Raw genomic sequence first — 42,685 nt, 5'->3', positions numbered from 1 at the left:
CCAAATCTGGACCGCTTTGATCACCATCTTACTGCTCAAGGTCATGAAAGCTACGGCTAAATTTGGGTGGCACCTGTCCAATCTGGTCGCATTTATCCGACTGAATATCTTTGTCAAAATTGAACTCCAAAAATGGCTCGACAAACCCTTTGAAAACCATGAAAAACCACCTGCAAAAAGCCTACAGGGGGTTCTGTTTCCAGATTTCTACAAAAAATAGTCTCAACAAAAGAAAAACCCATAACTTCAACAATCCCTAAGATTGTTTAGGACAGCATTGATTTAATTTCATTTTTCTTGTTCTTTTGCCTTGACGCAAAAGAACCATAAGGTCAAGATTTGCCAAAGCTCCAACCGCACGTGGCCGAACACTGGCTCGCTGGCAAATCCTCCCCGCGAGCCTATCCTGACAATATTTAGTGGAAGCAGGGCAGAGTTCAAGCGTTATCTCTCACTCAAAAATCTTTAAGGATGGCTAACCCTTTCCTTTCACAGTTCTACTCCCTCACTCAGTACTCTTCAAGTTCCTCAATGAGAAAAAGTTCCTGTTCTTCTTCAGAAAAAACGACAAATTGAAATCCACACATTAGATCCGGACATTGATGAATCTGGATTTGGCTGGTTGTATGGCTTAAGTCAGCCAATATTTCTGTTCGCAGGCCACAGGATGGACATGTTTGAGGTTGGTCGGTGGAGAGGAAATGTTTTGAACAAATCATCTTCTCCAACATCCAATCTTTCTAAACTGTTAGTCAGATTGGTTTTTATTCTAAATCCTCTCTTTTCTCAATACTGATCCATCCTTTATCGAAGCCCATTGCATCTAGAATACTCTGTTTCTCCAGAGGAACTGGCTGCCTTATCTTAATAATCAGACAATCTTTTGGCACATCTTCTATGATGGTAAACTGAGACCCATGAGGTTGCCATACAAACTTTTTGTTACCTGTACTTTTTAAAAATCCTTCCAAGTTTTTGTTCTTATTCCATCCAAACACAAACAATTCTGGATCATAACGAATTGTTTCATATTCAAAAACTGCAACTTGTGTAAGGTCTTCCGATTTGACCAAGACTACGGTTCGCAGGTTTTTGAATTTTTCTCGAATGGATGAGACTCTTTCATTCCAGATCCCTAAGACTAATCCTCCAATAACATTTGGGTCGGCAGTTGGATCAATGGTGCCACCATAGGAATAAACTGTAGAATTTCGGCCAGAAATCAATCTGACTTTTTCTAATTTCCTGAAGTCTCTAATTGAAGATTTTACAGTTTTGGCACCCCATGCCGTGTTACCCAACACTACATCATCTAGTCCGACATTTGAGGGTTTCCATTCTGCACCTATACATGAAGCAAAAATCTCTTCCCATTCTGCTCCTTCTAGCACACCTTTTCCTTTTGTAGCAAGCAAATAAATAATTTCCCTACCTAAGGAATAAGGAAATTCGGCACCGAATTGATTTAAGGGAAATGCAGGGCTAGTTTTACTTACTGTCCTTAATCTTGGAGAAAAATTTTGATCATCCATTAAGCTATATTGTATTGGATTTCCACATCCCTAAGTAAAACAGCTTCATCCAATGATAGTGCAACATATGGAAGAAGCTTTTGAAGCACAGCTTTGATCATTGAGACAGGAATTGAATTCCCTGCCTGTTTTCTAGCCTGACCATCATTTTCAATAATTTGATACCAATCAGGAAATCCCTGAAGACGAAACATTTCTCTTGGAGTTAGTCTTCTTTCCCCATTTACCAACAAATAGTTGTAGGAAGCACCAGCTCTTAAGGCACAGGAGTAAGGGTAAGAGCAGATATTCCCTGATTTATTTTCGTGCCAGATACTTGGGTTGAAGGCTGACTTGTGACTTTCTTTTCTTTTTTCCCGGATGTAGTCCGAGGCAAAATGTTTTTCCCCCACTTCTTGCTCGAGAATTTCTGTTAGCGGTCTAAATGGCTTTATTGGAGAAGGAAAAGTAAATAATATAGGATCCCTGTGTCCAACGATCACAACGCGTTCTCTTTTCTGAGGCAAGCCGAAATCCAATGCATTCAAAACTTTGTATTGAACAGTGTATCCAAGATCTTTAAGTGTCTGAAGAATTATTTTCAGGGTATTTCCTTTATCATGCCCAACTAATTGCTTTACATTTTCAAGGACAAAAGCTTTTGGTTTTTTTGCTTCAAGAATTCTAGCAATATCAAAAAACAATGTACCTCTAATATCATTCAATCCCTGCATGTTGCCAATTATACTGAATGGCTGACATGGAAAACCCGCAAATAAAATATCATGGTCTGGAACATCCATTTCATCAATTTTGGTAATGTCTCCTTTCGGTCTTTCCCCAAAATTAAGTTCATAAGAGTCCTTACAAAATTCATCTATGTCTGAAGACATGACGCAAACTGGAACCACATCAGACTCTGAGCAGGCCTCCTCAAATGCAACTCGGAACCCCCCTATTCCACAAAAGAGGTCAATGTACCTGATTCTTTCTCTACCTTCATACATAGTATCAAATTTAATGGCAAAAACTTAGTTTCAAAATCAAATTTAAAAATACCCAAAACCTGATAGAATTTCTTATTTAAATAAATTCGGAAAACCATTTGACATTAAATGTCAAGAAATTTGGCTAAAGCACCTGAAGGCATGCTGATTTCAGGAGGAACTGGCTAAAGCCGCGTTCCTATTTATGGACGGGATCAAAAGGTTAAGCAATTGGCAAAAAAAGCCCTGCAAGATGCGCATTTAGGACAGAGGGGTGCAGGGGATAGACAATACAAAATAAACAAACTCTAATTTTTTTATTCAATAAGATTTAGATTTTTTCAGTCTGGTGCATATGTGATCCAAAACATTTTTAAGACAGGACCCCACCTCCCCCTTCACCTCAAAGTCCCAAAACCTCAATACGGTCCATCCTTTGGCTTGATAGAAATCATTCACTTCTTAAGTAAGAACAATAGGATCATATCCATCAAACAATGATTTTTGGTACACACCTCCTTTGATCTTATTCATCAATTCCCGGATGAATTCGTAATGTTTGACGTAGGGATTAGGAATGGTAATTAAGTTGATTCCTTTGGATCGGAGCAGTTCCATTTTTATTTTATCCGATTCAATCCGCTTTCTGTTTCTGTAGTGTTCTGTGCCGTTGATTTCAAAGACAACCTTTGGTACCCGACCCTGATAAATCACTCCATCAAATTCCTTCTTGTTGACCGCTTGATTATCGATTTCTTCCGGCAAGACATCCAAAACTTTCACATTTCTTTCAAATCGGCTACCCTGGACGGAGCAATAGTGGCTCATCGTTTTATAGAATTCATCTTCAAATTTTGAGTCATTCGAAAACCCGATGGTAAACCTGTTTGCCGTGCTTTGTGGTATCTGGATGGTGCCATTTTTTTGAACATAGTCAACCAACGCATATAGATCATCATCTTTTCTCGACAGTATATCTATAGCTCTTTTGTCCGCAACCACAATCAAATTTTCCTGGGCCCTTGTGACTCCGACATTGATTAGCTGGCTGTTGTTCTTTATCCAGTCGTAGGTTTTGGGAGAAGTATTTCTTGATAGGGAGGTGGATATGATGATGGTTCTGTTCTCCTGCCCTTGAATTTTGTGAATCGTACCACAACTTACCGAATTGTCTATTTCATTATTGGCTTTTGCCCTTCCCAGGTAATGATTCAAAACTGCTTCTTGGTTGCGGAAGGGGGTGATGATGAAAACATCCTTTAATTGATGGTCTGCAATGTATTTTACGATCTCTGCTGCTTCATCAATTGAGGCATTTCTATTCTGTTGATTTACATTATTCACATCAATCAGCTTCAGCTCCCCTTTAGTTTTAATCTTCGAAAGGTTCAGCTTGTTTTCATAGAACCGCATGTTTGAATAGTTGATAATCTTTTCTCCACAGCGATAATGATAGCTCAGCAAAATATCCCTGGAAATATTATCTATCCTCTTGTATAGTGACAGGATAGAATTATTGTGATAATCATAGGTACTGTCCATACCGAACATCCGCATCAGTTGATGGCCAGTACTCTCTTCAAAAACGACGATTGGCTTCAGCTGGTTTGTGTCGCCAATAAGAACCATGTTTTGGCACTTTGAAATAGGAATCAAGCTTGTGGAAATATCGCATTGACCCGCTTCATCTATTACGAGTAAATCAAACTTAAATTTCCGTCCAAGCTTGCGGCTCGATATATTGGTAGTCAGGATAATGGGAAATACTTTGGTAAGCTTTTCCAAGTTCTCATCAATGGCAAGCCATTTATTGAATTCTCTTATTTGTTTTTCGGATTCTTCAATGTCAAGTATTCCTATTAGATCAGCATATTCCTTTGACCTGAGACGCTTTACATACTTCAAGGATTCGAAGTAGAAAAACTGCAAAAGCTGGTGATTATCTTTAATAACTTCATATAAATCGTCCAGATCATCATTGCTGGTCTCCGGTATCTGGCTCAGTTTCTCTTCAATGGCAAGTTTTTCCTTTTCCAGCAAATGATTCCCGGCTTTTGACAGCAGACTGCTTACAAACTCGAGATTTTGCGACTGTTCAATTCTAGTCTCATGATTTTGAATTTTCTCAAGCAATTTTCGGTTTTTCTCTTTTGACGTTTCTTTGAGATTATACAGCAGTTTTTCCTTTGGCACATCATTGGTTTCAAAAGCATACCATTCCTTAATTGCCTTGATGGCATGTGTTACGCACTCATTGTTTCCAAGCCGAAGTACAGGAAGCATTATTTCTTTGTTTCGGTATTTGCCCAAGTATAACTTGTCTTTAATCCCGTCAATGGGCACATTGTTGTTTGACGAGATCAATAGCGTTTTGCCATTCGTAAGGCAATTGACAATGATATTTAAAATAGTTTGGGTTTTACCCGTTCCCGGTGGTCCCTGCACATAGGTGATGGGGTATTTCAGTGCATTATATATGGTTTGAATCTGATCAATATTTATGTTCTGATCGTACAGCACGATGTGCGGCTCCTTTCGGTTTTTCCTATCCAGCAATGACAGTTTTTGAAAGAAGGCTTTAAGCGGAACTTCCATTTCATCCTTCTTATATTCTGCATGGATGTTGTCATAAATCCCAGCTATATCTATCTGCGCATATCCCAGAACAATAAGTTCCGGCCTTGTATTGATCAATTCGCCGGTTTTGAAATTGCCCTTCAATAATTCAATGGCTTCCGACTGATCCTTGGTGTAAACTGCTTCAAAATCAGTAGGATTTAAATCAGTGTAATAAGCCAAGGAGTGCTTGACATCTTTGATATAGAAATTCGAATTGAACTGTGTTTTGCTACCCACATGTAATTTTTTGTTTACTGGATCAAGGGTGAGCTTTCTGTAGGCAATCACAAATTTGCCTTTAGAGGGTAAATCAATTGAAAATTCACTGATCGCAAGCTCGTATTCATAATACTTGCGGTAATCGTTATTATAGATCTCTTTTATGATCTGTTTCAGCTGTTGGTCCTTTAAGGAATATGGATTTTCCTTTGCCAATTCTGCCAAATCCACTCCATGGATTAAATGAGATTTGTGCAAGAAGGGATCTTTATTGGCTTTGTAGCATTCCAGATAGTAATTCAATATGTTGTTATCATACGGATCAAATTCATAGACCTGTAAACTTTCATCCTCATCCAGCTTTTTGATCAGTTTCTCTGAAGATTCACTATGGGAGAATTTTAGGATTTCAGCACTCTGGATCGATGAAATAAATATTTTTTTGCCTAGGAGTGGTTCATCCTTTGTCACATTAAACATGTTTACCCACAGTTCATCTTTTGCGCTTATATCAAGGATGCTGATCCAAAAAGGTGTAATCTCCCCTTCCTTGTTTTTGTAGGTAATGTTCAGAAATTTCCCTTCCCGGATGGCTTTACCAATAAGTGAAGTGATTTTTTTGTCAATCATTTCGCGGGAAATTTAAATTTCATGGACTTGAAAGCTCATCTCGTTAAAACGTTGATCAGTATATACCCCTTCAAAATATTTGTTTTTTGAAACATCTATAAAGAGTAAAATTTGACAAATTAGATTAGGCTTACGCTATTTGTAAATCCTTTTTAGAAAAAGTTAAACTTAGAACTAATCATCTAAATATCCAACACCTACTAAAAATCTACCCTTTTTGCTTAGTAATTGGTATTACTTTCAAGATCCGGTTGCAAATTTCATTTGATATTGGCGATCCAGAATTTCCGGTTGGATTTGATAGCAAGTTTACTGTTTTCCCAATCGTAGCCATGCCAGAAAGCACTGTATACAAAGATGACCAGCTTGTATTTTTTCAGGCTATTTTCAGGTTTGCCTAGAAGTGGTTTTTCAGGGGATTTATATCGGACTCCAGTCTGCCATAGAGCCTTTTTGAGAAGCAGTTCAGGCCAATACAACCTTTCCCAATTATTATTGGTGGGATAATCAAATCATGTTGGCAGTTCCAAAGGAAGATTGGGACTTAGAAAAAATAACAGTAAGCATCATTCGTAACTACCTAAATTGATTTTTAAATTCTTTAGACACAAGATATCATCCTTCTTCAATGTTTCCCCTAGGACCACGAACCCAATCACCAATGGCATGAACTTGAGTCTTGGGTTTGACAGATGAAGAACCCACTGATCCGCATGATGCTCTCACTTTTTTAAATGAAATCAATAAAGGCACCGCGCTAAAGGACTTAGAACAATCTTAATCACTATTCTTTTGATCCTCCCTCTCCTCCGACCGAAAGTATAAAAACAAGGACACATACATCAAACAGGTAATCAGGTGCCAGACCGCATGACCCTGTAGCAGGGAATCCGGCCCGGAAAACTCACCGGCGATGTCCAGATCCCGGGTTCGGGAACCCAGCACGATCGCCACCACTCCTCCCAAAAACCAGCGAATTTGAAGGTATTTGCCCGGAGTGATCGCACTGACTCCCGCAAAGAGAATCAGCACCCCGCTGAGATAGCCCGAGATCTTAGCAAAAGAATAGTCCCATTTGTAATAGGTAAAATACAGGGAACCATAAATCACAAAAAACGCCAATACAGGCCAGGTAGGGATAATTTGATGGGTTTTAAGTACACGAATTTGCGGCAGCCAACTCCCAAGGGCGAGAGCAACCAGGCAAATCAGCGTGGCATACATCGCCCCTACGTCGCACTGCTGGCCATTTCGTGTCAGGGAAGCATGAAAAAAGCCGCTTCCCAATCCCAAGTAAATCCCTGACAGTCCAAAAAGAAAGGTTTGCACAGGTACAAAAGTGAGGTATCCTCGCGTTAGGGGCAGTTTTCGCTTCCAATCGTAGATGGCCAGAGCAATGGCATAAAAACCAAAACAGATGTAAACCAGGTTGGACCAGGTATTCATCCGGGTGCGAAAGACGCTGTCGGGATACATGCGCTCTGCATACTCGGGATGGAGAAATTCATCCGCCGGCACCCAATCGGCCCATACGGGTACCTCCCTGAATACAGCAAATACCAGAAGAGAAAGCAGAAAAACCAGTGCCGTACCACCAAGTCCAATCCCATGTACCCAGCGAGGCAAGTGATCCAATTTCAGGCGTTCGGCCATCTTGAGTTGAAGACGCTTTTCTATCGGGTCTGGCGAATCAGGCATGGATTGATGGAGTCAGTTGAATAAAAGTTGAGGATTGAAATTAGTTTATCTGTATATCCGCATTCCTACCAGTAGCCAAATAAATTAAGTTTTGAAGTTCCAAAAAACGAGCCGTGGACAGTTGACTGTCGTCTGTGGACGATTATCCGCAACTTCTAAAGCATATTTCTTAATTACTGGCAGGATTGCGGATAATCAAATTAGTTTATTATTCTTCGCAATCGTGTCCAAAAATTAAAAATATACTTTGGAGTGATGCATAATTATCCGCTGGCAAGGGTCCATTTTCCAAGGTAAATTTTGCTGAACATCCGTCTCATGTTAAGACCGATTTCTTTTGTACTTTCCAATCCTAAGAATAATCAACAGCATGATCGATTTAATTCAATCCTATCTCCCGGACGGAACCAGTTCAAACTCCAAATCCAGAGGCTTTATTCCTGTGTCCGGAACTCCCGTGGAAATGCCCTTTACCTTTATCCATGGTACCAATCCCGGTAAGGCATTTCTCTTGACCGCCGGAGTTCATGACGGGGAAAGGGCAAAAACTGGGAGAAATCCGGGATTATTTTGGAGTAATGCAAGCGGAGTATTTCAGCGATTCGGAAGGGATAGTTTTGTATTTGGTCACTTCTTTGGCCATTATGACCAATGATCCGCTTTGTGCGGTTGGGGTGACTGGGGGAAAGAGGTTGGGTTGCTCTATCAAGGAATTGAGAATTGTTAAATTGATAGATTCTCGGAGGAACGGGCTAAAGCCGCATTCCTATTGATGGCGGAGTGTTATAGTCAGAATTGGATTTTAATTCAAGCATTTCTCCGCCATCAATATCCTCCTGCTTCAGCAGGAGGTATAAAAAAGCAGGCAGATGTTTTTCGGCTTTAGCCCAAACTTCAGATCCTTTCTTTTAAGAAGATTTCCGATTTCAAAAAAATCCCTAAATTCGTATGCGTTGATTTTTAGCGCATTAGATCCTTTTGTTGCACATTTTTATTTGCAGTCCATGCATCGATTCAAAAACTTTTTCCAAAGGAAAATACGATCCGCTCTGACGGACACTGTCCGGGTCCAAAAGCTTGAAACGGACGCAATCCGCAAAAAGAGAACTGTAAAAACTTCCATTCCAACGATCTCCTCTACCCTTTTTCTCTAAATCATTTTACCATGACCCACTTCTTTGATTCACACCTGCATCTGACTTTAAAAAATCAGTTTTCAAAAAAAGGAAACTCCACCAGCCCCTGGAAAGCCATTACCAAAGAAGACCTGAAAGATGGACTTCCCGAATTGTTGAAGATCTTTGCTTTGGGACTGATCGACAAGATGTTTAGCTCCCAGTCCTCGCCTGACCTCCTTATCCAATCCAACTACAAGTTGGTCGTGATGCCGCTATTTGCTCCGGACATTGACTTGGTCAAATCCCTGAGCAGCAAAAAGGTATTTATGAAGCTTTTGGATAAATACCGAAACACACGATTTGGAACGGTGTTGAGCATAGACCGCTACCAAGACCTGCTCAAAGAGAAAAATGCCTTTTCTATTGTGGAAAATGACCTGGCATTATTGCCGGAAAATGATCCTTACCAGCCGGGACGTAAAGTTGTTTTTCTCACTGCTAAAAGCCAATGGAACGAGGCAACCGCCAATACCCTTTATGTGGTCTGTTCGGTCGAAGGAATTCATTCTTTGCGTAGCAATCTGGGAGAGAAAAATGGCGCGGTGATTTTGGAGGATATCCGCAGAAACCTCAAAAAACTCCAAAATAGAAACATCAAAGTACTGATGGCCAACCTAACCCATATTGACGGAATGAACAGCGCATTTTGCAATCAGGCCTACGCCATGGACGGCATGCGCGTGAGCAATTTTGATGAAAAAGATCTGAGGCCAATTCATAGCGGACTGACAGATTTCGGAAATAAGTTAGTTACGCTGCTGGAAGAGCAGGAAATCTGCACAGACATAAAGCACATGAGTCCGCAAGCCAGATTTCAGCTTTACAAATACAGGGCCGCACATAGTATAACGAGTCCGCTCGTTTCATCCCATTCGGGTCTTTGCGGAATCCGATTCCAATCCGATTCCGAAAGTTTCAGCGATTACATCTACTCCTCCCGAAAGGAGGGAGATTGCTATCGGGTGAAGGTGGGTAAACCTGCCAAATACAAATTCAACAATTTCCCCTCCCCGGGATTCAATGCTACCACAATCAATTTGTTTGATGAAGACATCAAAGCCATCTATGATTCCGATGGACTTTTGGGGATTTCATTGGATGAGCGGGTTTTGGGCTACACCAAGGCCTGGAGATTAAATCAGGACTCCTTTTCAGATAATGTGGGATCAATCACCCTCAGAGGAATGGGTACAAAAAAAATCCTGACAGATACAGACTTCCTCTCCAACGAAGAAAACAAAGCCTTGGGCTTGTTTAACTCTACCAAAGGAAAGCTCCTTTACAAGTGTGCCGATGCGAAAGAATTGACGGATTTAATAACCGGGAATTCCACGGATATCGCTCCGCACCAGTTCCACCATTTCCTTAACCAAATTCTTCACTGTGTAAAGTTGGGCAAAGACTGGGACGGAGTAGCCGGAGTGGAAAAGATGCTGACAAAGATCCTGTGTATTGGATCTGATTTTGACGGTTTGATCGAGGCCATCGATTGGTGTACAAGCTGCGAGAAGATCGATTTTCTGAAGAAAAAGTTTGTAAAGGAATTCGAAAAAACCATCATCACAAATGGCTTATTTCTTCCACAGAACTGGCCTATTGATCGGATAGCAAATCGGATATTCTATGAAAACGGAAGGGATTTTGTGTTGAGTAGGCTGAAATAATTATGCAATCTTCAGACTGCTAAAAAAAAAAAATAACCACAGAGGGCGGGAGAAAATTGAGATTGGCATTAGAAATCTGTATCCATCCGTGATTTTTTCTGTTATCAACTTGCCTGACGGAAGTCAGGTCTGTGGGAAATATTCTGCGAAAATCAGCGTCCTTTTCTGCGAAAACCTGCCTGGGTAGGCAGGTTCGTGGTAAAAAAACTTTTATGCTCCTTCGTGTCCTTAGTGGCTAAAAAAAACTCCGTGGTGAAAAAATCTTTTGGTTCCTTTTAAGTAAAAAACTCGCCGCATTAGTTTTTTCTGACCATCTCGATGTGTTCAATTCCATCCTCATCATAGGTATCTCCCTCAGCCACGAAACCCAAGGAAGAATAAAATCCAAGCGCGTAGGTTTGTGCACCGAGACGGATGGCTCCGGGACCAAATAGCTGACGGCAATAGTCAATAGATAATTCCATAAGCACTTTGCCCAGTCCTTTACCTCTGACAGATGGCGCAGTAACGACTCTTCCAATTGCCATTTCCTTGTAGAAAACACCGGCAGGAACTAGCCTACTATACCCTACCAGAACTCCATCTGAATAGAGCATCACATGATGACATTTCTGATCCTTATCGTCCATGTCCTGAAACACACAATTCTGCTCTACCACAAATACCTCAGACCTCAGCTTTAACAATTCGTAAAGCTCGTTTAATGTGAGTTCTTGAAAAGCTTTAACTCGATGCGTTAGAATCATGGAATGATTAGTTGATGTATTGGGCCAGCAAGCTATGAAAATGATGCACTCCTTTTTCCATTTGGGGAGAAAATCGACCTGTCTGGTATATCCTTGAATTCATTCCTTTGAACACTCCCTCAACCACAAACTCGTCCTCCCGCTCGACCTTGTCCAAGGCTGCACCAGCACCGGTATCCAGTTTACTTTCATCATTGACATAGGTGATAAAGCTGACTTTCGTTCGGTTGAGTGCGATGGGTTTCACTATATTGATCGAACAACCCCAAGGGTAAAAATTAAACATCATATTTGGGAATATCCAAAAAAAATAAGCGCTGATCTGCTTGCCGTAATCTTCATGTTCGGGGGGAAGATCAAATACATGCTCGCCTCCGGAGGAATGTCCAATTTGCAAATTGGCATTTGGATAGAGTACCGTTTCATATTGGGAATAATCCAGTACCGCATTTAGGCTTTCGTGAACAAAAGGAATGTGAAATCCCTCCAGGTAATTGTCAAAATACACGAAGCCTGGGTTTGATCACGGTAATATCCCCCTTAGCCGGGGGAATGATAGGCTCGGGGATTTTCACACTTCCGTCAACACTGGCAAAATTTGGAGGAATTAGCCGAGGCAATTTCCTGATCGGCCAGCCTTGCTTGATTCATCGCTAATTCCTCCGTCAGTGTGATCACACTTTGGAACTGTTCGTCGTAGCGTTTGATTCGGTCGGAATAAAGTTATGTGAGCTATCTAAAAAATGTAAAACTGAAAAATCCGTCCTTATCAAAGGAACACCTTCGGGGTTTCTAAAATCGCGAAGGTGTTTTTGGATTTTTACTGCGCTAAATAACCTCCATCCACCGGATAATAAGATCCTGTCACAAAGGAAGATTTAGGAGATGCTAGCCAGAGAATCAGTTCTGCAACTTCTTCTGAAGTCCCCAAGCGTCCGATAGGATGCAGCATCTCAACCTGCTTCAGGGTCACCTCATCCAATGCATTGGTCAAAAGTGGGGTCAAAATATACCCGGGACCGATCGAGTTTACCCGGATGTTTTTTGGGGCATATTCGAGTGCCGTAGCCTTAGTCAGTCCCACCACGCCATGCTTGGCAGCCACATAAGCAGGAGAGAAACGCGTGCCTGCCATTCCCAGAATCGAGGCGATATTTACGATCACTCCTCCTCCGTTTTTCTCCAGTGCGGGAATTTGAAAATGCATCCCATAGAATACCCCGCTAAGGTTAATATCGATGACTTTTTGCCATCCATCCAGGGGATAATCTGCAGTCATTCCCAATGGACCACCGATTCCGGCATTATTCACTGCAATATCCAATTTACCAAAATGCTTAATTGCAGCTGTTACCAGGGCTTCATTTTCAGCCGGTATGGAGGTGTCTGCTTTTAAAAAAACAGCTTCCCCTCCGCTTACCTTAATTTCACTAACAAGGGCTTTTCCAAGTTCTTCCTGAATGTCGGAGACGACTACTTTGGCACCTTCTTTTGCAAAAAGGATAGCGGCGGCTTTGCCAATTCCTGATGCTGCTCCTGTGATAATAGCGACTTTGTTTTCAAGTGTTCTCATAGTATTTGGTGGAATTAGAAAGTTGAAAAGGAAATCAGAAATCCGTCATTCCTCTCCTTTGCTAACGCAAAAATGAAATTAAAAGCCTTGAATTTGACCGATTTTAAGCCATTTATGACTAAAGTCATTTTTTCCAATCCTAAGATTCAGGAATTGGGTATAGACAAAAACTCTTCCGCTAAATCTTTGAATGCAGAAGGGATAATTACGCAAAACAAAAAATGACATCCCGGGAGATTTCCTTATGCTCAAAGCTAGCCAACACTATTCACTGAGAGAATTGAAATATACTTTCAGCTACGAAATTTAAATCAATTCTTATTTTTTTTAAGTCTAAAACCGAAATTAAAGAAAGTGAGTATCGGTTTTCACACCCGAATTGAACAACTTCATCCCTTTTCAGGGTCTTTTTATAGGCGATTTATTGGGAGGTTGTAGTCCATTGAGCCCAAAAACAGACTTTTTTAACTTTTTTGTTAACTTTTTAAAAGAAAAATCACTGAAAATCAAATTTTTACTTTTAATCCAGTTAGTTTTGAATCGGCAAAGTAGCCATATCAACATATTAAATTTTCCAAATGAATACCGGAACAGTAAAATTCTTCAACGAAACCAAGGGATTTGGTTTCATCGTTGACAATGCCTCAGGAGAGGAAATTTTTGTACACGTAAGTGGTCTTATAGACACTATCCGCGAAGGCGACAAAGTTACCTTTGACACAGAGCGAGGCAAAAAAGGAATGAATGCAATTAATGTAAAGGTCGCTTAAGCGATTCTGTTTTTTTGTATCATCAAATTCCCGTTCGGATCTAATCTGAACGGGAATTTTCTTTTTTATCCAAACCACATTTTTTACTGCTCATTCTAGGCAGTTTTTTTCGAAATAAATCACTGAGATCAAGTATTCGGCTTTTGCATAGAAGATCGCTAAATTCGAGTCAGAGAATCCCGGTTACTATTTAATATAATCCAATCCCACAAGCTATGAAAACCAACTTATCCATTATTCTACTCCTATTGGCAGTAAGCTTCCAATCCTGCACCGGCAATTTCAACAGCAAATCTGAAAATCATGTCAGTGATGAGCGGGAAATCGAGGGTGCATCCAAATTAAAGGTTAGCGGTATCTTCAATCTTTACCTTTCTCAAGGCGATAAACCGGCACTTAGGATTGAAGGTGATGAAGCTTTGGTGCAAAAATTAAAAGTGAATCGAAATGGCGACTGGTTGGAATTGGACTTTGAAAAAGTAAATGAGAAGTTTTTCAACAAAAACTCATCCCTCGATGTCTATTTGACCTTGGGCGATCTGGAGAATTTTGCTTTCGAAGGTGTGGGCAACATAAAAACCGAGACCCCATTTATTGTAAATGACATTAAAATCAAAGGAGATGGCATGGGCAATCTTAAACTTGAGCTGATTGCCAAAAAAATTGACGCTGACTTTGCCATGTTGGGAAACATCAACTTGAAGGGAAAAACTGATGAGATAAATCTAACCAATGACGGGATGGGCAATGTGGACGCATCAGATTTGATTGCACAGACTATGACCCTCAAAACCTCCGGAATCGGCCGAGTGGCAGTTCATTGTGAAGGTGACCTCTCCCTGATTGTGGATGGAATCGGGGCGGTCAGCTATACCGGCAATCCCAACGTGATCAAGGAAGAAATCAATGGTATCGGCAAGGTGACCAGAAACTAAACTCATTTTTCTTTTTTTGAATCTAAATTTAGTCTTTAGGAAAACAAGTACTTTCGGTTGATTTCCAGATCACTTTCCAATTGGTAATTTCATCACTTTCAATTCCTTGAGAACCTAGGAAACCAAGATTATCTCCGGAGCAATCATTGATCAGGTTTGGTGAAGTTTATTATTCTTTAAATCAATTGACCAAAAGTCAGTAAGGTATGATTGGGATCTAAAATTGCAAATTCTTTAACACCCCAGAGTTTCACCTCCAATTTTCCGTTTGGATGCATCATCGCTCCTGATCTTTCTAAATCTTGGTAGAGCTGTTCGATCCCCTCAGCCACACGAATGTAAATCATCGAATAATTGTTGAGCGGATCCAACTCTTTAAATTCAAAAAAGTGTAGCTCCGTAGTTCCGCTTTTCATGATCAAATATTCAGGATAGCGACTGATAAGGGTAAAACCCAAAGCATTTTCAAAGTAAGATTGAGTTTCTTCTAAATTGATGGCTGGAAGCCGTGGAATTACCTGGAGATTGGCTAGCATGGTGTTAAGTCTTGCTTAAATTTAAGAAGATTTGATAGCAAATGACCACTTCTAGTTGCAATCCCATTTACAGGATTTAACTTCAGCTGTTGAATAAACCCAAAAAATTGAAATGACTCCCCACGAGCAGCTTTTGAGCTATTTTCAATCTAAAACTCACCTGTCACCCGAGGAATTTTCCGAGTTTAAGGATTTCTTTGTTTTAAAAAAAGTCAAGCGAAACGAATTGCTCCTACGGGAAGGAGAAGTGTGCACCTTTAATCTCTTTGTGCTTAGTGGATTATTGCGGATGTACCATATAGGACCGGAAGGCCAGGAATTTACCCGATATTTTGCGTTTGAAAATAAATTTGGGACGAGTCTAACTAGCCTAATTGAAGGTATGCCCTCCATCGAAAACATCCAAGCTGTCGAAAAATCCGAAGTGCTGAAAATCTCCAAAGTTGACTTTTTTAAACTTGTTGAGACAGTCCCGTCAGTCAATTTGATCTACAAAAACATACTGGAACAAGCTTACATCACCTCACAAAAGCGGATTTATGATTTTCAGGGAAAAACAGCCCTGGAAAGACTAAAATGGCTACTCTCCCATCAGCCCGGAATCCTGAACCGAATTCCAAGCAGGCTTGTGGCCTCATACCTCGGCATTACTTCCTACACCCTCAGCAGAATCAAAGCCGAACTTTGAGCTAAAACACTTCAAGGTATTGCTGTAGGGCAAGAGTCAGTAAATCTACTGGGTCTAACTTTGGACTTGAAAAAATTCAAAATCATGATCGATCTTCAAAAAAACCAAGTTTTATCCGCCTCAATTGTTCTTATTTCTTTTTTAATGATGTTTTTGGGGACAGCAAAAGCACAAACTAAACCCATGTCGCCTCCAATACCTCTGGAATTTTTCTTCGGGCAGGAGCATCTCAACTTTCAGTTGATCGTCAAAAAGAAGTTTACCCCTACCAGTAAGTTTGACCTGCTTGCTATTTCGGTTTTCTCCGAAAATTGGGACAAAAACAACAAAATGGGAAACTCCGTGGTCATTCCGTTTCAGATTAACTACAATATCGGTAAAAAGGGTTTTGCCTTAGCAGCCGGTGGTGAAGGGAATTCTGTTGTTGGTTTTAGCCCATTAGTTGGGATGGGGCATAGCTTTGCCAATCGGGAAATTTTAGCCATCACAGTACTCAACTATTTGATCAATGAAGCACAGGATTTAAAACTTTTCGGTCTATATGAATACAAGCCACCAATCAACGAGACTTGGTCTTGGTATAGCCGCCTACAGTTTGTCTACAATCAAAGCTTGGCGGAGAATAGTCACAACCGGAGTTTTCTTTACCTAAGAGCAGGAGTAAAAAAGGGATCATTGGGATTTGGCCTCGGAGCCAATTGGGATCAATTTGGTCCAAACCGGATTACAAAAGAAAATTTCGGGGTCTATACGCGGTGGGAGTTCTAAGGCTTCACGGACTTAATCAAGGATAGAATTGCTCTGGAATCCGTTCATGGACTATTCAATAAATTTGTTTTAAACACTATTAAAGCTTCTCTTGATTTTTAAAATTTTGAATTATCAACTATTCCCGTGATTTTCGGGTAATGAGCTCCTCCAACCCGCTTGATTCCATTCGCCTAAACTTCTCACAGGGCGATTTGCTCTTGCTCAATCTTGCGCTAGCCTTGATCATGTACGGTGTAGCCTTGGATCTGCGATGGGAGGATTTCCGATACCTCCTGAAAAATCCCAAAGGATTTTTTATGGGGATATTTTCCCAGTTTTTACTTTTACCGTTTTTGACTTGGGTTTTGATTTCCATAATCAAGCCACCCCCAAGTGTAGCGTTGGGAATGTTTTTGGTCGCGGCATGCCCCGGTGGAAATGTGTCTAATTTTCTGACAAGCCTCGCCAAAGGCAATACCGCACTTTCGGTAAGTCTGACCGGCTTTTCTTCCATTTTATCCATTTTCAGTACCCCATTGAACTTTGCGCTTTGGGCGGGATTTTACGAGCCCACTTCCCTCCTGCTGCGGGAGATAAGTTTGAATATTTCTGATGTCTTTTTTACAGTCGGTATTATCCTGGGCCTGCCGCTCATTATGGGAATTTTTACTCATAAGAGATTCCCCAAATTCGCCGACAAAGCCGCCAAAATCCTCAAGCCGCTGAGTATTTTGATTTTTGCAGCTTTTGTGGGTCTGGCATTTGCCGGAAATTTTAACATTTTTATCCAGTATATCGGAATGATTTTCGTTTGGGTACTCGCTCATAATTTCATTGCCTTAAGCACTGGTTTTCTGACAGGAAAGCTCGGTGGCCTACCCATTGCAGATATTAAAACGCTGACAATTGAGACAGGAATTCAAAATTCCGGGTTGGGGCTGGTATTGATTTTTACTTACTTTGAGGGCCTTGGAGGCATGGCAATCATCACTGCACTGTGGGGCATTTGGCATCTCATATCTGGCATGACTATCGCCAGCCTTTGGAAATTACGCGAATGAAAGATCTGATTAATGCGATTTTAAGATTATTGATAAAAGTATCCCTTCATGGATATTTTAAAAAAATCATCGTTGAGGGCAAAGAAAATCTCCCCAAAAATCGTCCGGTTATCTTGGTAGCCAATCATCAAAATGCATTGATTGACCCCTTGCTGCTAGCCACTCACACCCGGCTCAATCCCTGGTTTCTGACCCGAGCTGCCGTATTCACCAATCCAATAGTATCCAAACTCCTACATTTCATCCGGATGCTTCCTGTGTACAGGGTACGGGATGGATTTTCCACAATTCAGCACAATCACCAGACTTTTGATCAGACTTTTGAGGTGCTGCGCAAAAATGGAACAGTCGTTGTCTTTGCAGAAGGAAGTCACAGTCTGGTAAGAAATCTGAGACCATTGAGCAAAGGATTTACCCGAATGGCTTTTGGTCTGAAGGAAAAATACCCTGAACTTGACCCTGTGATATTGCCTGTGGGATTACAGTTTAGCGCACACATGCGATCCGGAAGTACAGTCAGAATCACTTTCGGAAAATTCATACCGGTAGATATGCCTTCCTCTCAATCCGGCAAACTGACTAAAAGTGTGGAAAATGCCTTGAAGTCTTTGATCGTGGATATTCCGGATGAAAACTATGCGCATACACTTCAACGATTAATAGAAAATGAGGTGGATCTAACCTCCAAAGTTGAGGTTCATACCTTTTTGGAAACAGGGAAAGTCCTGAATCCTATCCCAACTGTTGGGAGTTTGAATAATAAGCTGATGAAGATTTTCAACCTGCCGCTCTATTGGCTTTGGTTATGGAAAAGAAATAGCGTGGAAGACGAGGTGTTCAGCGCTACCTGGAAATTTCTGATCGGTTTCGTTTTGGCAGTACCTTACTACTTTTTTCTGCTTTGGTTGGCGATGGAAACGGTTTTGGGAACCTGGGCATTGACCTTTTTGATCATGGCTTGGATCACGCTGTGGAGAAATCAGAACCCGCAGGAATGAGGCCTTAGCTCACAGATTTTTCCCAGATCAGCACTGATCTTTAACTTAAAATTGAAGCAACCTTTTATCTGTGACTATCCGTGGCATCGGTGAGCGATTATTCAAAAAAAGTTTTAAGACAAACCAAATATTCTTTGGTTTTGTTTCTACCTTTGAATAAGAATTCGCAACCCAAATTTAACCCACGCATGAACAAGGACTTTCTTCCCCTCAACGGTACCGACTACGTAGAGCTTTATGTTGGCAATGCCAAGCAAAGCGCGCTTTTCTATCAATATGCTTTTGGATTTGAATTGATTGCCTATGCAGGTCCGGAGACAGGTGTTCGCGATAGAGCATCCTACGTTTTAAAGCAGGATAAAATCCGACTTGTCCTGACCTCGCCACTTGGCCCAATTCACCCCATTGCCCAGCATATCCAGCGACATGGTGATGGAGTGAAAGTTCTCGCACTATGGGTAGACGATGCAGAGAAGTCGTGGATGGAAACCACTTCCAGGGGTGCAGAATCTGCTTCAGCACCTGAAGTGATCAAAGATCAGTTTGGAGAAGTAAAAGTGGCCTCAATTTTTACTTATGGTGAAACCATTCATACGTTTGTCGAACGAAAAAATTACAAAGGCGTATTTCTTCCGGGCTATCGTCCCAGAAAAAGCACCTATCAACCCACAGGAATCGGTCTGAAATACATCGACCACTGTGTGGGAAATGTGGAACTTGGACAAATGAACCGATGGGTCGAGTTCTATGAACATGTCATGGGCTTTAAGCTCCTTCTGACCTTCGATGACAAGGATATTTCCACGGAATATTCCGCGCTGATGTCAAAGGTAGTTTCCAACGGAAATGGCTACATCAAATTCCCGATCAATGAGCCTGCTGCGGGCAAAAAGAAATCCCAAATTGAAGAATACCTGGAATTCTACGGTGGACCGGGCGTGCAGCACATGGCCATCGCCACAGATGATATCTGTCATACAGTAAGTGAGTTAAGACGCAGGGGTGTAGAATTTCTTGAAGTCCCTTCCTCCTACTATGATGATCTTTTGGATCGGGTGGGAAAAATCGATGAAGACCTCCAACCACTCAAGGATCTCAACATCTTGGTTGACCGCGATGATGAAGGTTATTTGCTCCAGATTTTCACTAAGCCGGTTCAGGATCGTCCAACCTTATTCTTTGAAATCATCCAAAGAAAGGGCGCTAAATCTTTTGGCAAAGGCAATTTCAAAGCGCTTTTTGAAGCGATTGAGCGGGAACAGGAATTAAGAGGGAATTTGTAAACTCTGAATGTCCAACGGCGGTCTGAAAACACGTTATTGCGAGGGGCTTTCCATAAAGAATTAAGTTTCCACTTAATTCTTCGCCCCGAAGCAATCTTTTAAAAAATTCATGCTTTTAAATTAAGACTGCTTTGCTCCGCTCGCAGTGACGTCACCCAAAAGCAACTTTTTATCTCTTTCAGGGGTTTGTTTTTAGTAATCTAATTCTAATGCGAAGAAGAACTTTTCTTACCAGTTTGGCTGCCGTGATTCCTGCGGGAATTATTTTGTCCAACTTGGATTTAAACGGACCTCCTACCTTGACCCACACTTCGAATCCCAAGCTACCTTACGACAAACAGCCTTCGGGTTGGAAAGGTACTCCCCGACTCAGCGATGGAACTTTCCAGAATTTATATCATCCCTTTGAGGCGAGTTTGGCTGCTGTCCTCAAATGGAAATTGGATAAGAATCCTCAGGAAGAAGCTAAAAAAACCGATAAAAGACGGCTTGAGGTAAATCACATCGGAACATTCCATCCCAATGGGCGAGATGAATTGATTTGGCTTGGTCATGCGAGCTATCTTATTTACATCGGAGGAGTAACCATTCTTACAGATCCGGTATGGCTGGACAACTGGGTGCTGAAGCGTAATTCAGCCCTCCCTATCGATCCAGAGCAACTTCGCGATGTGAATTATATTTTACTTTCACATGACCATCGGGATCATTGTGATGAAGCAACGCTGAAATTACTGGGAAAACTTTTGCCGAAGGCTCAAATCCTGACCGGAATGAATATGGGATCCTTAATACAATCTTGGATGCCCAAAAATAAGATTCAGGAAGCAGGCTGGTTTCAAACCTATGACATAAAAGAGTCCCTTAGAATTACCTTCCTTCCTACAAGGCACTGGTCACGAAGAGGTTTGTTGGATACCAATCAGCGACTATGGGGAGGTTACTATATCGAGAGCGGGGAGAGCACCATCTACTTTATGAGTGATTCCGGTTATGGATCTCATTTTAAATTGATCTCTGAAACAATGGGTTCCCCTGACTATGCCCTGATGGGAGTTGGGGCCTATAAACCAGAGTGGTTTATGCATCCGGCCCACATCAGTCCGATGGATGCTGCCAAGGTTTTTCAGGAAATGGGTGGGAAGCACTTCATCCCGATGCATTTTGGGACCTTTGATTTATCCGATGAATTGCTTTTAGAACCACTCGATTGGTTAAAAGCTAATCCTGAAGCTGTAAATGGAGCTTTGGTCGAGCCAATTGTAGGTAAAAATCTGCTTGTAGGCTAGAGGTACCGAAGGAACGCTTCTGGATTGTTGAGGAAATTTTTCATGATTGTGAAGTGCTCCGTTTCATCCACCATTACTTCATGTACTGTATCATCAAACTGCATGATTTGAGCTTCCGGAAGACTCATCAGTATCGGAGAATGCGTAGCTATGATAAACTGACAGTTTTCATTTAAAGCCAGATTTTTAATCATGGAAAAAAGTGCCAACTGACGCTGCGGAGAAAGCGCGGCTTCAGGTTCGTCAATCAGGTAAATACCTTCCGGTTGGATGCGACTTTGGAGAACTTTGATAAAACCTTCTCCATGTGATACTTGAGTCAAATCCCCGTATTTACGTTGCAGGGCTTCCTTTTGCCCCTGAATTGCACCAACAGCCACTTTGAGACCGTAGCCGCTGAGATTTTTTTCAAAGTCTACAATGTCCCCTTTCAGTTCCTGATCGATGGATCGGAGCCTTTTCACAAAGCCGAAGTAATCCTCCGCACGGAAAAAGAACCCCCTGTACGTTTTGGTCCGCTTCCACCTGGTAATGATTCCTTCGCTAAATTCCCTAAATCCAGTTAACGTATCATCCTGCTCCAAATCTGTGCTTCCGATCGCAGGAAGGTTGATTTTCATGGCCAAAGCTTTGAGTAAAGTGGATTTTCCCGAACCATTTTCCCCAACAAAAACAGTAATCGGACTTTTGAAATCCAAGGTTTCCAAACCCTTAAAAGCAGGAATACTGAAGGGGAATTGCCGGGCATTTCCGGTTGGGAGCGCTATTTTTTGAAGGAAGATCATGCTAAGCCATCGAATCTGCCAAAGATAATTCAATCTGAATTCTAAAGTGCTCACAGATAGCACGGATGTCCAAAGATGGGTTTCTTAGGATCTGTGCCTATCAGTGTCATCTGTGAGGTACAGTATTTTCACCACTTCTTCAGCTGTTGATAGACCAAATGCTGAGGGAAGCCCATCACGGTGAAGTACGATCCTTCGATTGAAGTCACCCCTACAAATCCGATCCATTCCTGTATTCCGTAAGCACCTGCTTTGTCAAATGGCTTAAAGTTTCGGATGTAATACCAGATTTCATCTTCTTCTAAAAAGCGGAAGGAAACCCTTGCCTCATCTTCGACAGTAATCTGTCTTTTGGAATCCTTGAAGGTGACCGCTGTCATCACCGTATGCGTGGCACCCGATAGGCTTTTGATCATTTCAAAGGCTTCCAATTCCGAATTTGGCTTACCCAAAATCCGGCCTTTCACGATCACAATGGTATCCGCGGTAATCAGGATTTGATTTTCTCCCAAAGGAACCGGAAAGCTATCGGCCTTAAGTTTTGACAAATATGCTGCTGCATACTCGGCGGGTAAATCCGTGGGGACTGTCTCATCCACAGGATGAACCTTCACCTCAAAATCAACTCCCAAAGCTTTCAAAAGCTCCTGTCGTCGGGGAGAATTGGAAGCCAAAATGATTCGTTTACCGGTTAGTTTGGTCAAAAAAGGCTCCATAGTCATAATCAAATTCTTCCTGCTTAATACTTCCAAAAAGCAATCCCCCGAGTGCTTTTGGATAAAAATAGGTGGATTTTTGGGGCATCACTGCTCCGGATTTACACACTTCCAATACTTGCTCCAATTCGATTTCCCGGGTGATGATTGCAAAACTTGCTTTTCCGAAGCGAACTTCTCGAACACACCTTGAGAAATTCCGCTCAAACGCCAATTGATCTGACTTTCGCTGCTGCTCTCCATTCAATCCCAAAATCTTTTCAAACAAGATGTGGTGTAAAATTACCAAATCAAGATTTCTCAATGACTCCGGCAATTCAGGACGAACTTCTTCGAATCGATCAGGCTTAAACTTGATTAGATAGGCTTCTTCCGAAAGAATCAATCCGAATGACCATTTCCTTTGGAACGTGTAATTGACCAATTCATCCGCATCACCAAATGGGCGGATGTCAAACCATAGGCCGATTCGATCTAAAAGTTCAGCTTCCGAAAGATCCAAGCCATAAAAAAGCCGATGCGTCGGAAGGATCTTCAGGTGATTGCCGTGTACATTGGTCAAGTACATCAAATGATAATCAGAGCCTTTCCATTTAGACTCAGGAAAAGCGTTTTGCTGTAACTTCCTATATTCAATAGCACCTTCCAAGCGATGATGTCCATCGGCGAGAATTACTTTTTTATTAGCTAAAACTGCTAAAAATCTCGAAATCACTTTTGCATCGTGAATCACACCCAAGACTTCCCGGACTCCTTGGTAATCTTCCAATTCATAAAGGGGCGATGCGATGGCTGCATCCATATGAAATTCTAATTCTGTACTTTCATCCTCATACAAGCCATGCGTGGGACTGGCCTGGATCTCTGTAGCCCGAAGTAAATCGATTCGGTCATTCACAGCAGAAACAATCGTACTCTCATGGCGCAGTATCTGATTTTCCTCCCAATCGTAGGCTTTTATCTGTGCGATGAATCCCTTTCTACAGCGCTCCTCATGATCTCCCGGAAGACGGAAATATTGGTAGTAAACATAGATTCCGGGTAATGAATCCTGATCAAGAACACCTTCTGATTTCCATCTCAGGAGAATCTTTTGAGCATTTTCGCTGGGATTTTCTCCTTGTGGTACAGAGAGATGAATACTGTTGAGGGGATTTCCGTAGAGCACTTCTCTTTGCTTGGTCGACACCACATCAAAAAGCGGGGCAGTTAAGTCTTCCAAATTTTGAGCGAGCTTCTCATTATATCTCCAGGCTTTAAGCGGTAAAATTTCTGCCATCAGACCAGTCGGTTTTTCCAATTGGTGCTGGGAAGTGACTTGATGGGCTTGGAAGGATTGACACGGTTTTCTTCTTTTTCGAAAAACTCCACGGCCAAAGCCGCCAGCAACTCCTTTTCTTCTTCAGAGAAAACAGGTTCCAATTTTTCAGGCCGAAAGTAGTTTTCTACAAACTTGGTGTCAAAATTACCTGAAACGAAAGCTTCATGCTCCAAAGCAAATCTGCAAAAGTCCAGGGTGGTTTGAATCCCTGTAATCCGGTAGTCATTGATTGCACGGATCATGCGATCAATTGCATCCTGACGGTTTTCTCCATGTGTGATAAGCTTGGCAATCATCGGATCATAATAGATTGGAATATCCATTCCCTCCTCAAAGCCATCATCCACGCGGATCCCGGGGCCTTGAGGTCTTCTATAGGTGACAAGAGTTCCGATATCAGGCAGAAAATTGTTTTTGGGATCTTCGGCGTAAACGCGGATTTCTACAGCATGACCATGAATCTTAAGATCTTCCTGGGCAAATGAAAGCGGATTGCCCTCCGCTATTAAAATTTGCTCACGAACGAGATCTTTTCCCGTGATCATTTCAGTCACCGGGTGCTCTACCTGAAGACGCGTGTTCATTTCCAAAAAGAAAAAATTCAATTTATCATCGACGATAAATTCCACGGTGCCGGCCCCATAATAATTGCAGGCTTTTGCAACGCCTACTGCGGCCTCACCCATAGCTTTTCGCATTGCTGGCGACACCACGGCTGATGGTGCTTCTTCGATTACTTTCTGATGCCGACGTTGAATTGAGCATTCCCGTTCAAAAAGATAAACCGTATTTCCATGCTGATCCCCTAAAACCTGAATCTCAATATGACGAGGAGAAGTGATGAATTTTTCGATAAATACCGCTCCATCACCAAATGCAGATTGCGCTTCAGAAACAGCCCGGTTCATTTGCTCCTCAAATTCTGACTCAGATTCAACGATCCGCATTCCTTTGCCTCCTCCACCGGCGGAGGCCTTTATTAATATAGGATATCCTATTTCAGCAGCTCTTGTCTTTGCGATTGGGATATCAGATATGGCTTCTTCTGTTCCGGGGACAAGTGGGATATCATATTTGGAAACCGCCTGCTTAGCTGCCAGCTTTGAGCCCATGACCTCTATTGATTCGGGTGAAGGACCGACAAATATCAAACCTGACTCGGATACTTTTTTGGCAAAAGCGGCATTTTCCGAAAGAAATCCATACCCCGGATGGATGGCATTCACTCCAAGTTCTATACAGACTTGAATTATCTTTTCTCCCAATAAATAAGACTGGTTGGATGGTGGGGGGCCAAGACAAACTGCCTCATCGGCAAATTTAACATGCGGAGACAGTCGATCTGCTTCTGAGAAAACCGCTACGGTGGCGATTCCCATTTCCTGAGCTGTACGCATGATTCGAAGTGCTATTTCACCACGATTTGCGACTAAAAGTTTTTTGATTTTTGGCATTGTTCTCTAATACGAATTATTTGGGTTGGGCAATTGGCGCGAAGCGAAATAAGGAAATAAATCCGAGCTTTTATGTGTTTGTAATTGATTTTTAAAGGCCGAATTACCTTCCCTAACCAACTTTACCGGCAGGCAGGCCAGTCTGCTCTAGGCAGATCGTTTATAATCATCCTACTTTGTACTGACTTGGAAATATTCGATTTATGAGGAATACAAGAGCTTTCGGGCGGATTTTTGCTTTGCAACGGGTAAAAGATTATTTTTGAAGACTTTTAATGAAAATTCATTAATTCAGGAAACTCTAAATTCAATATTACTTTGGATCTATTTGCAAAATTAAAAACGAACATGGGCCCTTTGGGCAAACACTCTGAGTTTGCAGACGGCTATTTCTCATTCCCGAAACTTGAAGGCGAAATTGCGCCTCGTATGAGATTTCAGGGAAAAGAGGTGCTAACATGGAGCCTAAATAATTACCTCGGTTTGGCTAATCACCCGGAAGTACGCAAAGCTGATGCTGAGGCAGCTGCGAAATGGGGAGCCGCTTATCCTATGGGAGCTCGAATGATGTCGGGTCAAACCAGCCTGCATGAGCAGCTTGAGGACGAGTTGGCGGAGTTTGTTGGCAAAGAGAAATCCTACTTGTTGAATTACGGATATCAGGGGATTATGTCGGTAATCGATTCTATTTTGGATCGAAAAGATGTGGTAGTCTATGATTCCGAATGTCACGCATGCATTATAGATGCCTTGAGAATGCACTTGGGCAAGCGCTATGTATTTCCTCACAACGACATAGAAAACTGCGAAAAGCAACTGGAGCGCGCTACCAAACTGGCAGCAGAAACCGGAGGCGGAATCTTGGTCATCACCGAAGGTGTATTTGGCATGACCGGAGATCAAGGTAAGCTGAAAGAGATCGTTGAATTGAAGAAAAAATTTGATTTCAGACTTTTGGTAGATGACGCGCATGGCTTTGGCACAATGGGTAAAACCGGAGCTGGAACAGGTGAAGAGCAAGGAGTACAAGAAGAAATTGATTTATATTTCTCCACTTTTGCAAAATCGATGGCATCAATAGGTGCCTTTATCGCAGGAGATGCAAATGTGATTCTTTATTTGAGATACAATATGCGCTCGCAGATTTTCGCAAAATCGCTCCCGATGCTACTTGTAGAAGGTGCGCTTAAGCGTCTTGAACTTTTGAGGTCTAAGCCGGAATTGAAGGATGACCTTTGGAAAATCGTTCATGCTTTGAGAAAAGGGCTCCATGATAATGGATTCAGCACTGGAAGATCAGATTCTCCGGTTACCCCTGTAGTACTCAATGGAACTGTTGGAGAAGCGGCAGCACTATCTCGGGATTTGAGAGAAAATTACGGTATTTTCTGTTCAGTGGTCATTTATCCTGTCATACCTAAAGGAATGATTATCTTGAGATTAATCCCTACAGCAGTTCATACGATAGCGGACGTCGAGGAAACCATCCGGGCATTTGCATCTGTAAAAGACAAGCTCACTAGTGAGTTCTATAAAAATTCAGAATTGGCACTATCGATTGTCGAATAAAAAAAAAAGTAAAAAAAATGCCCTCTGGATTGAATTAGTAAGTATTTGACCTATATTGAAACGTAATAAACTTATCATCAACCTTAAAATTAAACTTTTACTATGAACAGATTTAGTGAAGTAAAAAATCTTGTAATGGACCTAGAAGGTGATTTCGAGAAATTCTATGAGAAGGGCAATCAAGCAGCCGGAACTAGAGTAAGAAAAGGAATGCAGGACCTAAAAAATCTGGCCCAGGAAATTCGTACTGAAGTTCAGAATAAGAAGAACGCCGGTTGATCCAAAAAACAAAAGGTGGCATTAATGCCACCTTTTGTTATATGGATAACTAATAAAGTGGACCCTAAAACTCCACTTTATTGTTTTCAGGCTGTAGGTCAGCCATCCGTTTGCTTGGATCGATTTCTACAGACTTAATGGTTTTGAAATCTTTTGTCAATACCATCGTTTTGGTCAGATTCGTCCAAGGCCAAGCCTCAGTCCGAATTCTGACCGGCATTCCGTTCTCAGCACCTTTCTCCCCTCTCATGATCACCAAGGGCAGATAAATCAACTCCGAAGTTCCATCCTTGTAAGTTACGACCAGGTCCACAGGCATCGGCATCAATCCTATTCGTTCGAGTGTGATTTCGGTATTGCCACCACTTCCTTTTACTTCTTTGACCCCATAGTCGATGGTCTTTGTCGAGTTTACAAAGTATTCTTTATACCAATCCAACTCCAACCCGCTTTCTTTTTCCATAATTCTGACCAAATCATTCACGTTGGGATGACGGAATTTCCAAGTATCGAAATACCGCAACATTGCCCGGTTTCTCACTTCATCTCCGATCACATAACCCAATTGGGACAAGAATACAGCTCCTTTGGAATAGGCCGCTGCACCATAAGCTGAGTTGGTATGATAGTGATCCGCATGCGTAGACAAGGGTTCTTCAAGACCTGATTTTGCCAGTCTAAAATATCCGTTGTACGAGCCTCTGTTCGGATTGGATGAGGTTTGGAAAATATTGGCCATCGTCAAATCGGTGGCGTAGCTGGTAAATCCCTCATCCATCCAAGGATAAAGCGATTCGTTGGTTGCCAAAACACCATGAAACCAGCTATGGGCCAATTCATGAACCATCACTCCAACCAAACTTTGCAACGGTCTTTCTCCAGTAATCAAAGTGGACATCGCATATTCCATTCCTCCGTCTCCTCCCTGTACTACTGAGAATTGCTTGTATGGATATTGCCCAAAATTCTTAGAAAGGTAGTCGATGGCTTTTGGAGTGTACTCTTTCAGCTTTTCCCAATTTTCGGTTGTTTTTGCACCTGGTATAAAAAAATGGTGCACCGTAATTCCATTTTCCATCAGCACTTTGTCGTGTTTGTATTTAGGATCAGCTCCCCACATAAAATCATGAACCATAGGAGCTTTGAAGTGCCAAGTGAGGTTCTTTCCTGAAGACGTGGGAACCTTAACGCCCTCGTCTTCATATCCATGGCCAATTTCATTGGGATTCTGCAAGTAACCTGTCCCACCCAAAACATAGCTTTTGTCAATCGTGATTTTCACATCAAAATCTCCCCAAATGCCATAAAACTCACGTCCTATGTATGGATTTGCATGCCAGCCCTGTTCGTCATAATTTGCCATTTTTGGATACCACTGGGCCATGGAATAGCGCACGCCTTCTTCACTGTCTCTGCCTGATCTTCGGATTTGTATGGGTACTTGACCTTCAAATTCCATTTCAAAAGTCACGGTAGAATGAGGTAGAACCGCTTCCTCCAAATCCACCTCAAGGATCGTTTCCACCTCTTTGAACTTCAGGGCTTTTCCGTTCATTGTCAAACTTTTGGCATGGAGGTAGCCAATTTCGTTTGGCTTTAGATTGGCAATTCGGGATGCTACACGTCTATCTGGATCTGCTATGGTTCTGGATCGGACATCCATCATGGAGCCGGGTTGAAACGCATTGAAATACAAATGATAAAACACTCTATTCAGTGTATCAGAAGAGTTATTGGTGTATTTGAGTACCTGCTTACCTGTAAACTGATTGCTCTGGACATCCATATTCACATCCATGGTGTACTGGACGGCTTGTTGAAATCGACCGTTTTGAGCATTTGCCCCCAGGACCCCCACAAAAAGAAAAAGCCCTATAAAAGGCTTCAATATACTTTTAATCATATTGAGTAATTTTTTTCTAAAGAAAAAGAAATCTCGTTCAAACCGCAAACCAGCAGTAAAAAATCGATTCGGGAATATTTCCCGCTCGCTCTCTCCCATTGGAATAAAAAACCGATTCCGAGTCCTTTGTTTTTATTTTAATTAATATGTGTATTCGGTTAGCTGCACGTACCCAAATAAAGGTAGAATTAAGTTCCAATTGAATGTGCTGTGGACTGTTGACAGTCGTCTGTGGACGTGTATCCGCATACAAAATACCCCAAATCTAGTCCACGTGCATCAGTGCGGATACACATATTAATTAATGAAGTAAAAGAAATCTTCTTAATTAAATGGAAAAAATCCATCTCTTGATTTTGGCGGTCTTGTTCAGCTTCGGAATAGAAGCATAACATGTCAACATGGACTTATTTTAAGTCCATGAAAGCCAGGAGTATCGGGCCGGGAGCAATGAGTGGCAGAATTACTGCCGTCGATGCCATCCATGACAATCCCAACATTATATATGCGGGTTCAGCCTCTGGCGGACTCTGAAAATCCAACTCTGGGGGAATCACTTGGAAACCGATTTTTGACAATGAGAAAGTCCACTCCATCGGTGCGATTTCCATCTATCAGAAAAACCCGAATATTATTTGGGTAGGTACCGGCGAAGGAAATCCCAATAACTCGTTCAATATGGGATATGGAGTCTATCGATTCATGGATGCGGGAAAAACTTGGCAGATGATGGGCTTGGAGAAAACAAGAGCAATTCATCGAATCATTCTACATCCTGATGATCCAATCACGGTATTTGTTGGAGCGATCGGTTCTCCCTGGGGAGAGCAAGAGTACCGTGGCCTATATAAAACGACAGATGGCGGAAAGACCTAGAAAAAAATCCTTTACATCGACACCAAAACCGGTGTGGGTGAAATGATCATGGCCCCAAATAATCCCAATAAGATCTTTGTCAACATGTGGCAGCACAGACGTTACCCATGGTTTTTTGAATCAGGAGGGGAATCCTCTGGCCTTTATGTAACCCATGATGGTGGGGACAATTGGAAGAAGCTTAATGCGGAAGACATGGGAAGAGCTTCCGTGAACTACTCTCCTATGAAGGCGTACATCCCGACCATCACGCATGTGGTATATCAATCCCAACGACCCTTCCCTTTAGATCAATGGAAATGATGGGGGATTGAATATCTCCCGTGACATGGGTAAAACCTGATACTTCGCTGAAGGAATTTCGGTGGGCCAGTTTTACCACATCAATGTGGATAATGAAATCCCATACAATGTATATGGAGGAATGCAGGATAACGGTTCCTGGACCGATCCGGCCTATCTTTGGAGAGTCGATGGCATCCGAAATACCTACTGGCAGGAGCTCTCCTTCGGTGATGATTTCGATGTGGTTTCTCATCCTGCTGATTCCCGATATGGCTATACCATGTCTCAGGGTGGTAACGTTTCGAGATTTGACAAGTTGACGAGACACAACAGAACCATTAGACCAACGCATCCTGACAAAGATGTATTCTTGAGATATAACTGGAATGCGGCTATCGCACAGGATCCACATGATGTGAATACCGTTTATTATGCTTCTCAATTTTTGCATAAGTCTACAGATTCAGGGGAAACTTGGGAAATTATTTCTCCTGATTTGACCACCAATGATTCTACAAAGCAGCGACAGCAGTTTACCTGTGGATTGACTTTTGACATCACAGGCGCAGAAAACCACACGACAATTATTGCAATTGCTCCAAGTCCGGTAGACAAAAACGTAATCTGGATAGGAACTGATTATGGCAACTTGCAGGTAACTCAGGATGGTGGAAAGACATGGACTAATGTTGCCGCTAAACTTAGGTGACTGGAAAGCTTTTGAGGAGAAAGTAAAAGCCACACCGATTGATATCATCTACAGGTGAAGTAGCTTCTGAATACTTAAAGTAAGTTCAAAGTCAACCTTGATCAATATCCAATTGAATCAATTAGACTATTGAAATACTTTATAAACAACGGATGTTGATTATAACTTCGGTCCTCGGTCTTCTGTCTTCCAGCTTTTTCCACTACTTCTTCACCTGTAGATGATACTTGAATATAGAACAGGCGTAAAAATAGATCTAGGCTACTTCGGTCTCCCGTCTTCGGTCTTCCATTCGATTTTCGATTGATTTTTGGAAATTGTCAGAGCAACCTTTAGGCATATCCACGTAAGTATTTCGACTAAAAGCATCCTGAATTTTCGGAATGCTTTTTTCGTTTATTACCAAATCATTCCAAGGAATAATTTTTAACTTATATCAAAATTATAAAAGTCATGATTACAGCAGGAGAAAAACAAGATTTAATTGATTGGATCACAAACCTTGAAAATCAATCACTCTTAAATTATTTATTTGAGTTGAAAGCTGCAAACGAAAGCAATGAAACCATATTTCAAGTTTCTGAGCAAGAAAGAGAAGGAATAAATAGAGGTTTAGACGACTTGGAAAATGGAAGAACAAAAACCCATAAAGAAATGAAAGATGAACTAAAGTTAAAATTTCCTCATCTTTTCCAATAGTGGAGTTTGTATGGACATATAATGCTTCAGAAGAATACATCCAAATTTTAGAGTATTTGGAAAAGAAATGGTCTTTACGAGTAGCTAATAAATTTGTCCAAGATGTCGACGAGAAATTAGAATTACTTCTCACGAATTATTACACTTTTCAGAAAGTTGAGGAAAAGAAAGTTCAAAAATTCCTCATCAATAAGCATATAACCCTTTTTTACTTGGTTGAAGGAAAAAAAATAGTGTTGCTCCATTTTTGGAATAACTCGCAAGACCCAAATAAATTAAGCCTTTGAGCTACGCCACCTCCAAGATTTCATGGAAAACTGCTGCCGGACTGGTAATCTCCAGTATGATTGGTACAGGTGTCTTCACTAGCTTGGGTTTCCAGCTGCTAGAAGTTCAAAATACCTGGTCCATACTTTTGCTTTGGACTTTGGGCGGAGTGATGGCTCTCGTCGGTGCCTTTACCTATGCAGAACTGGGTACTCACTTCCGGAAAACTGGCGGAGATTACATTTTCCTTTCGGAAGCCATTCATCCCGCAGTTGGCTATTTATATGCTTGGGTTTCTCTAACTGTTGGATTCTCTGCCCCCATAGCCATTGCTGCCATGGCAATGAATGGTTATTTGAGCCCTATTTTAGGCAATACGATTTACCCTGGTTTGTTCTTTTTGTTAGCTGTACCAGTTGCTCACATTTTTTCAGTGAGCCGGTCGGCCCATTTTCAGGATGTTCTTACCTTGATCAAAATTGCTTTTGTAATCCTTTTGATAATCTTGGGCTTCGGATATTCTTCTTCTGCCGAAGTCTCATCATTTGATTTTTCCTCTTCCTGGCAAAAAGAAGTGATAATGCCAGGATTCGCCGTTTCGCTGATCTATGTTTTCTATGCCTACACGGGATGGAATTCAGCTGCATATATAATCGAGGAAGTGGATCATCCGGAAAAAAATCTGCCAAAAGCCCTGATTTGGGCTACTTTCTCAGTTATGGTAGTCTACCTCCTACTCCAGATGGTCTTTTTGAGACATGCTTCAATTGCACAGCTAATTGGAAAGGTAGAGGTAGCAGATATTGCTTTTGGTAATTTATTCGGGACAACAGGGGCGCTCTGGGTAAGCTTCTTTATTGGGATTCAACTGATCGCTACCATTTCGGGATATGCTTGGATAGGTCCCCGTATCACCTATGCAATGGCAAAGGACTTCAAGCTTTGGAAGCCATTGGCCAAAGTAAATACCAATGGAATACCGGTGCGGTCAATTCTGCTTAATACAGGAATCAGTTTAATACTCTTTCTATCCGGATCTTTTGAGCAGATTATGCTTTATGCTGGATTTGTCCTGCAGCTGATGGGAACAATTACGGTATATTCTTCACTCAGAATAAAAAAGGAAATTGGGTTCAAGAGCCCTTTTAAACCTTGGCTTCAATATAGTTACATCATCTTCAGTAGTGGGGTGATGATTTACCTTTTCTGGGATAGACCGATGGAAAGCTTTGCGGGATTAGGCATACTTGCCCTGGGCTTACTTATTTTTCTTTTTGATAAAAAAACGGAACAGGTTTAATTTTTTGCCAACAGGGGCTGACCCAAAATAATCTTCGTTGCAAAAAAAGTCCAAGCTACTATTGGGAAAACCAGGTGAGAAAGGTTGGAAGAAAGTTCAGCTAGCGTCACTCCCACCCAAAGTGCGACCAAAATAACAACTACATTCCCGATGAGCCCAAATTTCAAGGCGGAGATTCCCGTGAGCTTTTCCAATCCCAGGGTATAATAGGCATAGCTATCACAAACAACAGCCAGTCCGATGGTCATTTTAGCAAGGTAATCAGCTTCAATCTGAACCAGTTTATAGCGTAAAATTGCAAGTAATAGGAAAAGAAAGACCCAAACAATTGTCTAACAAAACCCGGTGGTTCAAACCAAAGGCGCCTTTTTTGTTCATTCCCTTCAATTCTTAGCCCAAGAAAATAGGCAGGCACATTGATCAAAAAGAGTATGCCAAAAAAAGAAGAATATTTGTTGATAAGGCACCCATCAAATAAAAATAGTACAGAAAGTGAATTTTCTATAAAAATCCGAACCGGATCGAATCAGTTTTAACAATCTTTTTAATAAATCAATCCAGCAATCTTCGGTGGTAATTAATTTGTCCTAAATGGTAATTAAAATGCCCATATAGGTGAATCAGAAAGAAACCTATGGACATCCCATGTCCAAAGAAATCATGCAGGGATTTGTCTCCGAGACGACTGGGATTTAGTCCAAGAATTGAATTTGAAACGATTTTTTTAACCTCTTCCAATTCCTCCAATAAAGACTCCCGCGTTTCACCTTTTACACCAAATTCACGCTCTCTATTTCTTAAATAGGCAATTCCTCCAAAATCTAATCCGATGAAATGCCTTAAATTTCCAAAAATATGGAGCGTCAGATTTCCTGCCGAATTAGCAATTCCCTTTTCAAGTATCCAGAGATTTTCTTCCTTTGAATAAGACTTTAATTCATTCCCAAGCTTCTCTAAATCTCTCTGAAATAGCTGATTAAGTTCCTTTAAGTTCATTGATGGTTTAAGTGTTTTTGATAGGCTTGAGCCATTTTTATATCGTATTTATTTTGAGCATAGCTTGGCCCGTTGTAGCATTTGGCAAAAGCAGCCCAATTCTTTGAACGTAAGTGGTTGATGCAACCGTATGCAGCAATATATCTGCCGAAGGCTTCCAGTTGATATCGTTCGTGAATGTACATTTGGTCAACGAAAGTTTGTGTTGAATCGTATCCCAACTTTTTGGCATGAAAACCCATAATCTGATAACTACCCCAAGACGCAGAGGCCAATGCGGCCTCTTTTACTTTGGGATCTGGCAAAAGCTTGGAAGCCTTTTCCAGCCGATCATATTCTCTTGTACCACCAAGATAGTGCGACTTGGTCCATCTGGAATACAGCACATCCTCATTCGAAGCATTGGACAGGGTACTCGGGTTGAGGCCTCTTTCCTGAAGCTGTCTCCAAAAGATATGTCCTTCAAAAAGGATTTTTGGCCGGCCGTCTACGAAAAAGCCTTTGCCACTACTTTCTACTTCATTTACTGCCTTTACTGCTGCAAGCTCCAGATTGTGCTTTTGAGCAAAATCTCTTAAGTCTTGTTCACCCAAAAATTTGTCACTGAGGGTTTGGGCTGGTCTGGTTTTGTCAATCAAAACTGTCCAAGATTTGATACCGACTTCGCCGTCTTCTACTAAGTTGTTTTTTTTCTGGAAATCCCTTACTGCTGCGTCCGTAAGATTGCCAAAGTAACCGGTGGCAGAAATTTGATAGCCTAATTTCCCGAGTAGTTCCTGAAGATAAGAGACATAGGGGCCCCTTGATCTGAATTTGATGGTTTGCATAGCGCTTTGGTTAAAAATGAAAAGTACTTCAAGTTACCTGAAGTACTTCATAAAAACCAAAACAATCCCCTGAAAATCAGGAGTCAATCACATTTTTTCGCTGTCCGTACTTACTCGGCGTTTCCGATTTTGGAGTATCCGAGGGCTCAGTTTTTTTAGCTTCTTGTTTCGGTGCTTCTTGTTTATGAGCTGGCGGAGCATTTTTAAAATCTGCCCTAGGCTTGAAACCTGATTCTGAATTTCTTTTTTCACCCGCAGGTTTATTTCCCGGCTTTTTCTTCTTTTTGTTTTTTGACTTGCCATCTCCTCCTGATGAAAATCCTGAGGATTTCGCCTTTTCTCCCAAGTATTCTGGACCTCTTTCAAAGCCTTCTGGCATTGGATTTCTGGTGATCTCCATTCCGATTAGGCTTTCAATTCGCACAAACTTGTGCTGATCTTTTGGATTGACAAATGTAATGGCTTCGCCTTCCTTATCCGCTCTTGCCGTACGCCCTACCCGGTGAACATAATCTTCCGGATCACTTGGAGTATCATAGTTGATAATTAACTCAATCCCCACCACATCAATTCCACGGGATATGATATCTGTACCGATCAGGATTTTCACTGCCTTATTTTTGAAGTTTGACATGATCTTCTCCCGCTCCAACTGCTCGAGATCCGAGTGGAAAGCCTCAATGTCAAATTCTTTTCTGAGTACTTTGTAAAGCGCTTTCACTTTGTCTTTGGTCGAGGCGAAAATGATTACCGATTCGTAGGCCTTCTGAGAAAGAATATGACGTACCAATTCTTCTTTTTGGCCATCGTAAACAGAGTACATCGATTGTGTCACCCCTTCGGCAGTTTTCCCTATTGAGAGCGAAATTTCCTCGGGATTATGCAGAAATTTCATACTGAACTGTCTGATCTTTGGAGGCATGGTAGCCGAGAAAAGAACTGTTTGGCGTTTCTGAGGCAGGTAGTTGACGATCTTAAGGATATCATCCGAAAAACCCATATCCATCATTCGATCAGCTTCGTCCAAGACCAAATGCTCTAATGTGCTTAGGTCCATTTTCCCTCCTGCCAGCAATGCTATCAAGCGACCCGGTGTAGCCACCACGATTTCTGCTCCGGTCTCCAGAGCCTTCTTTTGTTGTTCCCACACAATCCCATCGCCTCCACCATAGATTGGCACCGAACTCACTCCTAAAAAGTAAGAAAAACCCTGAATCTGCTGATCAATCTGAATTGCAAGTTCACGGGTAGGTGCCAAAATCAAGGTATTCAGTTTATTTGAACCTGACTTGGATATTTTGTTGAGAATAGGAAGTACAAACGCTGCGGTTTTTCCTGTGCCGGTTTGAGCGCAGGCAATCAAATCTTTGCCTTGCATGATTACCGGAATTGCCATTTCCTGAATTGGAGTCGGGCGATCAAAACCCATGGCATCGAGACCTTCCTGTAGTGAAGGCTCAAAATTGAAATTAATAAAACTCAAATTATTGGTGATTTAAAGAAATAAATAAGGTCTAAACAAAACCGACCCTTTCAAATATACGGTGTTAAACAATACAAAGCCAATCCTTAACCTTCTGTTAAAAATTCAAACCAGCCAAACTCATATCATTTAGCATCAATTCTAAGTTTGGACTATATTACTTTATCATTCAATGTAATTTGAGAAATGATCGAACTACGAAAAATCTATTTCCTTTGCTTGACCATTTTACTTCCATTTTTGGGTTTTGGTCAAAATTTCAGCCTAAGTGGAAGGGTCATGGATTTTGACACGAGGGAATATATAGAGGGAGCATCAGCCACACTTCGAAACACGGACTATGGTGACTTGAGCAACGGAGCAGGATATTTTCTGATAGAAAATATCCTTTCTCAAAAGTATAATCTCGCCATCACCCTGCCCGGTTATAATACCTATGAGCAAGTAATTCAACTCAAAGGTGACCTAAACCTTGGAAACATCTACTTGGTCAGATTTGGAAGTGAAGGCACGGGTGCTGCCTTGCAAAAAACCATTCGTGCCACCAATGTCAGCCGACTGCTGGTGGAGCGACCAAACTTCATTGGAAATACGGTTTATGGAATTGCTCCCGAACCCAAAAAACTGGAGGGAAATTTCTACCTCGACAACAAATGGAATGTGGCCTCTATCCTACTCTACCGAGATCAAACTGTCTTGGAAGGATTTCGAGTTCGATACAACATCAATTCCAATACATTCGAATTGATGGAGCCGGAAAACAATCTGGTTTCCACCATGGCCGGACAAAGAATTCAGAATATAGTCTGGATGGACAGCAGCTACAAAGTGCCCCGATACTTTGTAAACGGTATGGATTTCAAAGAAGACAATGTACCCATTTCCGGTTTTTTCGAGGTATTGGTAGAAGGAGATTTACCTTTGATGCGAAGAACCAAAGCAATTTTCAAAGAATCCAACTACAATACCGCCTTGATGGTAGGGAATCGAAACGATCAGATCATTAAGCGAAATGTGTATTACTACCTGAAAGGAAAAGATCTCTTTGAAGTTCCAAAAAAGCGGAAAGAACTATTTAAAATTTTCGGAGAAAAGGCTGCCGAAATGCAAGCCTTTGTGGAAGAAAATGAGATGGATTTGAAAAAGAATGGATCCATTTTCCAACTCTTCACAAATTATAATTCCAGGTTCCCGGGTTTTGTTCCTATCATGAATCAGCTGTTGGATGAGGGTGATTGAGGGGGTTGCTAAGTTATGGCTCATTTTCATTTCTCTACAGGTTTGATGTCCGATGACAGATGACCGATGAAGCCCAAATCCAATCTCCTTCCTGTAATTAAAATAGATACATTATTAAAATGATGATATTGTTAAACCCAAAAGATTAAATCACATCAAACATCGGTCACTCGACATCCGACATCGGTCATCCAACATCGGTCACCCGACATCCGAAATCCGACTTCCGAAATCCGAAATCAGTCACCCAAACCAATATGAAAAACCTTTTACTACTAGCCCTCCTCCTCCTCACCCACTCCTCTTTCTCCCAAGGGCTACCTGGACATGGGGCCGGCACTACCCCTAATCAGCGCCCCATTTTACATGGGAAAAACTGGGTTGCTATCACCGGAAAACCACTTGCGGCCACTGCAGGAGCGGCGATTTTCCTGCAAGGAGGAAATGCCGTCGATGCAGCCTGTGCGATGATAGCGGCCACTTCCACCATGTGGGACGTCCTGTCATGGGGCGGAGAAACTCAGGCTTTAATATACAATCCCAACACAAAAAAAGTAATTGCCATCAATGCACTTGGTTATGCCCCGACAGGTGCCACAGTGGAATTCTACAAGTCTCAAGGCATGGATTATCCTCCGCAATACGGTCCTTTGGCCGCAACGACTCCCGGCACTCCGGGCGGAATCATGACCATGCTGGCTGAATATGGCACGATGAAGTTGGAGCAAATCCTCCGTCCGGCTATGGACTTAACCAAAGGCTATCCGATCGAAGCTCAGACCGCAGATAATATTGAAAAGGGAAAGGCACAAATCAAGGAATGGCCTTATTCCAAAAAAGTTTTCCTTACCCATCCGGGAGAAAAACGAGAAGCACCCGAAGCGGGGGAAATCTTCGTTCAGGAGGATTTGTACCAGACTTTATCCAAAATGGTCGAAGCTGAAAAGTCAGCGCTAAAAGCAGGAAAAACCAGAAAGGAAGCCATCTACGCTGCCTATGACCGATTTTATAAAGGAGACATCGCCAAAGAAATCGTCCGTGGTACCAGAGAGCAGGGCGGACTGTTCACTGAAGCAGACCTTGCCAATTGGAAAGTAAAAATTGAGGAACCTCTTCACGTAAATTACCGGGGCATCGATGTCTACAAACTGCAGGAATGGACACAAGGACCTGCTTTGCTTCAATCACTGAACATCCTGGAAAACTTTGACCTCAAGTCAATGGGGTATAACTCCGCCAACTACATCAACACCGTCTATCAAGCGATGAGCTTAGCTTTTGCAGACCGTGATTTTTATTACGGCGATCCGGCTTTTGTCAAGTCACCGATGAAAGGTTTACTCTCCAAAGAATATGCAAAGGAACGCGCAAAGCTGATCGGACACGTCAATGATCCGAAGCTTGGACCCGGGGATCCCTACCCTTTTCAGGGAGGTACGAACCCTTACATGGAATTATTGAAAAAGAATCAAAAGGCACTTGCCATGCTGGACCCATCCGAAATCAATTCGCTGGTGGATGAAAAATTCCTGGCAGACTTCCAAAGTGGAACTACTTCAGTAGAGGCCGCAGATGCAGAAGGTTGGGTGGTTTCAGTAACCCCAAGCGGGGGCTGGATCCCTGCGGTGATCGCCGGAAATTCCGGTGTGGGACTTTCGCAACGGATGCAAAGTTTTGTTCTGGATGAAAATCTGAACCCTTACAACCTTCCCGAACCCGGAAAACGACCAAGGGTAACCCTGACACCTAGTTTAGCCTTGAAAGATGGCAAACCGATGTTAGCTTTTGCCGTGCAGGGCGGAGATTCTCAAGACCAAAATCTACTTCAGTTTTTCCTCAATGTAGTCGAATTTGATATGAATGTGCAGGAAGCTGCCGAAGCCCCAAACTTCAATTCCTATCAGATGCAGAGCAGCTTCGGAGATCATGAGATCAAGCCGGGAGCGATTACTTTGCGCAATGATACCCCCGACTGGGTTCGCAAGGACTTACTTAAGCGGGGCTATGTGATGGACTTCTGGACCAAGACCTCAGGCCCAATCACCGCCATCTGGCTGGACTGGAAGCACGGCACCCTCTGGGGCGCCGCCAGTAATTACGGAGATGATTACGGGATTGCTTGGTAAAGAGGGGAAATAGTTATTGGTTATTGAGTTATTGGTAAAGAGGAATGGGCGAGAGCCTGTTCCTTTTTTGTTTAAAAATCCCCCAACCCCTTTGAAAAGGGGGAATTGCCTAAATAGATCTTTCAGTCCAAATAATTTTCTAGTCAACGCCCAAGTTCAAAAATTAAGGGTAGAAGTGCTTTAGGCGCGACTCCCTCCTAATTTTGCAAGATTCGAACTTTGACTGGCAAATTTGAAGCTAAAAGATCTTGTGAGGCAACTCCTCCACCTATAAATGAGGTCAAAGTGTGGAAACTTCTTACTTCATAAATCGTGTTTCGAAATTCAAAAAATATCCTCCCCAAAACGGGGATAATTCAGTTCAAACGCTATCTTTAGAAGATAGATTATTATAATCCAAGCCAAAGTCTTCTCTCAAATTTGCACTAAAAATATCCAAGTGGCAATAAAGATTTTCAAAAGCCATTGTAACTGAATCCAATATGAACAGCGACATCCTGATCTACCAAATCCATGACGGAAACATAAAAATCGATGTGCGCCTGGAGGAAGAAACCGTTTGGCTGACTCAGGCACATATGGGGGCTTTGTTTGGTAAGGACAAGCTGACCATCAGTGAACATCTCGGCAATGTCTTTCGGGAAGGAGAATTGGACAAAAGTTGAACTGTCCGGAAATTCCGGACAGTTCAACTGGAAGGGTCGCGAGAAGTGGAACGGGAAATCGACCACTATAATCTTGATGTTATAATCTCTGTTGGTTATCGGGTCAAATCACCACAAGGCACGCAGCCGACATTAATAAACTGAGGAAGCCAAAGAATTGAAGCTTATTCTGGGTCCAAGTCTGAGACAAAAGCCCAATTGTCAGGCTGAGCACTGGAGCTACGATAGTAGCGTATATCGAAGCCCAAACTAAAGAGCCGAGGGAGAGAACCTTCCGTTTTTTTTCCAAAAACCTCAAAAAATACCCAGTACTGGGTATTGTGAAAAGAAGGATTTAGGCTGTTATTGAGATAGGAAATTCGTCAAAAGTTGCACTAATGCAGACAAATAAAGAAATAGATGCACGATAGGTACTATGAATAGACGAGTTGGCAGCAATTTTAAAACGCACAGCGCAACCCAACAATGAAAATAGAAATAGGAGAAAATTTAATAGCAAGTTATTTGAAGCACGTTGAAGACTGTAGAATTGTACAGACAAATTGGAAAACGAGTAGTAAATGGAAAATAACTGAATACGAAGAGGAAAAATCTAGGAAACTTTTTGATAAAATAAAATCGTCCCCGTTGTTCAGCGAAATTTTTAAAAACAATACGTATAACCAACTTATTAAGCAAGCTGAAATTGACGTAATTGGCTTAAATACAACTGAAAAATCTGTTTTTGGAATCGACATTGCTTTTCATTACGCTGGGCTAAATTATGCTGACACAGAAAATGTAGTTTTAAAAAAAATATTTAGGACAATATTTGTTTTGCAAACATATTTTAATGACTTTAATAAGTTTAGCGCTATTTTTATTACACCTAAAGCTAATCCAGCAACGGAGAAACCAATCCGTGAACTTATTGAAGAGGCAAATAAATTGATTAATGATGAAATGATTTCTGTAAACTTTATAAGTAATGAATCATTTTTTAGTTCTATTGTTGACCCATTATTAAATAACATTAACGAAGACAACGACACATCGGAATTGTTTATTAGAAGCATTAAACTTTTGCAATTGGACAAGAGAGTCAACATAAAAACAGAAAGTAAAAAGCAAAACAAAAAATCTACAATAAACATCAAGACAACTGTAGACGGTATGAAAATTGGACAATTTGTCCAATACAATATGAGAAAATTGTTTGAACAGAATTTAGTATCTCAAAACGAAATTGAAAATCTTCAAAACAAAGAATATTCCAAAAATATTTTTGACCAAAACTTTGAAGTATTAAGAAGTTCTGACAAAGAAATTACCGGTATTGATGGTAGAAGTCGTTATTATGCGAATGAAAAATTCTTTAAAGATTATTTTTTAACATCTCAATGGGTAGAAAGACACTGGGAACCTTTTAAAAATTGGATAGACAAAATGAATAATAGTTAACAAAAACTGCTGGTAACAACTAGATTTTCCTTGCCCGCGAAGAACAAACAATGAATGCACTGTTGCAATGCCTGTCCCGGTAATTTCGGGAAAACCGGAATTGGGACAACTTATAATATGGGTCTACCCTTTTCTACACTAACCTCATCCGCCATTTTCCCCCGAGAATCCTATCTTTATCCCTCCCAAAAACTAGTACCCCCAATGTTCGAACAAACTTTTAAAAACGTAGACGATATACTCCACAAGGATGCGGGCTGTGGCTCGGAACTGGATTATGTGGAGCAGACTTCCTGGATTCTTTTTCTCAAATATCTGTATCCCTCCGAGGAACTACATCTTGATGTGCTTTGCTTTATGAGCTAAAGTTGCGGGATGAAAAAGACAAGTATTGAAACCTACTATGAGCTGTTTTACAGATGGCAGCGATCCGGATTGAGTAAAGCTGCTTTTGCGGATCGAGAGGGGATTTCAAAAGTAAGTTTTTATTCTTGGTGCAAAAAGTTTGAAACCAAAACCGATTCCCAGGATACCTCCACTGGATTTACCAGAATCGAATTGGCTGAGGCTACTGCTCAGCTAGCAGTGGCCAAGATCAACTATCCAAGCGGA

42 protein-coding genes and 2 pseudogenes are annotated in these 42,685 nt (G+C 41.6%); 26 read left to right on the top strand and 18 right to left on the bottom strand.

Annotated elements, in window-relative coordinates:
• A pseudogene (locus BLQ81_RS19445) lies at positions 1-220 on the top strand (IS4 family transposase); the annotation flags it as partial.
• A gap of 544 nt (positions 221-764) precedes the next feature.
• On the opposite strand, the gene BLQ81_RS19440 reads toward BLQ81_RS19445, so the two are convergent.
• The 5 genes from BLQ81_RS19440 to BLQ81_RS19420 all read right to left on the bottom strand — a co-directional run bounded on the left by BLQ81_RS19440 (position 765) and on the right by BLQ81_RS19420 (position 7,663).
• Positions 765-1,532 carry a hypothetical protein gene (locus BLQ81_RS19440; RefSeq protein ID WP_092733935.1) on the bottom strand — a complete coding sequence of 256 codons (768 nt, stop codon included), beginning with the start codon at positions 1,530-1,532 and terminating at the stop codon, positions 765-767.
• Positions 1,532-2,518, bottom strand: coding sequence for a DNA cytosine methyltransferase (locus BLQ81_RS19435; RefSeq protein WP_139183682.1), 987 nt, complete (start codon positions 2,516-2,518; stop codon positions 1,532-1,534). Before BLQ81_RS19435 ends, BLQ81_RS19440 begins: the two co-directional genes overlap by 1 nt.
• 441 nt (positions 2,519-2,959) lie before the next feature.
• On the bottom strand, positions 2,960-5,965 hold the full coding sequence (locus BLQ81_RS19430) for a DEAD/DEAH box helicase (protein WP_092733932.1): 3,006 nt from the start codon (positions 5,963-5,965) through the stop codon (positions 2,960-2,962).
• A 260-nt stretch (positions 5,966-6,225) separates the two neighbouring features.
• Complete coding sequence (locus BLQ81_RS19425) at positions 6,226-6,444, bottom strand: PDDEXK family nuclease (RefSeq protein ID WP_092733929.1); 219 nt, start codon at positions 6,442-6,444, stop codon at positions 6,226-6,228.
• A 298-nt stretch (positions 6,445-6,742) separates the two neighbouring features.
• Positions 6,743-7,663 (bottom strand): ceramidase domain-containing protein, encoded by a 921-nt coding sequence (locus BLQ81_RS19420; RefSeq protein ID WP_092733926.1) that lies wholly within the window; start codon positions 7,661-7,663, stop codon positions 6,743-6,745.
• Positions 7,664-8,033: 370 nt separating this feature from the next.
• On the opposite strand from BLQ81_RS19420, the gene BLQ81_RS19415 reads away from it, so the two are divergent.
• Together BLQ81_RS19415 and BLQ81_RS19405 are read left to right on the top strand one after the other, a co-directional pair.
• Entirely contained in the window at positions 8,034-8,318 is a 285-nt protein-coding gene (locus BLQ81_RS19415; RefSeq protein WP_092733923.1) for a hypothetical protein, read from the top strand.
• Positions 8,319-8,828: 510 nt separating this feature from the next.
• A complete protein-coding gene (locus tag BLQ81_RS19405; protein WP_092733917.1) occupies positions 8,829-10,505 on the top strand; it encodes an amidohydrolase family protein in 1,677 nt (558 codons plus the stop codon).
• Positions 10,506-10,801: 296 nt separating this feature from the next.
• Here the strand turns inward: BLQ81_RS19405 and BLQ81_RS19400 are convergent, their stop codons facing one another.
• The 3 genes from BLQ81_RS19400 to BLQ81_RS19390 all read right to left on the bottom strand — a co-directional run bounded on the left by BLQ81_RS19400 (position 10,802) and on the right by BLQ81_RS19390 (position 12,824).
• Positions 10,802-11,251 carry a GNAT family N-acetyltransferase gene (locus tag BLQ81_RS19400; protein ID WP_092733913.1) on the bottom strand — a complete coding sequence of 150 codons (450 nt, stop codon included), beginning with the start codon at positions 11,249-11,251 and terminating at the stop codon, positions 10,802-10,804.
• A gap of 7 nt (positions 11,252-11,258) precedes the next feature.
• Positions 11,259-11,759: an SRPBCC family protein gene (locus BLQ81_RS19395; RefSeq protein ID WP_092733910.1), complete on the bottom strand. Its 501-nt coding sequence runs from the start codon at positions 11,757-11,759 to the stop codon at positions 11,259-11,261.
• Positions 11,760-12,071: 312 nt separating this feature from the next.
• Entirely contained in the window at positions 12,072-12,824 is a 753-nt protein-coding gene (locus tag BLQ81_RS19390) for an SDR family NAD(P)-dependent oxidoreductase (protein ID WP_092733907.1), read from the bottom strand.
• Positions 12,825-13,402: 578 nt separating this feature from the next.
• Here BLQ81_RS19390 and BLQ81_RS19385 point away from each other — a divergent pair.
• Both BLQ81_RS19385 and BLQ81_RS19380 read left to right on the top strand, forming a co-directional pair.
• Positions 13,403-13,594, top strand: a complete 192-nt coding sequence (locus BLQ81_RS19385) for a cold-shock protein (RefSeq protein WP_092733904.1) — start codon at positions 13,403-13,405, stop codon at positions 13,592-13,594.
• A 215-nt stretch (positions 13,595-13,809) separates the two neighbouring features.
• Complete coding sequence (locus BLQ81_RS19380) at positions 13,810-14,529, top strand: head GIN domain-containing protein (protein WP_092733901.1); 720 nt, start codon at positions 13,810-13,812, stop codon at positions 14,527-14,529.
• A gap of 176 nt (positions 14,530-14,705) precedes the next feature.
• Here the strand turns inward: BLQ81_RS19380 and BLQ81_RS19375 are convergent, their stop codons facing one another.
• On the bottom strand, positions 14,706-15,065 hold the full coding sequence (locus BLQ81_RS19375; protein ID WP_092733898.1) for a bleomycin resistance protein: 360 nt from the start codon (positions 15,063-15,065) through the stop codon (positions 14,706-14,708).
• Positions 15,066-15,177: 112 nt separating this feature from the next.
• Between BLQ81_RS19375 and BLQ81_RS19370 the strand changes: the two genes are divergently transcribed.
• The 6 genes from BLQ81_RS19370 to BLQ81_RS19345 all read left to right on the top strand — a co-directional run bounded on the left by BLQ81_RS19370 (position 15,178) and on the right by BLQ81_RS19345 (position 21,134).
• On the top strand, positions 15,178-15,753 hold the full coding sequence (locus BLQ81_RS19370) for a Crp/Fnr family transcriptional regulator (RefSeq protein WP_092733895.1): 576 nt from the start codon (positions 15,178-15,180) through the stop codon (positions 15,751-15,753).
• Positions 15,754-15,837: 84 nt separating this feature from the next.
• Positions 15,838-16,521 carry a hypothetical protein gene (locus BLQ81_RS19365; RefSeq protein ID WP_139183681.1) on the top strand — a complete coding sequence of 228 codons (684 nt, stop codon included), beginning with the start codon at positions 15,838-15,840 and terminating at the stop codon, positions 16,519-16,521.
• Positions 16,522-16,661: 140 nt separating this feature from the next.
• Positions 16,662-17,564 carry a bile acid:sodium symporter family protein gene (locus tag BLQ81_RS19360; RefSeq protein WP_092733889.1) on the top strand — a complete coding sequence of 301 codons (903 nt, stop codon included), beginning with the start codon at positions 16,662-16,664 and terminating at the stop codon, positions 17,562-17,564.
• Entirely contained in the window at positions 17,561-18,562 is a 1,002-nt protein-coding gene (locus BLQ81_RS19355) for a 1-acyl-sn-glycerol-3-phosphate acyltransferase (RefSeq protein WP_092733886.1), read from the top strand. Before BLQ81_RS19360 ends, BLQ81_RS19355 begins: the two co-directional genes overlap by 4 nt.
• A 188-nt stretch (positions 18,563-18,750) precedes the next feature.
• Positions 18,751-19,845, top strand: a complete 1,095-nt coding sequence (gene hppD / locus BLQ81_RS19350; protein ID WP_092733882.1) for a 4-hydroxyphenylpyruvate dioxygenase — start codon at positions 18,751-18,753, stop codon at positions 19,843-19,845.
• A gap of 209 nt (positions 19,846-20,054) precedes the next feature.
• Positions 20,055-21,134: an MBL fold metallo-hydrolase gene (locus tag BLQ81_RS19345; RefSeq protein WP_092733879.1), complete on the top strand. Its 1,080-nt coding sequence runs from the start codon at positions 20,055-20,057 to the stop codon at positions 21,132-21,134.
• Here BLQ81_RS19345 and BLQ81_RS19340 read toward each other — a convergent pair.
• From BLQ81_RS19340 to BLQ81_RS19325, 4 genes are all read right to left on the bottom strand, one after another.
• Positions 21,131-21,973, bottom strand: coding sequence for an AAA family ATPase (locus BLQ81_RS19340; protein WP_175454288.1), 843 nt, complete (start codon positions 21,971-21,973; stop codon positions 21,131-21,133). The two genes, BLQ81_RS19345 and BLQ81_RS19340, sit on opposite strands and share 4 nt — an antisense overlap.
• Positions 21,974-22,047: 74 nt before the next feature.
• Positions 22,048-22,635 carry a Maf family nucleotide pyrophosphatase gene (locus BLQ81_RS19335; RefSeq protein WP_092733873.1) on the bottom strand — a complete coding sequence of 196 codons (588 nt, stop codon included), beginning with the start codon at positions 22,633-22,635 and terminating at the stop codon, positions 22,048-22,050.
• The gene (locus BLQ81_RS19330; protein WP_092733870.1) at positions 22,604-23,914 is read right to left on the bottom strand and encodes a DUF1015 domain-containing protein; all 1,311 of its coding nucleotides are present in this window, start codon (positions 23,912-23,914) and stop codon (positions 22,604-22,606) included. The genes BLQ81_RS19335 and BLQ81_RS19330 overlap by 32 nt, the downstream gene beginning before the upstream one ends.
• The gene (locus BLQ81_RS19325; protein WP_092733867.1) at positions 23,914-25,410 is read right to left on the bottom strand and encodes an acetyl-CoA carboxylase biotin carboxylase subunit; all 1,497 of its coding nucleotides are present in this window, start codon (positions 25,408-25,410) and stop codon (positions 23,914-23,916) included. Before BLQ81_RS19325 ends, BLQ81_RS19330 begins: the two co-directional genes overlap by 1 nt.
• A 318-nt stretch (positions 25,411-25,728) precedes the next feature.
• Here BLQ81_RS19325 and BLQ81_RS19320 point away from each other — a divergent pair, with 318 nt between their 5' ends.
• Positions 25,729-26,979: an aminotransferase class I/II-fold pyridoxal phosphate-dependent enzyme gene (locus BLQ81_RS19320; protein ID WP_092733864.1), complete on the top strand. Its 1,251-nt coding sequence runs from the start codon at positions 25,729-25,731 to the stop codon at positions 26,977-26,979.
• Between the two features lie 102 nt (positions 26,980-27,081).
• Complete coding sequence (locus BLQ81_RS19315; protein ID WP_092733861.1) at positions 27,082-27,258, top strand: histone H1; 177 nt, start codon at positions 27,082-27,084, stop codon at positions 27,256-27,258.
• Between the two features lie 64 nt (positions 27,259-27,322).
• Here the strand turns inward: BLQ81_RS19315 and BLQ81_RS19310 are convergent, their stop codons facing one another.
• On the bottom strand, positions 27,323-29,161 hold the full coding sequence (locus BLQ81_RS19310; RefSeq protein ID WP_092733941.1) for a M1 family metallopeptidase: 1,839 nt from the start codon (positions 29,159-29,161) through the stop codon (positions 27,323-27,325).
• A gap of 678 nt (positions 29,162-29,839) precedes the next feature.
• Between BLQ81_RS19310 and BLQ81_RS22845 the strand changes: the two genes are divergently transcribed.
• The 6 genes from BLQ81_RS22845 (at position 29,840) to BLQ81_RS19290 (ending at position 33,297) form a co-directional block, all read left to right on the top strand.
• Positions 29,840-30,037, top strand: a complete 198-nt coding sequence (locus tag BLQ81_RS22845) for a beta propeller repeat protein (RefSeq protein WP_245693321.1) — start codon at positions 29,840-29,842, stop codon at positions 30,035-30,037.
• Positions 30,038-30,079: 42 nt separating this feature from the next.
• Complete coding sequence (locus BLQ81_RS22840) at positions 30,080-30,340, top strand: hypothetical protein (protein WP_245693320.1); 261 nt, start codon at positions 30,080-30,082, stop codon at positions 30,338-30,340.
• Between the two features lie 61 nt (positions 30,341-30,401).
• Entirely contained in the window at positions 30,402-31,031 is a 630-nt protein-coding gene (locus tag BLQ81_RS22835) for a WD40/YVTN/BNR-like repeat-containing protein (RefSeq protein WP_245693319.1), read from the top strand.
• A 453-nt stretch (positions 31,032-31,484) separates the two neighbouring features.
• A complete protein-coding gene (locus tag BLQ81_RS19300; RefSeq protein ID WP_092733859.1) occupies positions 31,485-31,730 on the top strand; it encodes a hypothetical protein in 246 nt (81 codons plus the stop codon).
• A complete protein-coding gene (locus tag BLQ81_RS23200; RefSeq protein ID WP_175454287.1) occupies positions 31,730-32,017 on the top strand; it encodes a type II toxin-antitoxin system RelE/ParE family toxin in 288 nt (95 codons plus the stop codon). Before BLQ81_RS19300 ends, BLQ81_RS23200 begins: the two co-directional genes overlap by 1 nt.
• Positions 32,014-33,297, top strand: a complete 1,284-nt coding sequence (locus tag BLQ81_RS19290; RefSeq protein ID WP_245693318.1) for an APC family permease — start codon at positions 32,014-32,016, stop codon at positions 33,295-33,297. The genes BLQ81_RS23200 and BLQ81_RS19290 overlap by 4 nt, the downstream gene beginning before the upstream one ends.
• Here the strand turns inward: BLQ81_RS19290 and BLQ81_RS19285 are convergent.
• From BLQ81_RS19285 to BLQ81_RS19265, 4 genes are all read right to left on the bottom strand, one after another.
• Positions 33,294-33,545, bottom strand: a complete 252-nt coding sequence (locus BLQ81_RS19285; protein WP_092733853.1) for a hypothetical protein — start codon at positions 33,543-33,545, stop codon at positions 33,294-33,296. The two genes, BLQ81_RS19290 and BLQ81_RS19285, sit on opposite strands and share 4 nt — an antisense overlap.
• Before the next feature lie 304 nt (positions 33,546-33,849).
• Positions 33,850-34,293: a DUF1572 family protein gene (locus BLQ81_RS19275; protein WP_092733847.1), complete on the bottom strand. Its 444-nt coding sequence runs from the start codon at positions 34,291-34,293 to the stop codon at positions 33,850-33,852.
• Entirely contained in the window at positions 34,290-35,120 is an 831-nt protein-coding gene (locus BLQ81_RS19270; protein ID WP_092733844.1) for an N-acetylmuramidase domain-containing protein, read from the bottom strand. Before BLQ81_RS19270 ends, BLQ81_RS19275 begins: the two co-directional genes overlap by 4 nt.
• 76 nt (positions 35,121-35,196) lie before the next feature.
• Positions 35,197-36,603: a DEAD/DEAH box helicase gene (locus BLQ81_RS19265; RefSeq protein WP_092733841.1), complete on the bottom strand. Its 1,407-nt coding sequence runs from the start codon at positions 36,601-36,603 to the stop codon at positions 35,197-35,199.
• 186 nt (positions 36,604-36,789) lie between these two features.
• On the opposite strand from BLQ81_RS19265, the gene BLQ81_RS19260 reads away from it, so the two are divergent.
• The 7 genes and pseudogenes from BLQ81_RS19260 to tnpA all read left to right on the top strand — a co-directional run.
• Positions 36,790-37,842, top strand: a complete 1,053-nt coding sequence (locus BLQ81_RS19260; RefSeq protein WP_092733838.1) for a carboxypeptidase-like regulatory domain-containing protein — start codon at positions 36,790-36,792, stop codon at positions 37,840-37,842.
• Positions 37,843-38,099: 257 nt separating this feature from the next.
• A complete protein-coding gene (locus BLQ81_RS19255) occupies positions 38,100-39,968 on the top strand; it encodes a gamma-glutamyltransferase family protein (RefSeq protein ID WP_092733835.1) in 1,869 nt (622 codons plus the stop codon).
• A 482-nt stretch (positions 39,969-40,450) separates the two neighbouring features.
• Entirely contained in the window at positions 40,451-40,633 is a 183-nt protein-coding gene (locus tag BLQ81_RS22830; protein ID WP_245693317.1) for a hypothetical protein, read from the top strand.
• A 12-nt stretch (positions 40,634-40,645) separates the two neighbouring features.
• Positions 40,646-40,777, top strand: a pseudogene (gene rhuM / locus BLQ81_RS22980) (RhuM family protein); the annotation flags it as partial.
• A gap of 321 nt (positions 40,778-41,098) precedes the next feature.
• Positions 41,099-42,073, top strand: a complete 975-nt coding sequence (locus BLQ81_RS19245) for a hypothetical protein (RefSeq protein WP_092733833.1) — start codon at positions 41,099-41,101, stop codon at positions 42,071-42,073.
• 204 nt (positions 42,074-42,277) lie between these two features.
• Positions 42,278-42,439: a hypothetical protein gene (locus BLQ81_RS22395; RefSeq protein ID WP_175454286.1), complete on the top strand. Its 162-nt coding sequence runs from the start codon at positions 42,278-42,280 to the stop codon at positions 42,437-42,439.
• 9 nt (positions 42,440-42,448) lie between these two features.
• A partial coding sequence (tnpA, locus tag BLQ81_RS19235) for an IS66 family insertion sequence element accessory protein TnpA (protein ID WP_092733827.1) occupies positions 42,449-42,685 on the top strand: 237 nt, incomplete at its 3' end.

The organism is Algoriphagus alkaliphilus, assembly GCF_900103735.1.
In the GTDB taxonomy this organism is placed as follows: domain Bacteria; phylum Bacteroidota; class Bacteroidia; order Cytophagales; family Cyclobacteriaceae; genus Algoriphagus; species Algoriphagus alkaliphilus.
The sequence above is the reverse complement of the archived record's forward strand: the minus strand, read 5'-3'. Positions and strand labels throughout refer to the sequence as shown.

Excerpts from the sequence above, each read along its gene's own strand:
- BLQ81_RS19360 (WP_092733889.1), top strand. The coding sequence starts at position 16,662 with ATGAGCTCCTCCAACCCGCTTGATTCCATTCGCCTAAACTTCTCACAG.
- BLQ81_RS19315 (WP_092733861.1), top strand. The coding sequence starts at position 27,082 with ATGAACAGATTTAGTGAAGTAAAAAATCTTGTAATGGACCTAGAAGGT.
- BLQ81_RS19405 (WP_092733917.1), top strand. The coding sequence starts at position 8,829 with ATGACCCACTTCTTTGATTCACACCTGCATCTGACTTTAAAAAATCAG.
- BLQ81_RS19385 (WP_092733904.1), top strand. The coding sequence starts at position 13,403 with ATGAATACCGGAACAGTAAAATTCTTCAACGAAACCAAGGGATTTGGT.
- BLQ81_RS19245 (WP_092733833.1), top strand. The coding sequence starts at position 41,099 with ATGAAAATAGAAATAGGAGAAAATTTAATAGCAAGTTATTTGAAGCAC.
- BLQ81_RS19420 (WP_092733926.1), bottom strand. The coding sequence starts at position 7,663 with ATGCCTGATTCGCCAGACCCGATAGAAAAGCGTCTTCAACTCAAGATG.
- BLQ81_RS19435 (WP_139183682.1), bottom strand. The coding sequence starts at position 2,518 with ATGTATGAAGGTAGAGAAAGAATCAGGTACATTGACCTCTTTTGTGGA.
- BLQ81_RS19275 (WP_092733847.1), bottom strand. The coding sequence starts at position 34,293 with ATGAACTTAAAGGAACTTAATCAGCTATTTCAGAGAGATTTAGAGAAG.
- BLQ81_RS19400 (WP_092733913.1), bottom strand. The coding sequence starts at position 11,251 with ATGATTCTAACGCATCGAGTTAAAGCTTTTCAAGAACTCACATTAAAC.
- BLQ81_RS22845 (WP_245693321.1), top strand. The coding sequence starts at position 29,840 with ATGGGATATGGAGTCTATCGATTCATGGATGCGGGAAAAACTTGGCAG.
- BLQ81_RS19365 (WP_139183681.1), top strand. The coding sequence starts at position 15,838 with ATGATCGATCTTCAAAAAAACCAAGTTTTATCCGCCTCAATTGTTCTT.
- BLQ81_RS19285 (WP_092733853.1), bottom strand. The coding sequence starts at position 33,545 with ATGACCATCGGACTGGCTGTTGTTTGTGATAGCTATGCCTATTATACC.
- BLQ81_RS19440 (WP_092733935.1), bottom strand. The coding sequence starts at position 1,532 with ATGGATGATCAAAATTTTTCTCCAAGATTAAGGACAGTAAGTAAAACT.
- BLQ81_RS19310 (WP_092733941.1), bottom strand. The coding sequence starts at position 29,161 with ATGATTAAAAGTATATTGAAGCCTTTTATAGGGCTTTTTCTTTTTGTG.
- BLQ81_RS19335 (WP_092733873.1), bottom strand. The coding sequence starts at position 22,635 with ATGGAGCCTTTTTTGACCAAACTAACCGGTAAACGAATCATTTTGGCT.
- BLQ81_RS19325 (WP_092733867.1), bottom strand. The coding sequence starts at position 25,410 with ATGCCAAAAATCAAAAAACTTTTAGTCGCAAATCGTGGTGAAATAGCA.
- BLQ81_RS19355 (WP_092733886.1), top strand. The coding sequence starts at position 17,561 with ATGAAAGATCTGATTAATGCGATTTTAAGATTATTGATAAAAGTATCC.
- BLQ81_RS19375 (WP_092733898.1), bottom strand. The coding sequence starts at position 15,065 with ATGCTAGCCAATCTCCAGGTAATTCCACGGCTTCCAGCCATCAATTTA.
- BLQ81_RS19270 (WP_092733844.1), bottom strand. The coding sequence starts at position 35,120 with ATGCAAACCATCAAATTCAGATCAAGGGGCCCCTATGTCTCTTATCTT.
- BLQ81_RS19370 (WP_092733895.1), top strand. The coding sequence starts at position 15,178 with ATGACTCCCCACGAGCAGCTTTTGAGCTATTTTCAATCTAAAACTCAC.
- BLQ81_RS19430 (WP_092733932.1), bottom strand. The coding sequence starts at position 5,965 with ATGATTGACAAAAAAATCACTTCACTTATTGGTAAAGCCATCCGGGAA.
- BLQ81_RS19300 (WP_092733859.1), top strand. The coding sequence starts at position 31,485 with ATGATTACAGCAGGAGAAAAACAAGATTTAATTGATTGGATCACAAAC.
- BLQ81_RS19415 (WP_092733923.1), top strand. The coding sequence starts at position 8,034 with ATGATCGATTTAATTCAATCCTATCTCCCGGACGGAACCAGTTCAAAC.
- BLQ81_RS22395 (WP_175454286.1), top strand. The coding sequence starts at position 42,278 with ATGTTCGAACAAACTTTTAAAAACGTAGACGATATACTCCACAAGGAT.
- BLQ81_RS19345 (WP_092733879.1), top strand. The coding sequence starts at position 20,055 with ATGCGAAGAAGAACTTTTCTTACCAGTTTGGCTGCCGTGATTCCTGCG.
- BLQ81_RS22840 (WP_245693320.1), top strand. The coding sequence starts at position 30,080 with ATGATCATGGCCCCAAATAATCCCAATAAGATCTTTGTCAACATGTGG.
- hppD (WP_092733882.1), top strand. The coding sequence starts at position 18,751 with ATGAACAAGGACTTTCTTCCCCTCAACGGTACCGACTACGTAGAGCTT.
- BLQ81_RS19380 (WP_092733901.1), top strand. The coding sequence starts at position 13,810 with ATGAAAACCAACTTATCCATTATTCTACTCCTATTGGCAGTAAGCTTC.
- BLQ81_RS19390 (WP_092733907.1), bottom strand. The coding sequence starts at position 12,824 with ATGAGAACACTTGAAAACAAAGTCGCTATTATCACAGGAGCAGCATCA.
- BLQ81_RS19260 (WP_092733838.1), top strand. The coding sequence starts at position 36,790 with ATGATCGAACTACGAAAAATCTATTTCCTTTGCTTGACCATTTTACTT.
- BLQ81_RS22830 (WP_245693317.1), top strand. The coding sequence starts at position 40,451 with ATGAACAGCGACATCCTGATCTACCAAATCCATGACGGAAACATAAAA.
- BLQ81_RS19330 (WP_092733870.1), bottom strand. The coding sequence starts at position 23,914 with ATGGCAGAAATTTTACCGCTTAAAGCCTGGAGATATAATGAGAAGCTC.
- BLQ81_RS19255 (WP_092733835.1), top strand. The coding sequence starts at position 38,100 with ATGAAAAACCTTTTACTACTAGCCCTCCTCCTCCTCACCCACTCCTCT.